The 53,984-nt window shown below is 68.0% G+C and carries 65 protein-coding genes, 4 tRNA genes and 1 pseudogene (1 of these 70 running past the window's edge); 6 read left to right on the top strand and 64 right to left on the bottom strand.

Annotation, left to right across the window (positions count from 1 at the left end; translation table 11 throughout):
• Both AB0B58_RS24945 and AB0B58_RS24940 read right to left on the bottom strand, forming a co-directional pair.
• Positions 1 to 1,284 carry the 5' portion of an ATP-binding cassette domain-containing protein gene (locus AB0B58_RS24945; protein ID WP_360227959.1) on the bottom strand. Its footprint begins 372 nt before the window's first position, so the window shows 1,284 of its 1,656 coding nt (coding positions 1–1,284); the start codon lies at positions 1,282 to 1,284; the stop codon falls past the left edge of the window.
• 31 nt (positions 1,285 to 1,315) lie between these two features.
• Positions 1,316 to 1,933, bottom strand: a complete 618-nt coding sequence (locus AB0B58_RS24940) for a methyltransferase (protein ID WP_360227956.1) — start codon at positions 1,931 to 1,933, stop codon at positions 1,316 to 1,318.
• A 106-nt stretch (positions 1,934 to 2,039) separates the two neighbouring features.
• On the opposite strand from AB0B58_RS24940, the gene AB0B58_RS24935 reads away from it, so the two are divergent.
• On the top strand, positions 2,040 to 2,978 hold the full coding sequence (locus AB0B58_RS24935) for a hypothetical protein (RefSeq protein ID WP_360227953.1): 939 nt from the start codon (positions 2,040 to 2,042) through the stop codon (positions 2,976 to 2,978).
• 25 nt (positions 2,979 to 3,003) lie between these two features.
• Here the strand turns inward: AB0B58_RS24935 and truA are convergent, their stop codons facing one another.
• From truA to AB0B58_RS24890, 9 genes are all read right to left on the bottom strand, one after another.
• Positions 3,004 to 3,816 (bottom strand): tRNA pseudouridine(38-40) synthase TruA, encoded by an 813-nt coding sequence (gene truA / locus AB0B58_RS24930; protein WP_360227950.1) that lies wholly within the window; start codon positions 3,814 to 3,816, stop codon positions 3,004 to 3,006.
• A 99-nt stretch (positions 3,817 to 3,915) separates the two neighbouring features.
• Positions 3,916 to 4,464: a 50S ribosomal protein L17 gene (rplQ, locus tag AB0B58_RS24925; protein WP_360227947.1), complete on the bottom strand. Its 549-nt coding sequence runs from the start codon at positions 4,462 to 4,464 to the stop codon at positions 3,916 to 3,918.
• Positions 4,465 to 4,539: 75 nt separating this feature from the next.
• Entirely contained in the window at positions 4,540 to 5,562 is a 1,023-nt protein-coding gene (locus AB0B58_RS24920) for a DNA-directed RNA polymerase subunit alpha (RefSeq protein WP_130510652.1), read from the bottom strand.
• A gap of 97 nt (positions 5,563 to 5,659) precedes the next feature.
• Complete coding sequence (gene rpsD, locus AB0B58_RS24915; RefSeq protein WP_203776576.1) at positions 5,660 to 6,286, bottom strand: 30S ribosomal protein S4; 627 nt, start codon at positions 6,284 to 6,286, stop codon at positions 5,660 to 5,662.
• Between the two features lie 15 nt (positions 6,287 to 6,301).
• Positions 6,302 to 6,709 (bottom strand): 30S ribosomal protein S11, encoded by a 408-nt coding sequence (gene rpsK / locus AB0B58_RS24910; RefSeq protein ID WP_015619020.1) that lies wholly within the window; start codon positions 6,707 to 6,709, stop codon positions 6,302 to 6,304.
• Positions 6,710 to 6,726: 17 nt separating this feature from the next.
• Positions 6,727 to 7,107 (bottom strand): 30S ribosomal protein S13, encoded by a 381-nt coding sequence (gene rpsM, locus AB0B58_RS24905; protein WP_203776578.1) that lies wholly within the window; start codon positions 7,105 to 7,107, stop codon positions 6,727 to 6,729.
• 172 nt (positions 7,108 to 7,279) lie between these two features.
• Positions 7,280 to 7,393, bottom strand: a complete 114-nt coding sequence (gene rpmJ, locus AB0B58_RS24900) for a 50S ribosomal protein L36 (RefSeq protein WP_023358216.1) — start codon at positions 7,391 to 7,393, stop codon at positions 7,280 to 7,282.
• Between the two features lie 50 nt (positions 7,394 to 7,443).
• Entirely contained in the window at positions 7,444 to 7,665 is a 222-nt protein-coding gene (gene infA, locus AB0B58_RS24895; RefSeq protein ID WP_007073013.1) for a translation initiation factor IF-1, read from the bottom strand.
• Positions 7,666 to 7,905: 240 nt separating this feature from the next.
• A complete protein-coding gene (locus AB0B58_RS24890; protein WP_360227942.1) occupies positions 7,906 to 8,481 on the bottom strand; it encodes a DUF1707 domain-containing protein in 576 nt (191 codons plus the stop codon).
• Between the two features lie 355 nt (positions 8,482 to 8,836).
• On the opposite strand from AB0B58_RS24890, the gene AB0B58_RS24885 reads away from it, so the two are divergent.
• Positions 8,837 to 9,187: a hypothetical protein gene (locus tag AB0B58_RS24885; RefSeq protein WP_360227939.1), complete on the top strand. Its 351-nt coding sequence runs from the start codon at positions 8,837 to 8,839 to the stop codon at positions 9,185 to 9,187.
• A gap of 112 nt (positions 9,188 to 9,299) precedes the next feature.
• Here AB0B58_RS24885 and map read toward each other — a convergent pair whose 3' ends face one another.
• From map to AB0B58_RS24650, 47 genes are all read right to left on the bottom strand, one after another.
• Positions 9,300 to 10,142, bottom strand: a complete 843-nt coding sequence (gene map / locus AB0B58_RS24880) for a type I methionyl aminopeptidase (RefSeq protein WP_360227936.1) — start codon at positions 10,140 to 10,142, stop codon at positions 9,300 to 9,302.
• Position 10,143: 1 nt separating this feature from the next.
• Positions 10,144 to 10,797 carry an adenylate kinase gene (locus AB0B58_RS24875; protein WP_360227933.1) on the bottom strand — a complete coding sequence of 218 codons (654 nt, stop codon included), beginning with the start codon at positions 10,795 to 10,797 and terminating at the stop codon, positions 10,144 to 10,146.
• 74 nt (positions 10,798 to 10,871) lie between these two features.
• Positions 10,872 to 12,218 (bottom strand): preprotein translocase subunit SecY, encoded by a 1,347-nt coding sequence (gene secY, locus AB0B58_RS24870; protein WP_360227930.1) that lies wholly within the window; start codon positions 12,216 to 12,218, stop codon positions 10,872 to 10,874.
• Positions 12,219 to 12,493: 275 nt separating this feature from the next.
• Positions 12,494 to 12,937: a 50S ribosomal protein L15 gene (rplO, locus tag AB0B58_RS24865; RefSeq protein ID WP_360227927.1), complete on the bottom strand. Its 444-nt coding sequence runs from the start codon at positions 12,935 to 12,937 to the stop codon at positions 12,494 to 12,496.
• Positions 12,937 to 13,119, bottom strand: a complete 183-nt coding sequence (rpmD, locus tag AB0B58_RS24860; RefSeq protein ID WP_023358201.1) for a 50S ribosomal protein L30 — start codon at positions 13,117 to 13,119, stop codon at positions 12,937 to 12,939. Before rpmD ends, rplO begins: the two co-directional genes overlap by 1 nt.
• Complete coding sequence (rpsE, locus tag AB0B58_RS24855) at positions 13,119 to 13,739, bottom strand: 30S ribosomal protein S5 (RefSeq protein ID WP_184997648.1); 621 nt, start codon at positions 13,737 to 13,739, stop codon at positions 13,119 to 13,121. The genes rpmD and rpsE overlap by 1 nt, the downstream gene beginning before the upstream one ends.
• A gap of 12 nt (positions 13,740 to 13,751) precedes the next feature.
• Complete coding sequence (gene rplR / locus AB0B58_RS24850; RefSeq protein WP_360228091.1) at positions 13,752 to 14,135, bottom strand: 50S ribosomal protein L18; 384 nt, start codon at positions 14,133 to 14,135, stop codon at positions 13,752 to 13,754.
• 8 nt (positions 14,136 to 14,143) lie between these two features.
• Positions 14,144 to 14,686, bottom strand: a complete 543-nt coding sequence (gene rplF / locus AB0B58_RS24845) for a 50S ribosomal protein L6 (RefSeq protein ID WP_360227922.1) — start codon at positions 14,684 to 14,686, stop codon at positions 14,144 to 14,146.
• Between the two features lie 13 nt (positions 14,687 to 14,699).
• Positions 14,700 to 15,107: a 30S ribosomal protein S8 gene (rpsH, locus tag AB0B58_RS24840; protein ID WP_354724998.1), complete on the bottom strand. Its 408-nt coding sequence runs from the start codon at positions 15,105 to 15,107 to the stop codon at positions 14,700 to 14,702.
• Positions 15,108 to 15,229: 122 nt separating this feature from the next.
• Positions 15,230 to 15,415: a type Z 30S ribosomal protein S14 gene (locus tag AB0B58_RS24835; protein ID WP_014440734.1), complete on the bottom strand. Its 186-nt coding sequence runs from the start codon at positions 15,413 to 15,415 to the stop codon at positions 15,230 to 15,232.
• Between the two features lie 2 nt (positions 15,416 to 15,417).
• On the bottom strand, positions 15,418 to 15,987 hold the full coding sequence (rplE, locus tag AB0B58_RS24830) for a 50S ribosomal protein L5 (RefSeq protein ID WP_360227917.1): 570 nt from the start codon (positions 15,985 to 15,987) through the stop codon (positions 15,418 to 15,420).
• A complete protein-coding gene (gene rplX / locus AB0B58_RS24825; RefSeq protein ID WP_360228088.1) occupies positions 15,987 to 16,307 on the bottom strand; it encodes a 50S ribosomal protein L24 in 321 nt (106 codons plus the stop codon). Before rplX ends, rplE begins: the two co-directional genes overlap by 1 nt.
• Entirely contained in the window at positions 16,304 to 16,672 is a 369-nt protein-coding gene (gene rplN, locus AB0B58_RS24820; protein ID WP_023358185.1) for a 50S ribosomal protein L14, read from the bottom strand. Before rplN ends, rplX begins: the two co-directional genes overlap by 4 nt.
• Positions 16,673 to 16,772: 100 nt before the next feature.
• Positions 16,773 to 17,048: a 30S ribosomal protein S17 gene (rpsQ, locus tag AB0B58_RS24815; RefSeq protein ID WP_360227913.1), complete on the bottom strand. Its 276-nt coding sequence runs from the start codon at positions 17,046 to 17,048 to the stop codon at positions 16,773 to 16,775.
• Positions 17,045 to 17,281, bottom strand: a complete 237-nt coding sequence (rpmC, locus tag AB0B58_RS24810) for a 50S ribosomal protein L29 (RefSeq protein WP_360227910.1) — start codon at positions 17,279 to 17,281, stop codon at positions 17,045 to 17,047. Before rpmC ends, rpsQ begins: the two co-directional genes overlap by 4 nt.
• A complete protein-coding gene (rplP, locus tag AB0B58_RS24805; RefSeq protein ID WP_015618999.1) occupies positions 17,281 to 17,706 on the bottom strand; it encodes a 50S ribosomal protein L16 in 426 nt (141 codons plus the stop codon). Before rplP ends, rpmC begins: the two co-directional genes overlap by 1 nt.
• A 3-nt stretch (positions 17,707 to 17,709) precedes the next feature.
• On the bottom strand, positions 17,710 to 18,564 hold the full coding sequence (gene rpsC / locus AB0B58_RS24800) for a 30S ribosomal protein S3 (RefSeq protein WP_354725004.1): 855 nt from the start codon (positions 18,562 to 18,564) through the stop codon (positions 17,710 to 17,712).
• Positions 18,564 to 19,025, bottom strand: coding sequence for a 50S ribosomal protein L22 (gene rplV, locus AB0B58_RS24795; RefSeq protein WP_360227905.1), 462 nt, complete (start codon positions 19,023 to 19,025; stop codon positions 18,564 to 18,566). The genes rpsC and rplV overlap by 1 nt, the downstream gene beginning before the upstream one ends.
• Positions 19,026 to 19,062: 37 nt before the next feature.
• The gene (gene rpsS / locus AB0B58_RS24790) at positions 19,063 to 19,344 is read right to left on the bottom strand and encodes a 30S ribosomal protein S19 (protein WP_014440726.1); all 282 of its coding nucleotides are present in this window, start codon (positions 19,342 to 19,344) and stop codon (positions 19,063 to 19,065) included.
• Positions 19,345 to 19,357: 13 nt separating this feature from the next.
• Entirely contained in the window at positions 19,358 to 20,197 is an 840-nt protein-coding gene (gene rplB, locus AB0B58_RS24785) for a 50S ribosomal protein L2 (RefSeq protein ID WP_184997662.1), read from the bottom strand.
• A gap of 13 nt (positions 20,198 to 20,210) precedes the next feature.
• A complete protein-coding gene (gene rplW, locus AB0B58_RS24780; protein ID WP_184997663.1) occupies positions 20,211 to 20,513 on the bottom strand; it encodes a 50S ribosomal protein L23 in 303 nt (100 codons plus the stop codon).
• Positions 20,510 to 21,160 (bottom strand): 50S ribosomal protein L4, encoded by a 651-nt coding sequence (gene rplD / locus AB0B58_RS24775; RefSeq protein ID WP_360227900.1) that lies wholly within the window; start codon positions 21,158 to 21,160, stop codon positions 20,510 to 20,512. The genes rplW and rplD overlap by 4 nt, the downstream gene beginning before the upstream one ends.
• Positions 21,157 to 21,810 (bottom strand): 50S ribosomal protein L3, encoded by a 654-nt coding sequence (gene rplC / locus AB0B58_RS24770; protein WP_360227897.1) that lies wholly within the window; start codon positions 21,808 to 21,810, stop codon positions 21,157 to 21,159. Before rplC ends, rplD begins: the two co-directional genes overlap by 4 nt.
• Positions 21,811 to 21,821: 11 nt before the next feature.
• Entirely contained in the window at positions 21,822 to 22,130 is a 309-nt protein-coding gene (gene rpsJ / locus AB0B58_RS24765) for a 30S ribosomal protein S10 (protein ID WP_007073037.1), read from the bottom strand.
• A gap of 355 nt (positions 22,131 to 22,485) precedes the next feature.
• Positions 22,486 to 23,679 (bottom strand): elongation factor Tu, encoded by a 1,194-nt coding sequence (gene tuf / locus AB0B58_RS24760; RefSeq protein WP_360227894.1) that lies wholly within the window; start codon positions 23,677 to 23,679, stop codon positions 22,486 to 22,488.
• A gap of 119 nt (positions 23,680 to 23,798) precedes the next feature.
• On the bottom strand, positions 23,799 to 25,895 hold the full coding sequence (gene fusA, locus AB0B58_RS24755; RefSeq protein WP_360227891.1) for an elongation factor G: 2,097 nt from the start codon (positions 25,893 to 25,895) through the stop codon (positions 23,799 to 23,801).
• A gap of 90 nt (positions 25,896 to 25,985) precedes the next feature.
• Positions 25,986 to 26,456 (bottom strand): 30S ribosomal protein S7, encoded by a 471-nt coding sequence (gene rpsG, locus AB0B58_RS24750; RefSeq protein WP_106130645.1) that lies wholly within the window; start codon positions 26,454 to 26,456, stop codon positions 25,986 to 25,988.
• A gap of 1 nt (position 26,457) precedes the next feature.
• A complete protein-coding gene (rpsL, locus tag AB0B58_RS24745; protein ID WP_014440718.1) occupies positions 26,458 to 26,832 on the bottom strand; it encodes a 30S ribosomal protein S12 in 375 nt (124 codons plus the stop codon).
• 389 nt (positions 26,833 to 27,221) lie between these two features.
• Complete coding sequence (locus AB0B58_RS24740) at positions 27,222 to 27,740, bottom strand: hypothetical protein (RefSeq protein WP_360227887.1); 519 nt, start codon at positions 27,738 to 27,740, stop codon at positions 27,222 to 27,224.
• Between the two features lie 179 nt (positions 27,741 to 27,919).
• Entirely contained in the window at positions 27,920 to 28,234 is a 315-nt protein-coding gene (locus AB0B58_RS24735; protein WP_360228085.1) for a hypothetical protein, read from the bottom strand.
• 113 nt (positions 28,235 to 28,347) lie between these two features.
• A complete protein-coding gene (locus AB0B58_RS24730) occupies positions 28,348 to 32,238 on the bottom strand; it encodes a DNA-directed RNA polymerase subunit beta' (RefSeq protein WP_360227884.1) in 3,891 nt (1,296 codons plus the stop codon).
• An 89-nt stretch (positions 32,239 to 32,327) separates the two neighbouring features.
• Complete coding sequence (locus AB0B58_RS24725; RefSeq protein ID WP_360227881.1) at positions 32,328 to 35,768, bottom strand: DNA-directed RNA polymerase subunit beta; 3,441 nt, start codon at positions 35,766 to 35,768, stop codon at positions 32,328 to 32,330.
• Between the two features lie 601 nt (positions 35,769 to 36,369).
• Complete coding sequence (gene rplL / locus AB0B58_RS24720; RefSeq protein WP_360227878.1) at positions 36,370 to 36,753, bottom strand: 50S ribosomal protein L7/L12; 384 nt, start codon at positions 36,751 to 36,753, stop codon at positions 36,370 to 36,372.
• Positions 36,754 to 36,811: 58 nt separating this feature from the next.
• Positions 36,812 to 37,357: a 50S ribosomal protein L10 gene (gene rplJ, locus AB0B58_RS24715; protein WP_360227875.1), complete on the bottom strand. Its 546-nt coding sequence runs from the start codon at positions 37,355 to 37,357 to the stop codon at positions 36,812 to 36,814.
• Between the two features lie 257 nt (positions 37,358 to 37,614).
• Positions 37,615 to 38,316, bottom strand: coding sequence for a hypothetical protein (locus AB0B58_RS24710; RefSeq protein ID WP_360227872.1), 702 nt, complete (start codon positions 38,314 to 38,316; stop codon positions 37,615 to 37,617).
• Positions 38,313 to 39,050, bottom strand: a complete 738-nt coding sequence (locus AB0B58_RS24705) for an ATP-binding cassette domain-containing protein (RefSeq protein ID WP_360227869.1) — start codon at positions 39,048 to 39,050, stop codon at positions 38,313 to 38,315. Before AB0B58_RS24705 ends, AB0B58_RS24710 begins: the two co-directional genes overlap by 4 nt.
• A 67-nt stretch (positions 39,051 to 39,117) precedes the next feature.
• Entirely contained in the window at positions 39,118 to 39,834 is a 717-nt protein-coding gene (gene rplA, locus AB0B58_RS24700) for a 50S ribosomal protein L1 (protein WP_360227866.1), read from the bottom strand.
• 65 nt (positions 39,835 to 39,899) lie between these two features.
• The gene (gene nusG, locus AB0B58_RS24695; protein ID WP_360227863.1) at positions 39,900 to 40,628 is read right to left on the bottom strand and encodes a transcription termination/antitermination protein NusG; all 729 of its coding nucleotides are present in this window, start codon (positions 40,626 to 40,628) and stop codon (positions 39,900 to 39,902) included.
• Between the two features lie 27 nt (positions 40,629 to 40,655).
• Positions 40,656 to 41,030 (bottom strand): preprotein translocase subunit SecE, encoded by a 375-nt coding sequence (secE, locus tag AB0B58_RS24690; protein WP_360227860.1) that lies wholly within the window; start codon positions 41,028 to 41,030, stop codon positions 40,656 to 40,658.
• 127 nt (positions 41,031 to 41,157) lie between these two features.
• A tRNA-Trp gene (locus AB0B58_RS24685) sits at positions 41,158 to 41,230 on the bottom strand.
• 98 nt (positions 41,231 to 41,328) lie between these two features.
• Positions 41,329 to 41,724 carry a MaoC/PaaZ C-terminal domain-containing protein gene (locus tag AB0B58_RS24680; RefSeq protein ID WP_360227857.1) on the bottom strand — a complete coding sequence of 132 codons (396 nt, stop codon included), beginning with the start codon at positions 41,722 to 41,724 and terminating at the stop codon, positions 41,329 to 41,331.
• Between the two features lie 2 nt (positions 41,725 to 41,726).
• Positions 41,727 to 42,176 (bottom strand): MaoC family dehydratase N-terminal domain-containing protein, encoded by a 450-nt coding sequence (locus tag AB0B58_RS24675; RefSeq protein ID WP_360227854.1) that lies wholly within the window; start codon positions 42,174 to 42,176, stop codon positions 41,727 to 41,729.
• Between the two features lie 68 nt (positions 42,177 to 42,244).
• Positions 42,245 to 42,412: a 50S ribosomal protein L33 gene (rpmG, locus tag AB0B58_RS24670; protein WP_067495822.1), complete on the bottom strand. Its 168-nt coding sequence runs from the start codon at positions 42,410 to 42,412 to the stop codon at positions 42,245 to 42,247.
• A 126-nt stretch (positions 42,413 to 42,538) separates the two neighbouring features.
• Positions 42,539 to 42,611, bottom strand: a tRNA-Met gene (locus tag AB0B58_RS24665).
• Between the two features lie 28 nt (positions 42,612 to 42,639).
• Positions 42,640 to 42,715: transfer RNA gene (locus tag AB0B58_RS24660), tRNA-Thr, on the bottom strand.
• A 104-nt stretch (positions 42,716 to 42,819) separates the two neighbouring features.
• Complete coding sequence (locus AB0B58_RS24655) at positions 42,820 to 45,348, bottom strand: sensor domain-containing phosphodiesterase (protein WP_360227850.1); 2,529 nt, start codon at positions 45,346 to 45,348, stop codon at positions 42,820 to 42,822.
• A 64-nt stretch (positions 45,349 to 45,412) separates the two neighbouring features.
• The gene (locus tag AB0B58_RS24650) at positions 45,413 to 45,568 is read right to left on the bottom strand and encodes a hypothetical protein (protein WP_360227847.1); all 156 of its coding nucleotides are present in this window, start codon (positions 45,566 to 45,568) and stop codon (positions 45,413 to 45,415) included.
• Positions 45,569 to 45,824: 256 nt separating this feature from the next.
• On the opposite strand from AB0B58_RS24650, the gene AB0B58_RS24645 reads away from it, so the two are divergent.
• The gene (locus AB0B58_RS24645) at positions 45,825 to 46,220 is read left to right on the top strand and encodes a hypothetical protein (RefSeq protein WP_360227844.1); all 396 of its coding nucleotides are present in this window, start codon (positions 45,825 to 45,827) and stop codon (positions 46,218 to 46,220) included.
• Here AB0B58_RS24645 and AB0B58_RS24640 read toward each other — a convergent pair.
• The 3 genes from AB0B58_RS24640 to AB0B58_RS24630 are packed head-to-tail and all read right to left on the bottom strand — an operon-like array spanning position 46,217 to position 47,885.
• A complete protein-coding gene (locus AB0B58_RS24640; RefSeq protein WP_360227841.1) occupies positions 46,217 to 47,026 on the bottom strand; it encodes a sulfurtransferase in 810 nt (269 codons plus the stop codon). The genes AB0B58_RS24645 and AB0B58_RS24640 overlap by 4 nt on opposite strands.
• A 31-nt stretch (positions 47,027 to 47,057) precedes the next feature.
• Positions 47,058 to 47,360 carry a hypothetical protein gene (locus AB0B58_RS24635; RefSeq protein ID WP_360227838.1) on the bottom strand — a complete coding sequence of 101 codons (303 nt, stop codon included), beginning with the start codon at positions 47,358 to 47,360 and terminating at the stop codon, positions 47,058 to 47,060.
• Positions 47,361 to 47,390: 30 nt separating this feature from the next.
• Positions 47,391 to 47,885 (bottom strand): YajQ family cyclic di-GMP-binding protein, encoded by a 495-nt coding sequence (locus AB0B58_RS24630; RefSeq protein WP_360227835.1) that lies wholly within the window; start codon positions 47,883 to 47,885, stop codon positions 47,391 to 47,393.
• A 149-nt stretch (positions 47,886 to 48,034) separates the two neighbouring features.
• Here AB0B58_RS24630 and AB0B58_RS24625 point away from each other — a divergent pair.
• A tRNA-Tyr gene (locus AB0B58_RS24625) sits at positions 48,035 to 48,118 on the top strand.
• Between the two features lie 122 nt (positions 48,119 to 48,240).
• Here the strand turns inward: AB0B58_RS24625 and AB0B58_RS24620 are convergent.
• Positions 48,241 to 48,404 (bottom strand): annotated as a pseudogene (locus AB0B58_RS24620) (integrase); the annotation flags it as partial.
• 1,072 nt (positions 48,405 to 49,476) lie between these two features.
• On the opposite strand from AB0B58_RS24620, the gene AB0B58_RS24615 reads away from it, so the two are divergent.
• The gene (locus AB0B58_RS24615) at positions 49,477 to 50,034 is read left to right on the top strand and encodes a Uma2 family endonuclease (RefSeq protein WP_360227833.1); all 558 of its coding nucleotides are present in this window, start codon (positions 49,477 to 49,479) and stop codon (positions 50,032 to 50,034) included.
• Positions 50,035 to 50,777: 743 nt separating this feature from the next.
• Here AB0B58_RS24615 and AB0B58_RS24610 read toward each other — a convergent pair.
• On the bottom strand, positions 50,778 to 52,277 hold the full coding sequence (locus tag AB0B58_RS24610; protein WP_360227830.1) for a hypothetical protein: 1,500 nt from the start codon (positions 52,275 to 52,277) through the stop codon (positions 50,778 to 50,780).
• A 360-nt stretch (positions 52,278 to 52,637) separates the two neighbouring features.
• Here AB0B58_RS24610 and AB0B58_RS24605 point away from each other — a divergent pair, with 360 nt between their 5' ends.
• Positions 52,638 to 52,880: a hypothetical protein gene (locus tag AB0B58_RS24605; protein ID WP_360227827.1), complete on the top strand. Its 243-nt coding sequence runs from the start codon at positions 52,638 to 52,640 to the stop codon at positions 52,878 to 52,880.
• Here the strand turns inward: AB0B58_RS24605 and AB0B58_RS24600 are convergent.
• Positions 52,881 to 53,984: tetratricopeptide repeat protein (locus AB0B58_RS24600; RefSeq protein ID WP_360227824.1), on the bottom strand; the 1,104-nt coding region annotated here is incomplete at its 5' end. It abuts the gene before it with no gap.

The raw sequence follows: 53,984 nt of genomic DNA, 5'->3' as shown, positions 1-53,984 counted from the left end.
GACGAGGGTGCGTTTGAGCAGCTCCGGGCGGTCGTGCGTCTGCGAGAAGTGGCCGGGCCGGACCCGTGCGCCCAGCCGGGCGACGCCGTTGTGCGCCACGTGGGCCAGCGGCGCACCGTCGACCGGCTTGTTGTCGACGTCGGGGGCGGTGCCGCCGGCGGCCAGCAGGCGCAGGAAGTGGCTCTTGCCGGTGCCGTTGGCGCCGAGCACCGCGACCCGGTCGCCGTACCAGATCTCCAGATCGAACGGGAATGTCAGGTTCTCCAGCTCCAGGCCGGTGCACATCACCGCGCGCTTGCCCGTACGCCCGCCGCGCAGGTTCATCCGCAGCGACTGCTCCTTCGGCGGCAACGGCGGCGGACCGGCCTCCTCGAACTTGCGCAGCCGGGTCTGCGCAGCCTGATAGCGCGACGCCAGCCCGTCGTTGAAGGCCGCCTTGTTCTTCAGCGTGAAGACCAGTTCGCGGAGCTTCTCGTGCTCCTCGTCCCAGCGCCGGCGCAGTTCGAGCAGACGCTCGTGCCGACCCGCGCGGGCCTCGTGCCAGGACGCGAAGCCGCCCGGATGCGTCCACGCGCCGCCGCCCTCGACGGCGACGACCCGGTCCGCGGTCTGCGCCAGCAGTTCCCGGTCGTGCGAAACGTAGAGCACCGACTTGGGCGACTCCCGCAGCCGGGCCTCCAGCCAGCGCTTGCCGGGCACGTCGAGGAAGTTGTCCGGCTCGTCGAGCAGCAGCACCTCGTCGCCGCCGCGCAGCAGCAGGTCGAGGGCGAAGCGTTTCTGCTGGCCGCCGGAGAGCGTCCGCACCGGACGGTGCCGGACCTCGTCCCACGGCTTGCCGAGGATGGCGACGGCGACGACATCGAAGAGCACCTCGGCGTCGTACCCGCCGGCCTCGCCCCAGCCGGCGATCGCGTTGGCGTATCCGATCTGCGCCTTCTCCGCGTCGGGACGCGCGTCGAGCGCCGCCTGCGCGGCCGCGAGCACCCCGCCGGCCGCGCGCAGCGGCGGCGCGGCCAGGGACAGGGCCAGGTCCTCGAGGGTACGGTCATCGCCGATCATGCCGATGAACTGCCGCATGACCCCGAGCCCGCCCGTGCGCGCGATGGTGCCGACGGGCGTGGGCGTGTCCCCGGCGACCATCCGCAGCAGCGTGGTCTTGCCGGCGCCGTTCGGCCCGACGAGCGCCACCTTCGCGCCCTCGCCGACCCGGAACGACACGTCGGAGAAGAGCTCGCGGCCGTCCGGCAGCACGAATCCGACGCCTGAGACGTCTACGTAACCCACGCGAGCATCCTCCCCGACAAAGAGCGGCAGGTCAGCCGGTTTTCCGGGTCACGCGCAGCACCCGGAAACCCCGCTGGCTGGCCGTTCGCACCACTTCCCAACCCAGCGACGTGAGCCAGGTGTGCAGCGAATCACCGCCGAGATTCCGGTTGATCACGAGCCAGCCGACGCCGGCGGGCTTCAGCCGGGGCAGCCAGCGCTCCATCAGGGCGTGCAGCTCGGCCTTGCCGACGTGGGTGGGCGGGTTGCTCCAGATCTCGTCGAACGCCGTTTCATCGGGCACGTCGTCAGGTGCCGCCACGTGCACCCGGTCCGCGAGGCCGAGAGCGGCCGCGTTCTCCACCGTCAGGTCGCGGGCCCGGGCGTTGACGTCGATCGCCCACACGGTCGCCGCCGGCGCCTCGGTCGCGAGCACGCACGCGATCGGGCCGTAGCCGCACCCGAGGTCGAGAAAGGTGGCGCCGCCGGCCGCGGCGGTCGGCAGATCGGCCTTGCGCAGCAGCACGGCGGTGCCGGGGTCGAGCCGCCCGGCGGAGAACACACCCGCCGCGACGGCGAGGTCATAGGCCCGCCCGGCGGCGGTGAACTCGATGCGGCTCCGGTTCTCGGGCGCGGCGGGTTCGGCGCTGAAGTAATGATCGGCGGTCACAACACCCATCCTCCCTCAACCGCCGGGCCGCAACGACGGGAGGCCGCCGGGGGTGCCGCACAGTCTGTGCGTCCATCGATCACGGTGCGCTCCTACCGTGGCCTGCATGCCTGGCGAACCGCACCCCCGATCCGCACATCGCGCGAACCCGGAGGGCGGACTCGCATTACTGACGCGACAGGCGCTGGCCGGACCGGCCCTCGCCCGCCAGGCGCTCGCCCGGCAGGGCCTGACCCGACAGGCCCCGCCGCAGCACCGCCAGACCCGCGCCGCGCCGCCCCGGGCCGCGCACGCTCACGCCGCCCGGCCGCAGCGGCCGCGGCGCGGGCCCTGGCGGCGGGCCTCCCGCGAACCGCAGCAGGCGCAACGGGCGTTGCAGACCCTGATGAGCGGGATGGGCGCCGCGATCGTCGTGTCGATCGTGGGGCTGAGCGCGTTCTTCATCATCGCCGACGAGCGGCACGGGTACAGCGACGCCGCGGCCCCACCGGCGGTCTCGTCGCCGGCGATCGGCTCACGCGAGCTGGACGCCGAGCCGCTGAGCCTGCGCGAGGTCTTCCCCCGACCGGAGATCCGCCTGGTCTCGGGTGCGGCGCCCTACCAGGTCACCATGACCCACATCGACACCGACTGCGATGTCGCCACCACCAGGGAGCTGGGCGCCCTGCTCGCCGAGCACGGCTGCAGCCAGGTGGTCCGGGCCGGCCTGACCGCGCCGTTCGGCGGCTATCAGGTCACCACGGGCATCTTCAACCTCGCCGAGGAGGCCGGCGCGACGCAGTCCTCCGAGGAGGCAGGCGCGCTGGTCGAGAGCGGCCGCGGCAGCTTCGCCGCCATGGGCGGGCTCGGCAGCGATCCGCTCGCCGAGCCGATGGCGCAGGTCGGCTGGCACCACCGCGGCCACTTCCTGCTCTACTGCGTGATCGCCCGCCCGGACGGCCGCCTCGTCGCCGACGACGACCCGTACGCGCAACGGATCACCGCCGACCTGATCAAGCACTACCTGGACGAGACGATCATCGGTAACAGGGAGGGACGGCCATAGGGGGTGTCTCCGCGCCAGACATCCCCTAGGCGCGCAGGCGGCGGGTGGCCTCGGCGCGGTCCGCGTAGTCCGACTCCGCCGGATAGCCCACCGCGATCAGGGTCAGCCCGTGCGCGGGCGCGACGGTGACCTCGCTCGACCGCTCCCGCAGCGTCAGCAGCTTCGCCGGCCAGGACGCGTCCCGCCGCCCGTCGCCGACGGTCAGCATGGCGCCGACCAGGCTGCGCACCATGGCCTGGCAGAACGCGTCGGCCTGCACGGTGGCGACGGCGACGCCGTCGTCCTCGCGCCGCCAGTCGAGCCGGGTGATGGCCCGCACGGTGGTGGCGTGCTCCTTGCGCTTGCAGAACGCGGCGAAGTCGTGCAGCCCGACCAGCCCGGCGGCGGCCTCGCGCAGGCGGTCGAGATCCAGCGGCCGCACCCACCAGAGCGTGTCGTAGCGGCGCAGCGGCTCGGGCCCGGAAACGGTGTCGGCGACCCGGTACTCGTAGCGGCGGAAGGTGGCGGAGAACCGGGCGTCGAAAGTGGACGGCACCGGCGTCACGGCCCGGACCCGGGCGTCCGGGGGCATGAGCGCGGCCAGCCGACGCAGCAGCGAGCCCTCCAGGGTCGACCAGGCGGCCGTCGGCAGGTCGATGTGGCAGACCTGGCCGGTCGCGTGCACCCCGGCGTCGGTGCGGCCGGCGACGGTAAGGCCCAGCGGGACGGGGCCGACGAGCCGCTCGAGCGCCTCGACGAGCACCCCGGCGACGGTGCGCCGGGTCGGCTGCGCGGCCCAGCCCGAAAACTCCCGGCCGTCGTAGGAGACGTCCAGGCGCAGTCGCGTTGTTTCGTCCATGTCGACCTGATACCCCGCAAAGTTCGTGGACTGGGTAGCCGTACAAGAGGAAGGCCCGGCACCCACCAGGGGTGCCGGGCCTCACAACCTTGCGAAGGATCAGGCCTTGGCGTCGGTGTCTTCGCCCTCGGCCTTGTCGCCCGTTTCCTCGGTGCCCTGGTCGCCGGCGGCGTCGGACGCGGTCACGTTGGCGGGAGCCTCGTCCTCGCGGGCGAGCGCCTCGACCTTGTCCTGCTGCGCGGCGGCCTTGCGGGCCGCCTTCTTGGCCGGCGCCGTGGTGGCCGCGACCTCGAGCTCCTCGACCAGCTCGATGACGGCCATCGGAGCGGCGTCACCCTTGCGCGGGCCGGTCTTGGTGATCCGGGTGTAGCCACCCGGCCGGTTGCCGTACCGCGGCGCGATCTGCTCGAACAGGGCGTACACGACGTCCTTGTCCTTGACCACGGTCAGCACCCGGCGACGGGAGTGCAGGTCACCGCGCTTGGCCTTGGTGATCAGCTGCTCCGCCAGGGGGCGCAGGCGCTTGGCCTTGGTCTCGGTGGTCTTGATCTTCCCGTGCCGGAAGAGCTCCGTGGCCAGGTTGGCCAGCAGCAGCTTCTCGTGCGCCGGGCTGCCGCCGAGGCGGGGACCCTTGGTGGGCGTGGGCATTTCTTGCTCCTTCGAGGAATAAACCTTGCAGTGCGGCAGAGCCGCCTATTGCCGCAGAGCAGGCGGCAGCCGCGCTTACAGCTGCTCGGTCTCGCGGTAGTCGTCGGTGTCGTAGTCCACGTCGCCGAACGAGTCGACCACGTGCGCCGGGTCGAAGGACGGTGCGCTGTCCTTCAGTCCCAGGCCCATTCCGGCGAGCTTCATCTTGACCTCGTCGATCGACTTCTGACCGAAATTCCTTATATCCAGAAGGTCGGCCTCCGTCCGCCCGATCAGCTCACCGACGGTGTTGATGCCCTCGCGCTTGAGGCAGTTGTACGACCGGACGGTGAGGTCCAGCTCCTCGATCGGCAGGGCCAGGTCGGCGGCCAGCTGAGCGTCCTGCGGGGACGGTCCGATGTCGATGCCCTCGGCGGTCTCGTCCAGCTCGCGGCAGAGACCGAACAGCTCGACGAGGGTCGAGCCGGCCGACGCCAGCGCGGTACGGGGCGAGATCGACGCCTTCGACTCGACGTCGATGATCAGACGGTCGAAGTCGGTGCGCTGCTCGACGCGGGTCGCCTCGACGCGGTAGGTCACCTTCATGACCGGCGAGTAGATCGAGTCGACCGGGATGCGGCCGATCTCGGCACCGGCGTTCTTGTTCTGCGCGGCCGTGACGTAGCCACGACCCCGCTCGACGGTGAGCTCCATGTCGAGCCGGCCCTTGCTGTTGAGCGTGGCCAGCTTCAGGTCGGGGTTGTGCACGGACACGCCGGCCGGGGGCTGGATGTCACCCGCGGTGACATCGCCCGGGCCCTGCTTGCGCAGGTACATGCTGACGGGCTCGTCGTGCTCGGAGCTGACGGTCAGCTCCTTGACGTTCATGACGAGCTCGACCACGTCCTCCTTGACACCGGGGATCGTGGTGAACTCGTGCAACACGCCGTCGATCTTGATGCTGGTGACCGCCGCGCCCGGGATGGACGACAGCAGGGTCCGGCGCAGCGAGTTGCCGAGGGTGTAGCCGAAGCCCGGCTCCAGGGGCTCGATGGTGAACCGGGAGCGGGTCTCGCTGAGCGACTCTTCCGAGAGGCTCGGGCGCTGGCTGATGAGCACGCGAATCTTCTTTCGTTCGGGGCGTCCGCTATATGACGCCCGTCCTGTGGTGGTGCGGCTCCGGCGTCCCCCGATGGAGGACGCCGGAACCTGAGCGCTACTTGGAGTAGAGCTCCACGATCAGCTGCTCCTGGACCTGCGTGTCGATGACCTGCCGGGCCGGAAGCGAGTGGATCAGGATCTTCATCTCGCTCGGGATGGGCTCGAGCCACGCCGGCACCGGGCGGGAACCCGCCTGGGCCTGCGCGACCACGAACGGCGTCATCTCGCGCGACTTCTCGCGAACCTGGACGATGTCGTGGTCCTTCACCCGGTACGACGGGATGTCGACCTTGACGCCGTTGACCAGCAGGTGGCCGTGCTTGACCAGCTGACGGGCCATGTCGCGGGACGCGGCGTAGCCGGCCCGGTAGACCACGTTGTCGAGACGCGACTCGAGGATCTGCAGCAGCACCTCACCGGTCTTGCCGGGCTTGGTGACGGCCTCCTCGTAGTAACCGCGGAACTGCTTCTCGAGCACGCCGTAGGTGCGGCGGGCCTTCTGCTTCTCGCGGTGCTGGAGCAGGTACTCGGTCTCCTTGGTCCGACCGCGGCCGTGCTGGCCGGGCGGGAAGGGACGCGACTCGAACGGGCACTTCGGCCCGTCGCACTTGCTGCCCTTGAGGAACAGCTTCATCTTCTCGCGGCGGCAGCGCTTGCAGTCCGCCCCTGTGTAACGAGCCATGCTTCGATCTCTCCCTTAGACCCGGCGACGCTTCGGCGGACGGCAACCGTTGTGCGGCTGGGGCGTGACGTCGGAGATCTGGCCGACCTCGAGGCCCGCGGCCTGCAGCGAACGGATGGCGGTCTCCCGGCCGGAACCGGGGCCCTTGACGAACACGTCGACCTTGCGCATGCCGTGCTCCATGGCCCGGCGCGCGGCGGCCTCGGCGGCCAGCTGCGCGGCGAACGGAGTCGACTTGCGGGAGCCCTTGAAGCCCACCTGGCCAGAGGAGGCCCAGGAGATGACAGCACCGGTCGGGTCGGTGATCGACACGATGGTGTTGTTGAACGTGCTCTTGATGTGCGCCTGCCCGTGGGCGACGTTCTTGCGTTCCTTGCGCCGGACCTTCTTGACTGGGGCCCCAGCGCGTGCCTTCGGTGGCATAAGTCAGTGCGCTCCTATTACTTCCGACCGGGCTTCTTCTTGCCAGCGACCGTGCGCTTCGGGCCCTTGCGGGTACGAGCGTTGGTCCGCGTCCGCTGTCCGCGGACGGGGAGACCCCGGCGGTGGCGGATGCCGGCGTAGCAGCCGATCTCAACCTTGCGGCGGATGTCGGCGGCGACCTCGCGGCGCAGGTCGCCTTCAACCTTGAAATTGGCCTCGATGTAGTCGCGGAGCTGGACCAGCTCCTCGTCTGTGAGGTCCTTGGCGCGCTTGTTCAGGTCAATGCCGGTCGAGGTGAGCGCCTCAACGGCGCGGGTCCGACCGACCCCGAAGATGTAGGTGAGCGCGATCTCCATCCGCTTCTCGCGGGGAAGATCGACGCCGACGAGTCGAGCCATAAGTGGGCGTACTCCTCAGGTGTCTCACGGAGGTCTGTGCCCGACCCACCCCGCCTGCCCGGGCGGGCCCCGGCCTCCGACCGGGGGTGAAACCGCGACTCATCGACGTGTCGACTCCGCGGCTGGGACGAGCTTGTTCTTGGAACGGATCTGTACAGCGTCGAGCTGGAAATCAGCCCTGGCGCTGCTTGTGGCGCGGGTCGTCACAGATGACCATGACCCGGCCGTGCCGGCGGATAACCCGGCACTTGTTGCAGATCCGCTTGACGCTCGGCTTGACCTTCACGGTTGTGCCTTAACTCTCGTCAGACGGGACTGGATAAGCCCCCGCGACCCTTACTTGTAACGGTAGACAATTCGCCCACGGGTGAGGTCGTACGGCGAAAGCTCGACGACGACTCGGTCCTCGGGGAGGATGCGGATGTAGTGCTGCCGCATCTTGCCGCTGATGTGAGCCAGCACCTTGTGACCATTCGCAAGCTCCACACGGAACATGGCGTTCGGCAGGGGCTCGATCACTCGGCCTTCGATCTCGATGGCTCCGTCTTTCTTTGGCATGTCCTCCGCTACCTGACATCGGGTTCTGGGGCAGGCTCGCAACGCTCATTCCGGGTCGAGGGATCGACCCGGGACCAGCCGCGGCTCTCCCGCCACCGAAGCGCTGGTGGACATGGAAGAGTGGACGCTGCGCGCCAGCTAGCCAGTGTACGCGCGCCTGTGCATCGACACCAAACCGAGGTCCCCGTAACCCGGGGTCGGGTGTGTCGGCGAAGCGAAGAACCGGACGAGACGGCAGATTTACGACGCCTTTTTGTCCTTCTTCGCCGCTGGAAGGGCGATTTCACCCTGCGCCGCCGCCTCGGCCTCGATGGCCTTGCGCTCCCGCTTCAGCTGCTTCGCGTGCTCCTTGCGGGCCTTCTTCTCGGCCTGCTTACGCGGCTCGCCGTTGGCGATGCCCGCCATCGTGACGAAGACCAGGACGACGCCCCACGGCCCGGCGACCCAGACCGGCCAGAAGTAGGCCAACTGGCCCGAGGCGATGCAGGAGATGAGCCAGATCGCCGAGGTGATCCCCACGACCGGCACCCAGCCGCTCCACACCTCGAGCACCCAGCGCCGGGTCAGCTCGGCGTTCGTGCCGGCCACCGCCGGGACACCGGCGGGAACCGCGACGGCCCCGGGCAGCGGCACCGCGGCCGACGGCAGGTCGTCGAGCAGCGGGTGCAGGTCGCCGTAGGTCTTGGCCGCATACGCCTGCTGCAGCCGCTCGTCGTACTCGTGCAGATCCAGCCGGCCCTCGTCGAGCGCGGCCCTCAGCTGGTCGGCGACGGCCTGCCGGTCGGCATCGGCCGCTCGCATCTCGTCCCGCCCCATACCCCCAGCATGCCAGGAGCCGCCCGGTTGCCGCGTGCCTGGTTCCTTGACGGTCGCGACGCCGGTGACCCCGCACAGTCACCGGACTCTAGGTCTGCAGAGTCCGCGCACAGCGGTCCAGAACAAGCTCCAGCAGTTCTTCAAGACCGACATCTAAACAAGAAATATCAAACCATTCGCCGGGCCTGCGCTGACTGCGCGTTACTTGCGAAGTCCAGCAAAACGTTTCAGCCATCCGTGCGAATATCGACATTGGACAAGTGATCCAACTCGCAGACGCGAATGCCGCTTGACTTCCAAAAGTATGCCTTGCTAGCGTGGCGAAACTCGATATATGAGACCTACGGGGGTCAATGTGAAGAGAAACAAGGTATTTCGCGCTGCGGCAATTACGTTCGCGGCGACCGCGGTGATGCTGGGAGCGACCGCGACCGCGGCGCAGGCCCACCAGCTCGACATGAACAACGGATCGGACTTCGCGTGGGTCACTCGTGACCACAGGTCGGTCTACGTCTGCGACAACGAGGCAGACAACCACGGCGTGTGGGTCGACTATGCGACGGCTGCGGGTCACTCGTATGTGGCGCGCGACCCTGACGGCAAGGGCGGCGACTGCGGTCACCAGTTCCCGCCGGACGGCAGCAGAATCGTCCGGGCGCGACTCTGTGAGCAGAACGCAGATTGCACGCCGTTCAGGAATGCCTGATCGGCAAGCGCAATGATTAGCAAGGAAATGTAAGAATGTGGCCGGCAACAGATATCTGTTGCCGGCCACATTCTTACGATCGCACCGATAGCGTGCTCAGGATTTGCGCGTCTTACGGTTGTAGCTCGAATTTCCTCGACACCAGATCGCCGAGACGGCCACGTCCCCCATCGAAGGCCGTGGTCACCACCACGCCGTCGTCGAGCAGGGCCATGGTGTGCTCCACGTGCGCCGCCCTGGAGCCGTCGCGGGTGACGACCGTCCAGCCGTCGTCGAGCTCGACGGTGCGCGGCGATCCCATGGTGATCATCGGCTCGATCGCCAAGCACAGGCCGGGCACCAGGCGCGGCCCCTTGCCGGGCTTGCCGTGGTTGAGCACGTGCGGGTCCTGGTGCATCTCGGTGCCGATGCCGTGGCCGCCGTAGCCGTCGACGATGCCGTAGCGGCCCGCCTTGCGGACTGCCTTCTCGATGTTGAACGAGATGTCGGTGAGCCGGCCGCGGCCGTTGGCCGCACCGCGGGCCGCGGCGGCGATACCGGCCCACATCGCGTCCTCGGCCACCTCCGCCAGCTTCAGCAGCGCGGGGTCGGTCTCGCCGACCCCCACGGTGATCGCCGAGTCGCCGTGCCAGCCGTTCAGGATCGCGCCGCAGTCGAGCGACAGCAGGTCGCCCTCCTCGAGGACCTGCTCGGCCCGCGGGATGCCGTGCACGACCTGCTCGTTGACCGAGGCGCAGATCGAGGCGGGGAAGCCGTGGTAGCCCTTGAAGGACGGGACCGCGCCCGCGTCGCGGATCACCTTCTCCGCGATCGCGTCGAGGTCGGCCGTCGAGACGCCCGGCGCCACCGCGTCCCGCATCGCGTCCAGGGCGGCGGCGACGACCAGGCCGGCGCCGCGCATGAGCTCGATCTGCTCGGGGGTCTTCAGCTGAATGTCCAGCTGCTGACGACGCATCTCAGCCCCCGTACGACCGCAGGGCGTCGATGGCGCGCACCGTGACGTCCTCGACCGGCCCCGTCGCGTCGATGCCCACGAGCTTGCCCTGTGCACCGTAGAAGTCGACAAGCGGCGCGGTCTTGTCCGCGTACTCTACGAGGCGGTTGGCGATGGTCTCCGCCTTGTCGTCGTCGCGCTGGAACAGCTCGGAGCCACACCTGTCGCAGAGGTTCTCCTTGCTGGTCGGGTCGAACTCGACGTGCCAGATCTTCCCGCAGCCGCGACAGGTCCGGCGGCCCGAGAGCCGCCGGATCACTTCGTCGTCGTCGACCACGAGCTCCATCACCAGATCGAGCGCGGTGCCCAGGTCCGCGAGGAGCTTGTCGAGCGCCGACGCCTGCGGGACGGTTCTCGGGAACCCGTCCAGCAGGAAGCCGTCGCCGGCGTCGGGCTCGGCGAGCCGGTCGCGGACCATGTTGATGGTGACCTCGTCCGGGACGAGGTTCCCCGCGTCCATGTATCGCTTCGCCTCGACGCCGAGCGGCGTACCCTGCGACACGTTGGCCCGGAAGATGTCACCGGTCGAGATCTTCGGTACGGCGAGATGGGCAGCGATGAACTCAGCCTGGGTCCCCTTACCGGCCCCCGGAGGGCCCACCAGTACCAGCCGCACCTACATCGCCTCGCTTCGGTGAGAACGAGCCTCGCAAACCACAGACGCAAGAGCCCTCCGGCTCCGCGCCCCCACTACCGGAGGAACCCTTCGTAGTTGCGCTGCATCAGCTGGCTCTCGATCTGCTTGACCGTCTCCAGACCCACACCCACCATGATCAGCACCGCCGTACCACCGAACGGGAAGTTCTGGTACTGGGCATTGTTCAGCCAGATGAAGAAGAAGTTAGGCAGAACCGAGATCAAACCGAGGTAGAGCGCGCCCGGCAGGGTGATCCGGCTGAGGATGAAGTCCAGGTAGTCGGCGGTCGGCTTGCCGGGACGGATCCCCGGGACGAATCCACCGTACTTCTTCATGTTCTCCGCGACCTCGGTCGGGTTGAACGTGATCGAGACGTAGAAGTACGTGAAGAAGATGATCAGCAGGAAGTACGTGGTGATGTAGATCCAGTTGCTCGGATCCGCCAGGTACTTCTGGATCCACTGCTGGTACCCGGTGAGGTTGTTCTGGTCGAAGAACTGCAGGTAGAGCTGCGGCAGGTAGAGCAGCGAGGACGCGAAGATCACCGGAACGACGCCGGCCTGGTTGACCTTGAGCGGGATGTACGTCGAAGTACCGCCGTACATGCGCCGGCCGATCATGCGCTTCGCGTACTGCACCGGGATGCGGCGCTGGGCCTGCTCGATGAAGACCACCGCGCAGATGACGACCAGCACGAGCGCGATGACCAGCAGGAACTTGGGAGTACCGCTGGTCTCCTTGATCGTCCAGCCCTCGCCGGGAAGGCGGGCGGAGATCGAGGTGAAGATGAGAACCGACATGCCGTTGCCGACGCCGCGGTCGGTGATGAGCTCACCGAGCCACATGACCACACCCGTACCGGCCGTCATCGTGACCACCAGCATGACCAGGGTCAGCCACATGGGGATGCCGGTGTTCTCCGGGACGATCTGGAAGTTCGGCTGATCCTGCGGGCAGGCGTTGGCGAAGAGCTGGCCGGAGCGGGCCAGAGCCACGAACGCCGAGGACTGCAGGACCGCGAGGCCCAGGGTCAGGTACCGGGTGTACTGCGTGATCTTCGCCTGGCCGGACTGGCCCTCCTTGCGGAGCTGCTCGAGGCGCGGAATCACCACGGTGAGCAGCTGCAGGATGATCGAGGCCGTGATGTACGGCATGATGCCGAGCGCGAAGACCGACAGCTGCAGCAGCGCGCCGCCGGAGAAGAGGTTCAGGAGGTTCAGCACCCCGCCGCCGGCGTTGGTGCTGTTCACCACGTCAAGACAGTTCTGGACGTTGGTGTAGGACACGCCTGGGCTGGGCAAAGTGGCGCCGAGCCGGTAGACCGCGATGATCGCTACTGTGAACAGCAACTTCTTGCGCAGGTCAGGCGTCCGGAACGCACTGGAAAAGGCGGAGAGCAACTTCTTCCTCCTGCGCGAGGTGACCGCCTGTAAATCGGCGGATGGGGGGAGGCATCGGTCCGGACGACCGATATCCCTAGCTGGGAACGGACTTTAACAGTCTGACGTGCCTAGTGTGAGACACGGTCGCCGCATCAATTCCGCCCGAGGGCGGAGGACGATCTGATGACCGGTGAGACAGCAGCGCCCGAACTGGCAAAACGCCAGTTCAGACGCCACAACGGGGATGCTGCCCGAGCATCTCGCGATGCCCGGGCCAGCATCCCCGGAAAGCCTCACAGCTCGGTGGCGGAACCACCAGCAGCCGCGATCTTCTCCTTGGCCGACTCGCTGAACGCGTGCGCCGAGACCTGCAGCGTCACGCCACCCAGCTCGCCCGAGCCCAGAACCTTGACCGGCTGGCCACGACGGACCGCGCCGGCGTCGGCGAGCTCCAGCGGGCCGATCTCGCCGCCGTTGGGGAACAACTCGGCGAGCCGGTCCAGGTTCACGACCTGGAAGACGACCTTGTTCTTGTTCTTGAAGCCCTTCATCTTGGGCAGGCGCATGTGGATGGGCATCTGCCCACCCTCGAACCGGGCCGGAACCTGGTAGCGCGCCTTGGTGCCCTTGGTGCCGCGACCGGCGGTCTTGCCCTTGGAGCCCTCACCGCGACCCACACGGGTCTTCGGGGTCTTGGCACCGGGCGCCGGGCGCAGGTGGTGAACCTTGATCGCCATTACTCGACCTCCTCGACACTGACGAGGTGGTTCACGGCGAAGATCATGCCCCGAATCTCGGGGCGGTCCTCCTTGACCACCACATCGTTGATCCGCTTCAGCCCGAGCGACCGCAGGGAGTCCCGCTGGTTCTGCTTACGGCCGATGCCGGAACGGAGCTGGGTGACCTTCAGGCGTGCCATCACCGCACCGCCGCTTCCGCACGCGCCGCCAGCATCGCCGCCGGGGCGACGTCCTCGACCGGGAGGCCACGGCGGGCCGCGACGGCCTCCGGGGACTCCAGGCCCTTCAGGGCCGCCACCGTCGCGTGCACGATGTTGATCGGGTTCGACGAGCCGAGGCTCTTGCTGAGCACGTCGTGGATGCCGGCGCACTCCAGCACGGCACGCACCGGGCCACCGGCGATGACGCCGGTACCGGCGGAGGCCGGCTTGAGGAGCACGACGCCGGCGGCGGCCTCACCCGTGATCGGGTGGGGGATCGTCGCGGCGATGCGCGGCACCTTGAAGAAGTGCTTCTTGGCCTCCTCGACGCCCTTGGCGATCGCCGCGGGCACCTCCTTGGCCTTTCCGTAGCCGATGCCGACGGTTCCGTCGCCGTCGCCAACGATCACCAGGGCGGTGAAGCTGAAGCGACGACCACCCTTGACGACCTTGGCGACGCGGTTGATCGCTACGACCCGCTCGAGATGCGGGGTCTTCTCGACGGGCGCGTTACCGCGACCGCCCTCACGGCGGTTGTCGCGGCGGCCACCTTCGTTGTTACCGCCGGACCCGCCGCCTCGGCGCTGCTGACCAGGCATTGGTCTTCCCTCCTAGAACTCGAGTCCGGCTTCGCGGGCAGCATCGGCAAGCGAGGCGATCCGCCCCGCGTACCGGTTGCCACCGCGGTCGAAGACGACCTTGGAAACGCCCGCGGCCTTGGCCCGCTCGGCGAGTAGAGCCCCGACCTTGGCGGCCTGCGAGCTCTTGTCACCCTCGCCGCCCCGCAGGGACGGGTCGAGGGTGGAGGCCGACGCGAGCGTGTGGCCCTTGAGGTCGTCGACGATCTGCGCGGTGATGTTCCGCGTGGACCGGGTGACGACCAGACGGGGACGCTCGGCGGTACCGCGGACGTTCTTGCGGACCCGGAAGTGCCGACGCGCCTTTCCGACTGCGCGCTTGTACGCGGCACCGCCGCCATTGCGGCGCTTGAGCAGCGTGGCGGTCACTTCTTACCTGCCTTTCCAGCCTTGCGGCGGATGACCTCGCCCTGGTACTTGACGCCCTTGCCCTTGTACGGCTCCGGCGGGCGGATCTTCCGGATGTTCGCGGCGACCTCGCCGACGAGCTGCTTGTCGATGCCGGCGACCGTGAACTGCGTGGGCCGCTCCACCGAGAAGGTGATGCCGGCCGGCGCGGGCACGTTGACCGGGTGCGAGAAGCCGAGGGCGAACTCGAGGTCCTTGCCCTTCGCCGTCACGCGGTAACCGGTGCCGTTGATCTCCAGGGTCTTCTTGTAGCCCTCGGTGACGCCGATGATCATGTTGGCGACCAGGGTACGAGAGAGACCGTGCAGCTCCTTGGCGCGGCGCTCGTCGTTGGGGCGGTTCACCGACAGCTCACCGTTCTCGGCCTTCTCGACCTTGATCGGCTCGGCCACGGTGTGCTGGAGCTCGCCCTTGGGGCCCTTGACCTTGATGGTCTGGCCCGTGATGGTGACGTCGACGCCGGCCGGTACCGGGATCGACTTACGTCCGATTCGCGACATGTCAGAGTCTCCGTTACCAAACGAAGGCGAGGATTTCCCCGCCAACGCTCCGCTTGCGGGCCTGCCGGTCGGTCAGCAGCCCCTGGGACGTCGAAACGATCGCGACACCCAGGCCACCGAGCACCCGCGGGAGCTCGTCGGACTTGGCGTACACCCGGAGACCGGGCTTGGACACGCGCTTGATGCCGGCGAGGCTGCGCTCGCGGTTCTGGCCGTACTTGAGCTCTACGACCAGGCGCTTGCCGACTTCGCCTTCAGCCGGGTCCTCGGCCGACCAGGAGGCGATGTAGCCCTCCGCCTTGAGGACCTCGGCGATGTTCGCCTTGATCTTCGAGAAGGGCATGGTCACCTTGTCGTGGTACGCCTGGTTGGCGTTACGCAGACGCGTGAGCATGTCTGCGATCGGGTCCGTCATCGTCATGGGTATTCGTCAACCTTTCTCGCCGGGGTTCCCAGGCTTTCCGGGCCTACGGCGAAGCGGTATTTCAGATATCCGCCTTCAGTCCCGTTATGGGGCCGGAGGGCGGGGGTGGTCGGACGGGGTTACCAGGAAGCCTTCGACACGCCGGGCAGCTCACCGCGGTGGGCCATGTCCCGGACACACACCCGGCACAGACCGAACTTGCGGTAGACCGAGTGCGGACGTCCGCATTTCTGGCAGCGGGTGTACGCACGCACGGCGAACTTCGGCTTCGCGGCCGCCTTAATGATCAGCGCCTTCTTAGCCATGCTCAGTTCTCCTTGAACGGGAAGCCCAGGAGCTTGAGCAGCTGCCGGCCTTCCTCGTCGGTCGTGGCGGTGGTGACCACCGTGATGTCCATGCCCCGGGTCCGATCGATCCGGTCCTGGTCGATCTCGTGGAACACCGACTGCTCGGTCAGACCGAACGTGTAGTTGCCGTGGCCGTCGAGCTTGCGCCCGTCCAGACCGCGGAAGTCACGGATACGCGGCAGCGCGATCGACAGCAGCCGGTCCAGGAACTCCCACATCCGGTCGTTGCGAAGGGTGACCTTCGCGCCGATCGGCATGCCCTCGCGCAGCTTGAACTGCGCGATCGACTTGGTCGCCCGCCGCACCAGCGGCTTCTGACCGGTGATCGTGGTCAGGTCACGCACGGCGCCGTCGATCAGCTTGGCGTCGCGGGCAGCCTCGCCGACACCCATGTTCACGACGACCTTCACCAGGCCCGGGATCTGCATGGGGTTGCCGTACTTGTACTGCTCCTGAAGCGCAGCGATGACCTCACCGCGGTACTTCTGCTTCAGCCGGGGCAGCGTCTTGGGCTCAGTAGCGGCAGTCATCACAGGTCCTTACCGGTGCTACGCGCGATACGGACCTTCTGGCCGTCGTCGTCGATGCGGTACCCGATGCGGGTCGGGTTGCCCTCGGAGTCCACGATCTGCACGTTCGAGATGTGAACCGGAGCTTCCTGCGTGACGATGCCGCCGGTCTTGGAACCACGCTGAGTGGTGCGGATGCGTTCGTGCTTCTTGATGCGGTTGACGCCCTCGACCAGGACCTTGTCCTGCCGCGGGAAGGCCGCGATGACCTTACCCTTGGCGCCCTTGTCCTTGCCGGCGATGACGACGACCGTGTCGCCCTTCTTGATCTTCACGGTCAGAGCACCTCCGGCGCCAGGCTGATGATCTTCATGAACCGCTTGTCGCGCAGCTCGCGGCCGACCGGGCCGAAGATGCGCGTACCGCGGGGGTCGCCACCGTCCTTGATGATGACGGCGGCGTTCTCGTCGAAGCGGATGTACGAGCCGTCGGGACGGCGGCGCTCCTTGGCGGTGCGAACGATGACCGCCTTGACGACGTCACCCTTCTTCACACCGGCACCCGGAATGGCGTCCTTGACCGTGGCCACGATGACGTCACCGATGCTCGCGTAACGGCGACCGGAGCCGCCCAGAACGCGGATGCACAGGATCTCCCGGGCACCCGTGTTGTCGGCGACGCGCAGTCGCGACTCCTGCTGGATCACGTCTGTCTCCTATGTCTGCCAGTTCTCCGGCGAATTGCCGAAGCTTGGCGGAACGATGGTCCGCCGGGCCGGCCGGGGGGACCCGGCCGGCCCAGCAAACTCACTTGGCCTTTTCGAGGATCTCCACTACACGCCACCGCTTGGTGGCGGAGAGCGGGCGGGTCTCCATCAGGGAAACCCGGTCGCCCACCCCGCACGCGTTCTGCTCGTCGTGCACCTGAAGCTTGCGGGTGCGCCGCAGAACCTTGCCGTACAGAGCGTGCTTGACGCGGTCCTCGACCTCGACGATGACGGTCTTGTCCATCTTGTCGCTGACCACGAGGCCCTCGCGCACCTTGCGCTGGCTCCGCGGCGCAGCAGCTGCGTTCTCGCTCATGCTGTAGTCACCTCAGTCGGCGCGGCCGAGAGCCCCAGCTCACGCTCACGCATGATCGTGTAGATCTTCGCGATGTCCTTGCGGACGACCTGCAGACGACGGTGGTTGTCGAGCTGGCCGGTCGCACCCTGAACGCGGAGATTGAACAGCTCCGCCTTGGACTCCTTAAGCCGCGAGACGAGCTCCTCTTCAGGGAGTTCCCGCAGCTCGGAGGCCTTAACGCCCGCTGCCATCAGCTTTCACCCACTTCGCGCGTCACGATGCGGCACTTCATCGGGAGCTTGTGGATCGCGCGACGCATCGCTTCGCGCGCGATCGTCTCGTTCGGGAACGACATCTCGAAGAGAATGCGTCCCGGCTTGACGTTCGCCACCCACCACTCCGGCGAGCCCTTGCCGGAACCCATGCGGGTCTCGGCAGGCTTCTTGGTCAGTGCCTGGTCCGGGAAGATCGAGATCCAGACCTTACCGCCACGCTTGATGTGGCGCGTCATGGCGATACGGGCCGACTCGATCTGCCGGTTGGTCACGTACGCCGGCTCCAGGGCCTGGATACCGAACTCACCGAAGACCACCCGGTTGCCGCCCTTGGACGCGCCGTGGCGGTCCGGGTGGTGCGGCTTGCGGAAGCCCTTCGGGGGCTTACGCGGCATCAGCATGTGTCAGCCCTCCTGCTGCGTTTCGGCCGCGGCCGGAGCAACGGCGGTGTCGGTCGTGGGTGCGGCCTCCGCCGGGGCGGGGGTCACAGCCGCGGCCTGGGCGGCGCGGCCGGCCTCGGTGCCACCCGCGGTCGTGCCGGACGAGCCGGAACGGCCACGGCGCGGACGCTCGGGGCGGTCGGCACGGTCACGGCGCGGACGCGCGGGCGCCTCGGGGGCGACCTCGCGACCCGGCACGGCGTCGCCCTTGTAGATCCAGACCTTCACACCGATGCGGCCGAAGGTCGTACGGGCCTCGAAGAAGCCGTACTCGATGTTGGCGCGCAGCGTGTGCAGCGGAACGCGACCCTCACGGTAGAACTCCGTGCGGCTCATCTCCGCGCCGCCGAGGCGGCCGGAGACCTGCACCCGGATACCCTTGCAGACCGGGTTCTTCATCGCGGACTGCATCGCCTTGCGCATCGCCCGGCGGAAGCTGACCCGGCTGGAGAGCTGCTCGGCGACGCCCTGCGCCACGAGCTGAGCGTCCGACTCCGGGCTCTTCACCTCGAGGATGTTGAGCTGCACCTGCTTGCCGGTGAGCTTCTCGAGCTCGCCGCGGATCCGGTCGGCCTCCGCACCCTTACGGCCGATGACGATGCCCGGCCGGGCGGTGTGGATGTCCACGCGGACCCGGTCACGGGTGCGCTCGATGTCAACCTTGGAGATGCCGGCGCGCTCGAGGCCCTTGGACATCATGCGGCGGATCTTGACGTCCTCGCCGATGTAGTCCTTGTAGAGCTTGTCCGCGAACCAGCGGCTCCGCCAGTCGGTGGAGATGCCGAGACGGAACCCGGTGGGGTGAACTTTCTGACCCATTACTCGGCACCCTCCGTGCTCTGGGATTCGGCGGCGGGCGCCGCCTTCTTCGCAGGCGCGGCCTTCTTCGCGGCGGCCTTGCGGGCCGGAGTGGCCACCTGGACCGCCTCCACTGCCACGGTGATGTGACAGGTGCGCTTGCGGATCCGGTACGCCCGGCCCTGCGCACGCGGCCGGAACCGCTTGAGCGTCGGACCCTCGTCGACGAACGCCTCGCTGACGAGGAGAGCGTCCGGGTCGAGCCGCTCGTTGTTCTCCGCGTTCGCAATCGCGCTCGCGAGCACCTTGTAGACCTGCTCACTCGCGGCCTGCGGTGCGAACTGCAGAACCGTGAGAGCCTCCTTCGCGGGCAGACCGCGGACGAGGTTGATCACACGGCGCGCCTTGTTCGGCGAGATGCGCACGTGGCGCGCAACCGCCCGTGCGCCCGGAAGCGCCGGAGCGTCGCCCTTGACTGGCATCGCTGTAACCCCTCTTGTTCCTTAATCCGTGGACTGCTTAGCGACGACGGCTCTTGCGGTCGTCCTTCTCGTGACCCTTGAACGTGCGGGTCAGAGCGAACTCGCCGAGCTTGTGCCCGACCATGGCCTCGGTGATGAACACCGGGACGTGCTTGCGCCCGTCGTGCACGGCGATCGTGTGCCCGAGCATGTCGGGAATGATCGTCGAGCGCCGCGACCAGGTCTTGATGACGTTCTTCGAGTTCTTCTCGTTCTGGACTTCCACCTTCTTGATCAGGTGGTCGTCGACGAACGGGCCCTTCTTCAGGCTGCGAGGCATCTTTTAACTCCCGTTACCCGCGCTTGCGGGTGGCGTAGCGGCGGCGAACGATCATGCGGTCGCTCTCCTGGCCCTTGCGGCGGGTACGGCCCTCCGGCTTTCCGGCGGGGTTGACCGGGTGGCGACCACCTGAGGTCTTACCCTCGCCACCACCGTGCGGGTGGTCGACCGGGTTCATGGCGACACCACGGACGGTCGGGCGCTTGCCCTTCCATCGCATGCGGCCGGCCTTGCCCCAGTTGATGTTCGACTGCTCGGCGTTACCGATCTCGCCGACGGTCGCGCGACAGCGGATGTCGACGCGCCGGATCTCGCCGGAGGGCATACGCAGCGTGGCGTACACACCCTCACGACCGAGCAGCTGAATGCCAACGCCGGCCGAGCGGGCCAGCTTGGCGCCACCGCCGGGACGAAGCTCCACACCGTGGACCGTCGTACCGACCGGGATGTTGCGCAGGGGCAGGTTGTTGCCCGGCTTGATGTCCGCGCCGACACCCGACTCGACCCGGTCGCCCTGCTTGAGGTCCTTCGGCGCGAGGATGTAGCGCTTCTCGCCGTCGGCGTAGTGCAGCAGTGCGATGCGGGACGTGCGGTTGGGGTCGTACTCGATGTGAGCGACCTTGGCCGGCACACCGTCCTTGTCGTTGCGCTTGAAGTCGATCAGCCGGTACTGCCGCTTGTGACCGCCGCCCTGGTGCCGCGTGGTGATGCGGCCGTGAACGTTGCGGCCACCCTTCTTGGGCAGCGGGGCCAGCAGAGACTTCTCCGGCGTCGACCGGGTGATCTCGGCGAAGTCGGCGACGCTGGAGCCGCGACGGCCCGGCGTGGTCGGCTTGTACTTACGGATAGCCATGATTTACAACCCCTTAGCTGACCGGGCCGCCGAAGGCCTCGATACGGTCACCGTCAGCCAGCTTCACCATCGCGCGCTTGGTCGCCTTGCGCTGACCGAACCCGGTCTTGGTGCGCTTGCGCTTGCCCTCGCGGTTCGCGGTGTTCACCGTCAGCACGCGGACGTCGAAGATCTGCTGGATCGCGATCTTGATCTGGGTCTTGTTCGCGTCCGGGTGGACCAGGAACGTGTACCAGTTCTGGTCGAGAACGCTGTAGCTCTTCTCGGAGACCACGGGCGCGACGATGATGTCGCGCGGGTCGGCGATCGTGCTCACTTGTCCCCCTCCTCGGCGGCTTCGGCCGGAACGCCCAGGAACTCGTCGAGGGCCTCCTTGGTGAAGACGACCTCGTCGGCGACCAGGACGTCGTACGTGTTGAGCTGGCCGGCCTCGATGAGGTGGACGGTCGGCTCGTTCCGCAGCGAGATCCAGTTCAGCTCGTCGTGGCTGCTCAGGACGACCAGAACCTTCTTCGACTCGGTCGCCTTGCGCAGCGTGGCGATCGCGGCCTTCGTCGACGGCTTGTCGCCGGCGATGAAGCCCTCGACCACGTGCACCCGGCCGTCGCGTGCCCGGTCGGAGAGGGCGCCACGCAGGGCGGCGGCCTTCATCTTCTTCGGGGTCCGCTGGCTGTAGTCGCGCGGCACGGGGCCGTGCACGACGCCACCGCCGGTGAACTGCGGTGCACGGATCGAGCCCTGACGGGCGCGGCCGGTGCCCTTCTGCTTGTAAGGCTTCTTGCCGCCACCGGCGACCTCGCCGCGGGACTTCGCCTTGTGCGTGCCCTGACGGGCCGCGGCGAGCTGGGCCACGACGACCTGGTGCATCAGCGGGATGTTCGCCTGCACGTCGAAGATGTCGTCGGGCAGCTCGACCGAGCCGGCCTTCGTGCCCTCGGTGTTGATCACGTCAACCGAGCTCACTTGGCACCACCCTTCTTCTTCGCCGCCGTACGGACGAGGATCAGCGCGCCCTTGGGGCCGGGAACGGCGCCCTTGACGAGCAGCAGGTTGTTCTCCACGTCGACCGCCTGCACCGTCAGGTTCTGCACGGTGAAGCGCTTGTTGCCCATGCGACCGGCCATCCGGGTACCCCGGAAGACGCGGCCGGGCGTCGCGCAGGCGCCGATGGAGCCGGGCGAACGGTGCTTGCGCTCAACACCGTGGCTCGACTTGAGGCCGTGGAAACCGTGCCGCTTCATGACACCGGCGTAGCCCTTGCCCTTGGTCTTACCGGTGACGTCGATCGGCGTACCGACCGCGAACGCCTCTACGGTGACCTCTTGGCCGAGCTCGTACTCGGTGGCGTCGCTGGTGCGCAGCTCCACGATGTGGCGCCGCGGCGACACACCCGCCTTCGCGTAGTGGCCGCCCTCCGGCTTGTTGACCTTCCGCGGGTCGATGGCGCCGTACGCCAGCTGAACCGCGGTGTAGCCGTCAGTCTCGGAGGTGCGGACCTGGGTCACGACGCACGGGCCGGCCTGCACCACGGTTACCGGGACGACCTTGTTGTTGTCCCAGACCTGGGTCATGCCGAGCTTGGCGCCCAGGATGCCCTTCACTTGCCTGTCCATTGTCCGGATCCCTACAGCTTGATCTCGATGTCGACGCCAGCCGGGAGGTCGAGGCGCATCAGCGAGTCGACCGTCTTCGGAGTCGGGTCGATGATGTCGATCAGACGCTTGTGCGTGCGCATCTCGAAGTGCTCGCGCGAGTCCTTGTACTTGTGCGGCGAACGGATCACGCAGAAACGGTTGATCTCCGTGGGCAGCGGCACCGGGCCAGCAACCTGCGCACCGGTACGCGTAACCGTCTCGACGATCTTGCGCGCCGAGGAGTCGACGACCTCGTGGTCATAGGCCTTGAGCCGGATGCGGATCTTCTGTCCCGCCATGGTGGCTTCTGTTTCCTTCTCTCGATGCCGCTACGTGCGAAAGCTGTGGCCTTCGCATGCCCGCAGGACCGTTGGTCCTGCGATGTCCGACCCCCGCGGTCGGGCGTGTCGCGCTGGTGAACCAGGCTCCGCCCCAAGACTCTGGAGCGATCATGCCCGCAAGAAATCCTCCGGAGAGTTTTCCTTGATCCGTCGGGATCGGGGATGCCGGCGGCTACGAAGAACCACGCCGGACACCCGGCGAGGGTGGCTGACCGCCCTCTCTCGAAAGCGAGAGCAGCCAACCACCCTGCGCGGACGCAACCTGACTAGTATGCCGCATCGATCGCGGCATTGCTAATCGGGGTCACCAAACTCAAACGTTGATCTTCGTGACCGTTCCGGCGCCGACGGTGCGGCCACCCTCACGGATCGCGAACTTCAGGCCCTGCTCCATGGCGATCGGCTGGATCAGCTTGACCGACATGCTGGTGGAGTCGCCCGGCATGACCATCTCGGTGCCCTCGGGCAGCGTGACGACGCCGGTGACGTCCGTGGTGCGGAAGTAGAACTGCGGGCGGTAGTTCTGGAAGAACGGCGTGTGCCGGCCGCCCTCCTCCTTCGAGAGGATGTAGACCTGGCCCTCGAACTCCGTGTGCGGAGTGCTCGAGCCGGGCTTGACGACGACCATGCCGCGCTCGACGTCCTCGCGCTTGATACCGCGCAGCAGGAGGCCGACGTTCTCGCCCGCGCGGGCCTCGTCGAGCAGCTTGCGGAACATCTCGATGCCGGTGCAAACGGTCTTGGTCGACTTCTCGCGGATACCCACGATCTCGACCTCCTCGTTCGGCTTGAGGATGCCGCGCTCGGCCCGGCCGGTGACGACCGTGCCACGACCGGTGATCGTGAACACGTCCTCGATCGGCATGAGGAACGGCTTCTCGACGTCACGCTCGGGCTGCGGGATCGCGGTGTCGACCGCGTTCATCAGCTCCATGAGCTTGCCGCTCCACTCCGCGTCGCCCTCGAGCGCCTTGAGCGCCGAGACGCGCACGACCGGCAGGTCGTCGCCCGGGAACTCGTAGGTGCTGAGCAGCTCGCGAACCTCGAGCTCGACGAGCTCCAGGAGCTCCTCGTCCTCGACCATGTCGCTCTTGTTCAGGGCGACAACGATGTACGGAACGCCGACCTGGCGGGCCAGGAGCACGTGCTCCTTGGTCTGCGGCATCGGGCCGTCGGTCGCGGCGACCACCAGGATCGCGCCGTCCATCTGGGCGGCACCGGTGATCATGTTCTTGATGTAGTCGGCGTGGCCGGGGCAGTCCACGTGCGCGTAGTGCCGCGTCGCGGTCTGGTACTCGACGTGCGCGATCGAGATCGTGATGCCGCGGGCCTTCTCCTCCGGCGCCTTGTCGATCTCGTCGAACGGCGTGTAGGGGTTCAGGTCCGGGTACTCGTCGTGCAGGACCTTCGTGATGGCCGCAGTCAGCGTCGTCTTACCGTGGTCGATGTGACCAATGGTGCCGATGTTGACGTGCGGCTTAGTCCGCTCGAACTTCGCCTTCGCCACTGGTGTCCTCCTGTGGACTGTGTCTTTTCTTCTCGCCCGGCACGCCGATAAGGCGCTCAGGACTCTGTCGACTGCTCGTGCACGTGCGGTTCTCGACGAACCGCACGTGCCTCAACGCGTCAGGCGCCAGTGGCCTTAGCGATGATCTCCTTCGCCACACTCTGCGGAACCTCGGCGTAGGAGTCGAACTGCATGCTGTAGCTCGCCCGGCCCTGAGTCTTCGACCGCAGGTCGCCGACGTAGCCGAACATCTCCGAGAGCGGCACCAGAGCCTTGATGACGCGAGCGCCGGAGCGCTCCTCCATCGACTGGATGATGCCGCGGCGGGAGTTGAGGTCACCGATGACGTCACCCATGTTGTCCTCAGGGGTGGTGACCTCAACGGACATCATCGGCTCGAGGAGTGCGGGGTCGGCCTTGCGGGCCGCCTCCTTCATCACGATCGAGCCGGCGATCTTGAACGCCATTTCCGACGAGTCGACCTCGTGGAACTGGCCGTCCACCAGCGTCAGCTTCACGCCGACCAGCGGGTAGCCGGCGAGGACGCCGTACTGCAGCGAGTCCTGCGCGCCCGCGTCCACCGAGGGGATGTACTCCTTGGGGATACGACCGCCGGACACCGCGTTGACGAACTCGTACGTCGGGCCGTCCGCCGCGAGCGGCAGGGGCTCGACGGTGACGACGACCTTCGCGTACTGGCCCGAGCCACCGGTCTGCTTCTTGTGCACGTAGGTGAGCTTCTCCACCGTGCCGCGGATCGTCTCACGGTACGCCACCTGCGGCTTACCGATGTTCGCCTCGACGTTGAACTCGCGGCGCATGCGGTCCACGAGGATGTCGAGGTGCAGCTCGCCCATGCCGGCGATGACCGTCTGACCGGTCTCCTCGTCGTTGAAGACGCGGAAGGTCGGGTCCTCCTCGGCCAGGCGCTGGATCGCGACGCCCAGCTTCTCCTGGTCGGACTTGGTCTTCGGCTCGATGGCGACCTGGATGACCGGCTCCGGGAAGGTCATCGACTCCAGGATGACCGGGTTCGCCGGGTCGCTGAGCGTGTCGCCGGTGGTGGTCTGCTTGAGACCCTGGACGGCGATGATGTCGCCGGCCTGCGCCGACGGGCGCTCCTCACGCTTGTTCGCGTGCATCTGGTAGATCTTGCCGATCCGCTCCTTGCGGTCCTTGGTGGAGTTGACCACCTGGGAACCGGAGTCGAGCGTTCCGGAGTAGACCCGGACGTAGGTGAGCTTGCCGAGGTGCTTGTCCGTCTGGATCTTGAACGCCAGGCCCGAGAAGGGCTCGTCGTTCGACGGCTTGCGCACGATCGGGGTCTCACCGTCGACGGCCGTACCGTCGATGGCGGGGACGTCCAGCGGCGACGGCAGGAAGTCGACCACGGCGTCGAGCATGGGCTGAACGCCCTTGTTCTTGAACGCCGAGCCGCACAGCACCGGGTTGGCCTTGCTGGCGATCGTGGCGCGCCGGATGGCGGCCTTGATCTCGTCCTGGGAGACCTCTTCGCCTTCGAGGTACTTCTCCATGACGGCGTCGTCGACGTCGGCGAGCGTCTCGATGAGCTTCTCGCGCCACTCGTTCGCGGAGTCGACCAGGTCGGCCGGGATCTCCTCGATCGCGTAGTCCTCACCCTTGGTGGTCTCGCCGCGCCAGGTGAGCGCCCGCATGCCGATCAGGTCGACGACGCCGATGTGGTCGCCCTCGAGCCCGATCGGGATCTGCAGGACGAGCGGCGTGGCGTTGAGCCGGTCGATCATCATCTGCACACAGCGGAAGAAGTCCGCACCGGTCCGGTCGAGCTTGTTGACGAAGCACATCCGGGGAACGCGGTACTTGTCCGCCTGCCGCCAGACGTTCTCCGTCTGGGGCTCCACGCCGGCGACACCGTCGTAGACCGCGACGGCACCGTCGAGCACACGCAGCGACCGCTCGACCTCGACCGTGAAGTCGACGTGGCCGGGCGTGTCGATGATCTGGATCGTGTACCCGTTCCACTCGCACTTCGTGGCGGCGGAGGTGATGGTGATGCCGCGTTCCTGTTCCTGCTCCATCCAGTCCATGACGGCCGCGCCCTCGTGGACTTCACCGATCTTGTACGTGATACCGGTGTAGAACAGGATCCGCTCGGTCGTCGTGGTCTTACCAGCGTCGATGTGCGCCATGATGCCGATGTTGCGTACCTTGGCGAGCGCGTCTGCGGCGGCCACTTCAATCCCTACTTTTCTTCGTCGTCGTCTCTGCAGGACCGGTACGACTGACTGCGGTGGCCCGGCGGGAACCGGGCCGGCAGCGGGGTCTTACCAGCGGTAGTGCGCGAAGGCCTTGTTGGACTCCGCCATCTTGTGGGTGTCCTCGCGTCGCTTGACGGCAGCACCGAGACCGTTGCTGGCGTCGAGCAGCTCGTTCTGCAGGCGCTCGATCATGGTCTTCTCGCGGCGGGCCTTGGAGTACTGGACCAGCCAGCGCAGACCGAGGGTGGTCTGCCGCGGAGTGCGGACCTCGACCGGCACCTGGTAGGTCGCGCCACCGACACGGCGGCTGCGGACCTCGAGGGTCGGCTTGACGTTGTCCATGGCGCGCTTGAGCGTCACCACGGGATCGGTGCCGCTCTTCTCACGGCAGCCCTCGAGGGCGCCGTAGACGATGCGCTCGGCGAGCTGACGCTTGCCCCCGACCAGGATCTTGTTCACCAGCTGGGTGACCAGAGGTGAGTTGTAAACCGGGTCCGGAACCACCGGGTGGCGCGGAGCGGGGCCCTTACGCGGCATGTCAGCTCTTCTCCTTCTTCGCGCCGTAACGGCTGCGGGCCTGCTTGCGGTTGCGGACACCCTGGGTGTCCAGCGAACCGCGGACGATCTTGTAGCGGACGCCCGGGAGGTCCTTAACGCGACCGCCGCGCACGAGCACGATCGAGTGCTCCTGCAGGTTGTGGCCGACGCCCGGGATGTACGCCGTCACCTCGATCTGGCTGCTGAGCTTCACACGAGCGACCTTGCGCAGCGCAGAGTTCGGCTTCTTGGGGGTGGTGGTGTACACGCGCGTGCACACGCCGCGCCGCTGGGGGCTTCCCTTCAGCGCCGGCGTCTTGGTCTTACTCGTCTTCGCCTGGCGGCCCTTTCGGACCAGCTGCTGGATCGTGGGCACCGGGTTTCTCCGCTCCCTTCGGCCGCCCTTATAGCGGCCGCAATGTCTTCGTTTGCGTTGTGCGTCGTGAGACCCCGGTTTGGGTCTCCGACACCCGCGGTCGGGCGTGTCGTCCGGCTCACGGTCCCGCCGCGCGCTTGACACACGCAACGAGTGTTCTGTCTTTGTCAGGGCTGCAACCCTGTCGTGCCACTGCCCCGTCGATTACCACAGACTCGGGCGCACGCACGAGTTGCCCGGGCGAGCCCGGGCACGAGGGGAAAGAGTACCCACCTCAGGGACACAGGTCAAAACGAGCCTGCTTCCCCTGATGGACATCTCCAACTAACAAGTGTACCGGGTGCCTCGGCACGACAGAGCCGCGGTGTCGGATCCGGCACCACGAGGTCTCACGAGGACTGCAACACCACTACCAACAACAGCGTCAGCACCGCGATTCCCAGCCCGGCTCCCCCGCACCAGACCCCCGCCACGGCGATGCCGTTGCCGGTGAAGCGGACCCGGCCCGAGCGCCCGGAGCGGCTGATCAGCCGCCGGGCGACCAGGCCGACACCAACGGCGCCGCCGCCGAGCAGCACGCTCAGCAGGGCGAACGCGCCCGCCACCCAGCCACCCCAGCCGTCCGACGAGCCGGCGATGCCGAAGCAGAGCACCAAGGTGGATACGAGGATCGAGGCGATGCCGGCGATCATCGCGCCCACCGCCAGCCCGGACGTGATCGGCGTGACTCTGAGCTGGACCAGACCGAACCCGGTGCCGGGAACGGGCTCCACCCGCGCCGGCGTCCACAACTCGTTCGACTTCGGCGGCATGACGCCGGGCGCCTGCCCCGGCGGCCCCTGCCCGGACGGTGGCTGTCCGTACGGCGCCGCCGGCGGTGCCGACCACGAACCTGGCTGTTGCGTCACGGACCGTCCCTCTCACCGCTTACCGCTGGATCATCGAGCCTTTCAACCTGGCCTCGGGCCGGCGGCATCCGGGCCGTTGGCGGCCGCCGGGATCTGCCGCCCGGGCCACGTTGAAAAGGCTCATCGAGCATGTCACCCGAACGTGGTCCGGCACAGCCCCGGGGCCCGCTGACGGGCTCTCAGTCGGTGTTCGCGTCGAAGTCCTGCCCACCCGGTGCGCCGGCGAGGTGCAACAGCCCGGCGATCGTCGCCACCACAAGCGCGGTGAGCGCCAGCACGATCCCCACCCAGGCCAGCAGCCGGCCGCGGCGCACCCAGATCATGCCGGTCAGGTAGCCGCCGGCCGAGTAGGCCTGGCGCTCGGCCTGGCGGGCCAGCAGCAACGCGACGGTGGCGGGAATCACGCCGCCGACGAACGCCCCGGTCAGGAACGCCACCAGGCCGAGCGCGAAGACGGCACGCGCCTTGGTCGACGGAGCCGGATCCGGATCCATCGGGTGGCGGGTGGGCACGGCGGTGGCGGGGAGTGTCACCCATCCATCTTAGGAACACCGAAGGGCGGCCGCGCGTGGATGCGCGGCCGCCCTTGCGGTGATACGTGAAACCCTTAGCGGTACGACCCGAAGTCGAAGTCGTCCAGCGGCACAGCCTGCCCGCTGGCCGGCCCGAAGCCGTAGTCGGTCTCGGGGTACCCGGTCATCGAGTACACCTTGGCCTTCGCCTCCTCGGTCGGCTCGACCCGGATGTTGCGGTACTTGCTGATGCCGGTACCGGCCGGGATGAGCTTGCCGATGATGACGTTCTCCTTGAGGCCCACCAGCGAGTCGCTGCGCGAGTTGATCGCAGCGTCGGTGAGCACCCGGGTGGTCTCCTGGAAGGAGGCCGCCGAGAGCCAGGAGTCGGTCGCCAGCGAGGCCTTGGTGATACCCATCAGCACCGGACGACCGGCGGCGGGCTCGCCACCCTCGCCGACGAGCCGGCGGTTCTCCGACTCGAAGAGCGCCCGGTCGACCAGCACGCCCGGCAGGAACTCGGTCGCGCCGGAGTCGATGACCGTCACCCGCTTGAGCATCTGGCGGATGATGATCTCGATGTGCTTGTCGTGGATGAGCACACCCTGCGAGCGGTAGACCTCCTGGACCTCACTGGTCAGGTGGACCTGGACCGCCCGCGGACCCATGATCCGCAGAAGCTCGTGCGGGTCGATGGTGCCCTCGGTGAGCTTCTCGCCGACCGCTACGTGATCGCCGTCGAGCGCCCGGAGCTTGACCCGCTTCGAGATCTTGTCGTAGACGATCTCTTCGCTGCCGTCGTCCGGGATCACGATGATCTTCCGCGACCGCTCGCCGTCCTCGATGCGGATGCGACCCGGGGTGTCGGCGATGGGCGCCTTGCCCTTGGGCACGCGGGCCTCGAAGATCTCCTGCACACGCGGCAGACCCTGGGTGATGTCCTCACCCGCGACACCACCGGTGTGGAAGGTACGCATCGTCAGCTGCGTGCCGGGCTCACCGATGGACTGGGCCGCGATGATGCCGACGGCCTCGCCGATGTCGACCGACTTGCCGGTCGGCAGCGAACGGCCGTAGCAGGCCGCACACACGCCGAGCTTCGACTCGCAGGTCAGGACGCTGCGCACCCGGACCGTCTCCACCCCGGCGGCGACAAGCTTGTCGACCAGGATCGAGTTGAGGTCCTCACCACGCGCAACCGCGATGCTTCCGTCGGGGCCGACGATGTCGTCCGCGATGGTGCGGGCGTGCACGCCGGTCTCGGCGTGCGTGTGCACGACGAGGGTGCCGTCGGGCTCGCGGTCGCTCACCGTCATCGGGATCGCGCGATCGGTGCCGCAGTCCTCTTCACGGATGATGACGTCCTGCGAGACGTCCACCAGACGCCGGGTCAGGTAACCCGAGTCGGCGGTACGCAGCGCGGTGTCGGCCAGACCCTTACGGGCACCGTGCGTGGAGATGAAGTACTCCAGCACGGTCAGACCCTCGCGGTACGACGAGGTGATCGGGCGCGGGATGATCTCGCCCTTGGGGTTGGCCACCAGACCACGGATCGCGGCGATCTGCCGGAGCTGGAGCAGGTTGCCGCGAGCGCCGGAGTTGATCATGACCCAGAGCGGGTTCTCCTGCGGCAGCGCCGTCTCCATCTCCTTCGAGATGTCCTTGGTCGCGTTGGTCCAGATGTCGATGAGCTCGCCGCGACGTTCCTCGGCGGTCATCAGGCCCCGCTGGTACTGCTTGTCGATGCGGTCCGCCTCGCCCTGGTAGCGAGCGATGATCTCCGGCTTGCGCGGAGGACCGATGACGTCGCCCATACCGATCGTCACACCGGACCAGGTGGCCCAGTGGAAGCCGGCCTCCTTGAGCGCGTCCAGGGTCGCCGCCAGGGCGACCTTGGGGAAGCGCTCGGCGAGGTCGTTGACGATCGCGGAGAGCTGACCCTTGCGGATCTCGTAGTTGACGTAGCGGTAGCCCGACGGCAGCGTCTCGTTGAAGAGCACCCGTCCCAGGGTGGTCTCGACGAGCAGCTTGTCGCCCGACTCCCAGCCCTCGGGCTTCGCCCAGGCCGGCTGGTCGCCGCCGTTGTCGACCTCGAGCACCTCCGGCAGGCGGATCTTCACGAGCGCCTGCAGGTGCAGCTCGCCGTTGTCGAACGCCATCCGTGCCTCGGCGTCCGAGCTGAAGACCCGGCCCTCACCCTTCGCACCCTTGGTGAGGTGCGTCAGGTAGTAGAGGCCGATGACCATGTCCTGGGTGGGCATGGTGACCGGCTTGCCGTCGGCCGGCTTGAGGATGTTGTTCGACGAAAGCATCAGGATCCGGGCCTCGGCCTGCGCCTCGGCCGACAGCGGCACGTGCACCGCCATCTGGTCACCGTCGAAGTCGGCGTTGAACGCCGTACAGACGAGCGGGTGGATCTGGATCGCCTTGCCCTCGACCAGCTGCGGCTCGAAGGCCTGGATGCCCAGGCGGTGCAGGGTCGGCGCGCGGTTCAGCAGCACCGGGTGCTCGCTGATGACCTCTTCGAGGACGTCCCACACGACGGCGCGCTGACGCTCGACCATCCGCTTGGCCGACTTGATGTTCTGCGCGTGGTTCAGGTCGACCAGGCGCTTCATCACGAACGGCTTGAACAGCTCCAACGCCATCTGCTTCGGCAGGCCGCACTGGTGCAGCTTGAGCCGGGGGCCGACGACGATGACGGAACGGCCGGAGTAGTCGACACGCTTGCCGAGCAGGTTCTGCCGGAAGCGGCCCTGCTTGCCCTTGAGCATGTCGGACAGCGACTTCAGCGGACGGTTACCCGGGCCGGTGACCGGCCGGCCGCGGCGGCCGTTGTCGAACAGCGCGTCGACGGCCTCCTGCAGCATCCGCTTCTCGTTGTTGACGATGATCTCGGGGGCACCGAGGTCGATCAGTCGCTTGAGCCGGTTGTTGCGGTTGATGACCCGGCGGTACAGGTCGTTCAGGTCGCTGGTCGCGAAGCGGCCACCGTCGAGCTGCACCATCGGGCGCAGGTCCGGCGGGATGACCGGGACGCAGTCCAGCACCATGCCGAGCGGCGAGTTGCGGGTGTTCAGGAACGCGGCGACGACCTTGAGCCGCTTGAGCGCACGGATCTTACGCTGGCCCTTGCCGCTGCGGATGGTCTCGCGCAGCGACTCGGCCTCGGCGTCGAGGTCCATGTTCTCCAGCAGCGCCTTGATCGCCTCGGCGCCCATGCCACCGGTGAAGTACTCCCCGAAACGGTCGCGCAGCTCGCGGTAGAGCAGTTCGTCGGTGACGAGCTGCTTGCTGTCGAGCTTGCGGAAGGTGTCGAGCACCTCGTCGAGCCGGTCGATCTCGCGCTGCGCCTTGTCACGGATCTGGCGCATCTCGCGTTCGCCGGCCTCCTTGACCTTGCGGCGCACGTCGGCCTTGGCACCCTCGGCCTCGAGCTCGGCGAGATCCTGCTCGAGCTTGGCGGCCCGCTTCTCGATCTCGGAGTCGCGGCTGTTCTCGGACTGCCGCTTCTCGGCGAAGATCTCGTTCTCGATGGTGGACATGTCGCGGTGACGCGCCTCGGCGTCAACGCTCGTGATCACGTACGAGGCGAAGTAGATGATCTTCTCGAGATCCTTGGGCGCCAGGTCGAGCAGGTAGCCCAGCCGGCTCGGCACACCCTTGAAGTACCAGATGTGCGTGACCGACGCGGCCAGCTCGATGTGGCCCATGCGCTCACGGCGCACCTTGGACCGGGTCACCTCGACGCCGCAGCGCTCACAGATGATGCCCTTGAACCGAACCCGCTTGTACTTTCCGCAGTAGCACTCCCAGTCCCGCTGAGGACCGAAGATCTTCTCGCAGAAGAGTCCGTCCTTCTCGGGCTTGAGCGTGCGGTAGTTGATCGTCTCGGGCTTCTTGACCTCACCGTGCGACCACTGGCGGATGTCGTCAGCAGTAGCAAGGCCGATGCGCAACTCGTCGAAGAAGTTGACGTCGAGCACTTGGTCTATCCCTCGTGTTTCGTTGCTCGGATATTTTCCAGGCCGGCGGGGGCGTCCCCGGCGATCTCAGATCACCGGGGACGCTTCCGTCAGATCTCTTCGACGCTGCTGACGCCCTCGTTGGGACGCCGCGACAGGTCGATGCCGAGTTCTTCCGCGGCCCGGAAGACCTCGTCGTCGGTCTCACGCATTTCCAGGGCCACGCCGTCGCTGGAGAGCACCTCGACATTCAGGCACAGCGACTGCAGCTCCTTGAGCAGCACCTTGAACGACTCGGGGATTCCCGGCTCCGGGATGTTCTCGCCCTTGACGATGGCCTCGTAGACCTTCACGCGGCCCAGGACGTCGTCGGACTTGATGGTGAGCAGTTCCTGCAGTGCGTAAGCCGCACCGTAGGCCTGCATCGCCCAACACTCCATCTCGCCGAACCGCTGGCCACCGAACTGCGCCTTACCACCCAGCGGCTGCTGCGTGATCATCGAGTACGGGCCGGTCGAGCGAGCGTGGATCTTGTCGTCGACCAGGTGGTTCAGCTTCAGGATGTAGACGTAGCCGACCGAGATCGGGTCCGGCAGCGGTTCACCGGAGCGACCGTCGAAGAGCTGCGCCTTGCCGTCGCCGTTGACCAACCGCTTACCGTCACGGTTGACCACCGTCGACTCGAGGAGGCCCTTGATCTCCTCCTCGCGGGCGCCGTCGAAGACTGGCGTCGCGACGTTGCTGTCCTTCGGAGACTCGTGCGCCTCGATGGCCCGCAGCTGCCGCTTCCAGTCGGCGTCGTCGCCCTCGACCTCCCAGCCCGTCTTGGCGATCCACCCGAGGTGGGTCTCCAGGACCTGGCCGATGTTCATACGCGAGGGCACACCGAGCGGGTTGAGCACGATGTCGACCGGCGTCCCGTCCTCGAGGAACGGCATGTCCTCGATGGGCAGGATCTTCGAGATGACGCCCTTGTTGCCGTGCCGGCCGGCGAGCTTGTCGCCGTCCTGGATCTTGCGCTTCTGCGCGACGTAGACCCGTACCAGCTCGTTCACGCCCGGGGGCAGCTCGTCGCCGTCCTCGCGCGAGAAGGTGCGTACGCCGATGACCGTGCCGGTCTCGCCGTGCGGCACCTTCAGCGAGGTGTCCCGGACCTCCCGGGCCTTCTCGCCGAAGATCGCGCGCAGCAGCCGCTCCTCGGGGGTCAGCTCGGTCTCGCCCTTGGGCGTCACCTTGCCGACCAGGATGTCGCCGGGCACGACCTCGGCACCGATCCGGATGATGCCGCGCTCGTCCAGGTCGGCGAGCATTTCCTCGCTGACGTTGGGGATGTCGCGGGTGATCTCTTCCGGGCCGAGCTTGGTGTCGCGGGCGTCGACCTCGTGCTCCTCGATGTGGATCGAGGTGAGGACGTCCTGCTGCACGAGGCGCTGCGACAGGATGATCGCGTCCTCGTAGTTGTGGCCTTCCCAGCACATGAACGCGACGAGCAGGTTCCGGCCGAGGGCCATCTCCCCCTCGTCGGTGCACGGACCGTCGGCGATGACCTGGCCTGCCTCGACCCGGTCGCCCTCGAAGACGACGGGCTTCTGGTTGACGCAGGAGCCGGCGTTGCTGCGACGGAACTTGTGCAGCAGGTAGGTCCGGCGGTGGCCGTCGTCCTGGTGCACCGTCACGTAGTCGGCGCACAGGTCCTCGACCAGGCCGCCGACCTCGGCCACGACCACGTCGCCGGCGTCGACCGCGGCACGGTATTCCATGCCCGTACCGACCAGCGGGGCCTCGGCCTTGACCAGCGGAACCGCCTGACGCTGCATGTTGGCGCCCATGAGGGCGCGGTTCGCGTCGTCGTGCTCGAGGAACGGGATCATCGCCGTCGCGACCGAGGTCATCTGCCGCGGCGAGACGTCCATGTAGTCGACCTGCTCGCCGGGGACGTAGTCGATCTCGCCGCCCTTACGGCGGACGAGAACGCGGTCCTCGGCGTACGTGCCGTCGCTCTTGAGCGGCGCGTTGGCCTGTGCCTTGACGAACCGGTCCTCTTCGTCGGCCGTCAGGTAGTCGACCTGGTCGGTGACCCGGCCGTTCTCCACCCGCCGGTACGGCGTCTCGATGAACCCGAACGGGTTGACCCGGGCGAACGTCGAAAGGGCACCGATCAGGCCGATGTTCGGGCCTTCCGGCGTCTCGATCGGGCACATCCGGCCATAGTGGGACGTGTGCACGTCACGGACCTCGAAGCCGGCCCGCTCACGGGACAGGCCGCCGGGGCCGAGCGCGCTCAGCCGCCGCCGGTGGGTCAGGCCCGCCAGCGGGTTGGTCTGGTCCATGAACTGCGACAGCTGCGACGTACCGAAGAACTCCTTGATCGCGGCCACCACGGGGCGGATGTTGATCAGGGTCTGCGGCGTGATCGCCTCGACGTCCTGGGTCGTCATGCGCTCACGGACGACGCGCTCCATCCGGGACAGGCCGACGCGCACCTGGTTCTGGATGAGCTCGCCGACAGTGCGCAGGCGACGGTTGCCGAAGTGGTCGATGTCGTCGGCCTCGTAGCCCTCCTCACCGGCGTGCAGCCGGCAGAGGTAGTCCACGGTCTTGACGATGTCTTCCTCGGTCAACGTGCCCCGGACGATCGGGACGTCGATGTCGAGCTTCTTGTTGAACTTGTAACGGCCGACCTTGGCGACGTCGTACCTCTTCGGGTTGAAGAAGAGGTTGTCGAGCAGGGTCTGCGCGTTCTCCCGCGTCGGCGGCTCGCCAGGGCGGAGCTTGCGGTAGATGTCGAGCAGGGCCTCGTCCTGCCCGGCGATGTGGTCCTTCTCGAGCGTCGTCATGAGCAGCTCGGACCAGCCGAACCGCTCCCGGATCTGATCCGCCGACCAACCGATCGCCTTGAGCAGGACGGTGACGGCCTGCCGGCGCTTGCGGTCGATGCGGACACCGACGGTGTCACGCTTGTCGATATCGAACTCGAGCCAGGCACCCCGGCTCGGGATGACCTTGACGCTGGAAAGGTCGCGGTCGGAGGTCTTGTCCGGCTCCTTCGTGAAGTACACGCCCGGCGAACGGACGAGCTGACTCACCACGACGCGCTCAGTGCCGTTGATGACGAACGTCCCCTTGGGGGTCATCATCGGGAAGTCACCCATGAACACCGTCTGGCTCTTGATCTCGCCAGTGGTGTTGTTGGTGAACTCCGCGGTCACGAACAGCGGTGCGCAGTAGGTCAGGTCCTTCTCCTTGCACTCCTCGATCGAGGCCTTGACCTCGTCGAAGCGCGGCGCTGAGAAGGACAGCGACATGGTGCCGGAAAAGTCCTCAATGGGACTGATCTCTTCGAGGATCTCTGCGAGGCCCGAGTGGGCGTGCGGATCGTCCGTCGAGCGCGCTTGCCAAGCCTCGTTCCCGACCAACCAGTCGAAGGACTCCGTCTGGAGGGCGAGGAGGTTTGGGACCTCAAGTTGCTCGGTGATCCTGCCGAACGAGATACGGCGGGGAGCGTAAGCGCTCGACGTACGACTGGTCTTCGCAGGGCGGGAAGCTGCCAAGATGCGTCCTTCCGAGGACCGGTGCTGCTGATGCGGCTGAGCTGCTGATGCAACTGTCTGCGTCACTTGTCTGCGTGCACTCCAATGAACCCCCAGGAAATCATCCGAATGGATATTCCTGCAGGGCTCAAGACAGAAGGCAGCGCAAACTAGCAGTGTAGCCGCTCGGCTAACCGCTGTCCAGCCCACACCAGAGGGTGCCTGCGGAACGCATCCCCGCGGCCTCTGACCTGCGCCTCCACGGTCAGTGCCTCGTGCGGGGCCGCTCGGAACGCGGCTACTCTCCCTCGGGTGCCGATCTGCGAGGACCCGAAGAATCGGGTGTACCCGCAGGGCGGCTGTCGCAAGCGCGGAAACTTGCTGATGTCAGCGTGCCTGTCACGGGACACACAGTCAAGGGCTGCGCCGCGGGTCGGTCCTGCGCCGTCGCCCGGCGGGCGCGCCAAAGCGACTTTAGCGGACGAAAAGCGGGCGATGGCGGCTTTTGTCCGTCGACCTTCAGACGGCCGGTGAAACCGCCCCTGACCTGCTGATTCCATCGAAACGGAAACGGGGGCGACGGTCCACACGGACCGTCACCCCCGACACACGAAGCCTTAGATCACTTAAGCGTGACTTTCGCGCCTTCGCCCTCGAGCTTGGCCTTGGCGGCCTCGGCCTTCTCCTTGTTGACACCCTCGAGGATCGCCTTGGGGGCGGCCTCGACGGCGTCCTTGGCCTCCTTGAGGCCCAGGCCGGTCAGCTCACGCACGACCTTGATGACCTGGATCTTCTTGCCACCGTCACCCTCGAGGACGACGTCGAACGAGTCCTTCTCGGCCTCGGCCTCGGCGGGGGCCGCAGCGCCACCGGCGGCCGCGACGGCCACCGGCGCGGCGGCCGTGACCTCGAAGACCTCCTCGAACTGCTTCACGAACTCGGAGAGCTCGATGAGGGTCATTTCCTTGAACGCGCCGAGCAGCTCGTCGGTGCTGAGCTTCGCCATGTCTGGCAACCTTTCGTTGTTCCTGTGGATTGAAAGTCAAACTCCGCTCGTGGCCCGATCAGGCCTCGGCGGAACCGTCCTGTGCGCGCTTGTCCTGCAGAGCCGCGGCCAGGCGAGCAACCTTGGCGAGCGGGGCCTGGAACGTCGCCGCCGCCTTGGTCAGGTTGCCCTTCATGGCGCCGGCGAGCTTCGCCAGCAGCACCTCGCGGGACTCGAGGTCGGCGATCTTGCTGACCTCTTCGGCCGAGACGGCCTTGCCCTCGAAGACGCCGCCCTTGATGACCAGGACAGGGTGGGCCTTGGCGAAGGCACGAAGGCCCTTGGCCGCCTCGACCGGGTCCCCGCCCACGAAGGCGAGCGCGGTAGGACCGGTGAACAGCGCGTCGAGGCCCTCGATGCCCGCGTCGGTCGCAGCCCGCTTGGCGAGCGTGTTCTTCGACACGGAGTACTTGGTCTCGTTGCCGAGCGAGCGCCGCAGCTCGGTGATCTCCGAGACCGTGAGGCCGCGATACTCGGTCAACAGGGTGGCCGTCGAGTTACGGAAGTTGTCCGTGAGCTCGGCGACGGCAGAGGCCTTGTCGGCCCGGACCGGCTTGTCCGCCATGTCCCTCCTCTCTCAGTGCTGGGCCGCCGGTCGTCTGACAGGCCCGAACATGAGAAACGCCCCGGCGCAGGACGCACGGGGCGGGACACGGACACCTTGCGGCGTCGGCGTGATCACGAACCGTTCTCCCCTGCGCGGGCCGCCCGCAAGTTGCGAGGCCTTCGTCCGCGACCCGTGAGGGTGCGGCGACCAGCGGTCTATGGGTGGAACTTCAAAGAGGAAGAATACGCGGCCGAACACCCGAAGCCAAATCGGCGTCAGGAGCGGCTCTTGCGCAGCCGGGCGTACCCGGCGAGCGCCACCGCGCACCACGCCAGCGCCCAGCCGCTGAGCAGCCACAACGCGAAGGCGGACGGCGAGGAGTCGGCCGCCAGCGCCCGGGCGGTGGCCATCACCGGGGGAACCAGCCACGGCGCGAACGAGCCGCCGAGGCCGAGGACGATCACCAGGACCGCGCCGACGACCAGCACCGTGATCCCGTTACGGACGGTACGCGTCACCGCGCGGCTGGCCAGCGCGCCCAGCGCCACCGCGGCGGGCAGCGCCAGCAGATGCGCCAGCACCCCGAGCGCGATGCCGGCCGCCGTCGACGGCTCGGCGGAGCCCGGGAGCGGACCGCGGACCGCGTGGAACGGCCACCAGGGCACCAGCATGGCGACGGCGCAGAAGACCGCTCCGAGTACCGCGGCGGCCAGCAGCCCGGCGCACGCCTCCCGGCGGGGCCCGACCGTCAGCCGGGCCAGCCGGCGCTGCACGTCCGGCTCCGCGTCCAGCACCAGCTTGGCCTGCCAGGCGAGCACCGGGAAGAGCATCACGGCGGAGTAGCCGTACGCCGGGGCGGCCGCGGACTGCCCACCGCCGTGCACGACCGCGAGGACCACCAGGGCGGCGATCACCGGCGCCAGGGCACGCCCGCTGCGTACGAACCCCGCGAGGCGCATCAGGACGAGCGCGTTCACCGTGCCCGCTCCGCGCGTACGCCGAGGACGCGGTGACCGTCGGCACGCAGCCGGGCCATCGTGTGGTCGGCGTCCGTCCGGCGGACGGCGACCTCGACGACCACCTCGTCGGGTTCCTCCCGCGGCTCGTCCCCCGCCGGCGTCACCGTGCCGTCGGCGACCGTCCAGCGGATCGCGTGCGGCAGGCCGGCGATCTCGCCGCGGTGGTCGCTGACCAGCACCGCGCCGCCGGCGGCGGTGACCTCGCCGACGACCTGCGGTATCAGCGTGCGGGCCGCCGAGTCGAGGCCCTCCCACGGCTCGTCGAGCACCAGCAGGCCCGGGGTGACGAGCAGCGCCTGTGCGAGGCCGACCTTCTGTGCGGTGCCCTTGGAGAGGTCGGCCAGGCGGGTGTAACGGTGCTCGCCGAGGCCGAGGCGCTCGATCCAGCGGTCGGTTGCGGCGCCGCCGCGCAGGCCGCGCAGGGCGGCCATGCGGGTCAGATACTGCTCCGTCGTGAACGGCTGATCGGCCGGGAAACGCTCCGGGACCCAGCCGACGACCGGCGGGCGCCCCCGGACCGCCCCGTGCACCGGGCGCAGCACGCCGGCGGCCAGCTGCAACAGGGTGGACTTGCCGGCGCTGTTGCGGCCCAGCACGACCACCGTGGCGCCGGGCTCGACGGTGGCGTCCACCGTCCGCAGCGTCCAGCCCGCGCGGCGCGCGTACCGGAACCAGACGTCGTCGAATCGCACGGCGGAAGCCTCGCACAGAAGAAGCCCCCGGGGTGTACCCCGGGGGCTTCCTACGTGTGGCTGACGATCAGTTGTCGGACTTCTCGCCGCGCAGGTTCTTCACCATGTTCGGGTCGATCTGCACGCCGGGGCCCATCGTGGTGCTGACGGTGACCTTCTTCAGGTACTTGCCCTTGGCGGCCGACGGCTTGGCCCGCAGGACCTCGTCGAGCACGGCGGCGTAGTTCTCCACCAGCTGGTCCTCGCTGAACGAGGCCTTGCCGATGATCAGGTGCAGGTTGGAGTGCTTGTCCACCCGGAAGGTGATCTTGCCGCCCTTGATGTCCGAGACGGCCTTGGTCACGTCCATGGTGACGGTGCCCGTCTTCGGGTTCGGCATGAGGCCGCGGGGGCCGAGGATCCGGGCGATCCGGCCGATCTTGGCCATCTGGTCCGGGGTGGCGATCGCGGCGTCGAAGTCGAGCCAGCCACCCTGGATGCGGGCGACGAGCTCGTCCGTGCCGACCTCGTCGGCGCCGGCCGCGGCGGCCTCCTCGGCCTTGGCGCCCTGCGCGAAGACGATCACGCGGGCCGTCTTGCCGGTGCCGTGCGGCAGGTTGACCACGCCGCGGACCATCTGGTCGGCCTTGCGGGGGTCGACGCCGAGCCGCATCGCGACCTCGACGGTGGCGTCGAACTTGGTGGGGCTGGTGTCCTTGGCCAGCTTCACGGCCTCGGCGGGCTCGTAGAGCTTCGCGACGTCGATCTGCTCGGCGGCCTTGCGGTAAGCCTTGCTGCGCTGCATTTCTCTCTTACTCCTGTGGTAGATGGCGGGGCGCGCCGTTCGCGCCCCTCCCACGACGTACGTCTTTAGATCTTGGCGACCTGGTTGAAGTTGAGCTCAACCGGAGTCTCGCGGCCGAAGATGGAGACCAGCACCTTGAGCTTCTGCTGGTCGGCGTTGATCTCACTGATCGACGCCGGCAGCGACGCGAAGGCACCGTCGGTGACGGTGACGGAGTCGCCGACCTCGAAGTCCAGCACGCGAATCTCGGGCTTCGCCTTCTTCTCCTCGGCCTCGACGGCCGGGGCCAGCCACTTCAGCACCTCGTCGAGCGACAGCGGCGCCGGGCGGTCGACCCGGTCCGTGGCGCCCACGAAGCCCGTGACACCCGGCGTGTTGCGCACGCACGAGTACGACTCGGGGCTGAGGTCCATCCGGACCAGGATGTAGCCGGGGAAGACCTTGTTCTGCACCTGGAGGCGCTTGCCGTTCTTGACCTCGACCTCTTCGCGGGTCGGCACCTCGACCTGGAAGATGAAGTCCTCCATGTCGAGGCTGGTGATCCGGGTCTCGAGGTTGGTCTTGACCTTGTTCTCGTAGCCGGCGTACGAGTGCACCACGTACCAGTCGCCCGGTGCGTAGCGCAGCTTCTGCCGCAGCTCGGCGACCGGGTCGTAGTTGTCGTCAGCCTCGGGGGCCTCCGCCTCGGCGACGGGCTCTGCGCTGGCGGCCTCTACCGACTCGGCGTCATCCGCCGTCGCGACCGTGGACTGCTCGTCGGCGGTCGGGGCGGTCTCGTCGTCGTACTCAGGCACGCTTGCTCACTTCCGTAGCTATCAGCTTCAGTTGCCGAACGTCGCCAGAACGGCCTTGCCGAACGCGAAGTCGAGCGTCACCACGATCGTCGTCACCACGGTGACGAACACGACCACCACGCTCGTGTAGGTCAGCAGTTCCTTGCGGGTCGGCCAGATGACCTTACGCAGCTCGCTGACGACCTCGCGGAAGAAACCGCCGATGCGGTTGCCACCGCGGCGGGTCGTCTTCGTCGTCTTCGAACCGCCCGAGTCGGCTTCGCGGTCGGCCTTGTCGCCGCCGCTGGTCACCGGCTCGTCGGCTGCATCGACGTCGTCGTCCTGGACGTCACCGTCGGTGAACGCCTCGTCCTCGGGGCGGTCGCCTGCAGCGTCGTCACCGGGTCGCTTCCTCTCGGCCACTTCCGCCCTCTTCCGTCGTCGATAGGGGTGTCGCATCGGCGCTGTATGCGGCGCTCGGTCAAGCCGGCCGCCCGCCGCCGGGCGGACCGGCCGTTTGGCCGGTCCGGATACTGGGCCGATCGGTGCGCAGGGGTGACAGGACTTGAACCTGCAGCCTGCGGTTTTGGAGACCGCTGCTCTGCCAATTGAGCTACACCCCTTTGTGGGGCGCTCCTGCCCGTCGCAGCGCGAAAGGCAGGGTTCACTACCCCACGGCGGACCAGTGTACGGGTAGGTCCGCCGCTTTCCCAACCCGGGCCTACCTCTTACGGATGGTCGCCCTCGCGAGTGACAGGACCTTCTCGCCGTTGCAGGTCGCGGTCAGTTCGAGCTTGGTGAGGCCGTCGTCGGTGACCTCCTTGACCACACCGGTCACCACGACCTCAGTGCCCTCGTCGGTGTCCGGCACCGGGACCGGGCGGGAGAACCGCACGCCGAACTCGACCACGGCGTCCGGCGCACCGGCCCAGGCGGAGACCGCGCGGCCGGCCAGGGCCATCGTGTACATCCCGTGTGCGATCACGCCGGGCAGGCCGACGCTGTTCGCGATCCGCTCGCTCCAGTGGATCGTGTTGAAGTCGCCGGAGGCGCCGCAGTAGCGGATCAGGTCGGCCCGGGTGACGGTGAACGTCTGGGTGGGCAGTGTCTCGGCCATGATCATTCCTCCCCGCGCTGTACAAGCTTGGACCAGACCGTGACGACGGCCTCGCCGGCCTCGGTGGTGACGTCGGTGCGGGTCGTCAGGAAGTCGTGCCCGCCCCGCGAGGTGATCTCCTCGACCGTGTTCACGCAGACCAGCGAGTCGCCGGCGACCACCGGTCGGGTGTAGGCGAACCGCTGGTCGCCGTGCACCACCCGGCTGTAGTCCAGCCCGAGCTCGGGGTCGGCGACGATCTGACTGCTGCTGGCGGTCATGGTGATCACGACCGGGAACGTGGGAGGCGCCACGACGTCGGCGTATCCGATGGCGCGGGCGGCCTCCGGGTCGTGGTACTCGGCATCCGTGGCGCCGATCGCGGTGGCGAACTCACGGATCTTCTCGCGGCCCACGAGATAGGGCGCGGTGGGCGGCCAGCTGCGGCCGGCGAACGACTGGTCCAGAGGCATTGCTTGAAAATACTCTGCGGCGACCGGAAACCGGTCGCCGCAGCGGGCCTTGCTTTTTCGGTATGTCGTCAGCGGGTCTCGCGGTGCAGCGTGTGCTTGCCGTCCCGGGGGCAGAACTTCTTGAGCTCGATGCGGTCCGGGTCGTTACGGCGGTTCTTGCGGGTGATGTAGTTCCGCTCCTTGCACTCCGTACACGCCAAGGTGATCTTGGGACGGACGTCGGTCGCCTTGGCCACGGCGGGGTGCCTTCCTGCTAACGGGATTCACATACGACATACCAGCGTAGACGCTAGCCGCGCTGACATGCAAAAACCTGGACAGATGCCCGGGTCGTACGGCATCCGGGACGGGTCCCGGATGAGTAGCGGTGGCCGGACTTGAACCGGCGACACAGCGATTATGAGCCGCTTGCTCTGCCATCTGAGCTACACCGCCGCGCCAGGCTCTCGGTCACGAACCCGGGTGGAGCCCCCTTACGGAATCGAACCGTAGACCTTCTCCTTACCATGGAGACGCTCTGCCGACTGAGCTAAGGGGGCGCGCGCGATCTCTCGCGTGATGCGCAGACAGAAGCTTACACGGCCGGGCACCCGAGGTGAAATCGCCTCCCTGGCCCGGCGAAAGGGCAGGTCAGCGCGTTGTGTCAGCCGACCGCGCGCAGCCGGCGCACCTCGCCCGTCGGGGTCTCCTCGGGCTCCGTCTGCGCGCTGAGCCAGGTGTTCAGCCGCTCGACCGGCAGCGGCCGGCTGAAGAAGTAGCCCTGGCCGATCTCGCAGCCGAGCTCGGCCAGCAGGTCGAAGGTCAGCTCGCTCTCGACGCCCTCGGCGACCACGGTGAGGCCGAACTCACGGGACAGCCCGATCACCGCGCGCACGATGGCGAGGTCACCCGAATCGGTCGCCATCCCCTGCACGAAACTGTCGTCGATCTTCACCTCGTGCACCGGGAGCTGCCGCAGGTACGACAGCGAGGACGCGCCGGTGCCGAAGTCGTCGACCGACAGCCGCACGCCGAGGTCGCGCAGCCGGTAGAGGGTCGGCAGGGCGCGTTCGATCTCGCCGAGCATGCTCGGCTCCGAGATCTCGAAGGTGACCTGGCCCGCCGCCACCCGGTACTGCTTGAGGAGCCCGTGCACCTGGTCGGGGAAGCGCGGGTCCAGCAGCGTCCGCGCGGACAGGTTCACGGCGATGGAGAGCGGCCGTCCGGCGTCCGCCCACTCCCGGCAGTGCCGCAGGCCCGCGGTCAGCACCACCTCGGTGAGGCGGTGCAGCTGACCGGTGTGCTCGGCGACGGCGACGAAGTCCTCCGGGGACACCTCGCCGTGCGCGGGGTGCTGCCAGCGCGCCAGGCACTCGACGCCGACCAGGTGCCGGTCCTGGATGGTCACCTTCGGCTGGAAGTGGACCTCGAGCTCGCCCGAGTCCAGGGCGCGGCGCAGGTCGGCGGCGAGGCCGAGGCGGCGCACGGCCCGCGACTCCAGCGCCGGGTGGAAGAGCTGCACGCCGTACGGCAGCGCCTTGGCCGCGTTGGCGGCGAGCTCGGCCCGGCGCAGCAGGGCGTCCGGGTCGTCGCCGTGGTCGGGCTGCACGGCCACCCCGGCGGCGGTGTCCACATCCAGGGTGAGCGTGCCGACGGCCATCGGACCGCGCAGCTGCTCGCGCATCTCGGTGGCGAGCCGGACGGTCTCCTCGGTGCTCTCCGCACGCAGCGTCACGACGAACTCGTCGCCGCCGATCCGGCCGACCAGCGCGCCAGGCCCGGCGATCTTGCGCAGCCGGCCGGCGACCTCGCTGAGGAGCTTGTCGCCCGCGTCGTGGCCCATGGACTCGTTGACGTCCCGCAGCCCGTCGACGTCGAAGAGGATCACCGCGACCACCTCCCCGGGGGTACGGATCTTGACGGACTCGGTGAGCGCGTCGGTGATCCGCCGCCGGTTCGGCAGCGAGGTGAGCCGGTCGTGGTAGGCGTCGTAGCGCAGCCGCTCGACCAGGCGGGAATTCTCCACCGCCGCGGCCGCGTGCGCGGCGATCGTCTCGACCACCTGCACGTCGGTCGTGGTGAAGTGCTTGAAGTCGCCGAGCCGGTTGATCACCTCGAGCGTGCCGATCACGGCCTGCCCGGAGCGCAGCGGCACGACGATGCAGTCCTTGGCCCCGGCGGCTTTGAGACCCGGCAGCAGGTCCCGGTCGGTCGCCAGCTTGGATCCGACCGCGACGCTGCGCCGCTCGGCGGTCGCCCGCTGGGTGATCTCCGCCGGTGTCCGGCTGATGTCGAGCAGGCCGCCCGCCTCGACCTTGGAGGTGAGCAGCACCTCCGGATGGCGTCCGGTGGGCGGCATCCGGAACGTCGCGTACTCGGCCTGCATCAACGACCGCGCGCGCACCAGCAGCGAGTCGATCAGCGTCACGTCCTGGCTGGACTCGACGACCGCGTTGGCCAGCTCGTAGAGCTCGGCCAGGGTGTGGTGCTGTCGCAGGAAGTCCGAGTAGGAGCGGTACGCCAGCGTGAGCACGCCGGCCAGCACGAACAGCAGGAAGGCGGACCACCAGGTCGCCTCGAGCGCGACGATGAAGACGAGGCCGATGACGATGCAGAGCTCGGCGGCGATCAGGCCCGGCCAGGCCACCCGGAGCATCTCCAGCCCGGCCGGCACGCCCTGCACGGTTGCCATCACGGCCGCCACCGCGAAGAGGGTCACCACGGTGGTGAGGGTGACGGCGACGCAGAGGACCGCCCAGGTCGCCGGCCCGCTGCCCTCGATGGGCGGCAGCATCTCCAGGACGATGCCGGCGATGGCCGTGGCGGCGCCCGCCTTGGCGACGTTGAACGCGAACCTGTCGGGCGCGGAGCGACGGCGGAGCTCGCGGATCGCGACCGCCAAGGCGCTGACCGCGACGACAAGGACCGAGGGCATGAAATAGAAGCCGAGGACCAAGGCGATCTCGATCAGGCCGAGCGAAGTGCCGTGCCGCCCGATCTGTATGTATCTCGAACCCGTTCCGAGCAGAACGAAGAACGGCAATGCGAGCACGCCGGCAAGCAGATGGTGGGACCAGGTCGGATCGCGAAGCGCGAGAACCACACCGAAGACGATCGTGATGATCGTCAGAGTCCCGGTGATGAGCCAAACGTATTCAGGCGATCGTCGCGGTGGGGACTGACGCCCTGCCATCCAACGCCCCTACCGCTCGGTGTGCTCCAAACGAGGTGCTGTGGGGCCGCGCCGCGGCCCGCCCTCAGCTCCAGTCGTACTCGTACTGGGCCGCGATCGCGCTGACGGACGTTGCGGGGGTCGCGGCGGCCGCACTGCTCCCACCGACGAGGCCACTGAGGGCCAGTCCGAGCGCCACGCACAAGCCGGCAGTGAAGCGGCCGAGCCTCTTTGCGGACATCTATGACTCCTGTACTCAAGGTGTCAGTCGGGTGGGTTCCATGATGGTGCCACACGCTGAGTACGTCAGACAGCGTCGAATGGCCGGTGGAACCCGCACATCCCGAAATCTTGACTGAACGGCTGAGGTGTTCATGCAATTGCGGGCAGCAAAATTGACGGCTTTGAGGGCGATTTAGCGGGAGAAGTGAACCCAATTCGCATGACCTAGTCAGGGCAGCTTGACGTCAAGGCAACCTGACGAAAGACTGCGAGACATGACGACTCCCGACGAACTGGAGCAACAGCACACGCTCTCTACCGCCACAACGCGTTACGACGAGCTGAGGATGCGGGAGGCCCTCGCCGCGATGACCGAGGACGGCGGCGAGGAGCCCCTCACCCGTGCGGAGACCCTCGAACTGCTGGCGCTCAGCGAGGTCGTCATCCGCAAGGCGGGCTACGGAAGGCAGCCCATGGTCCGCGCGGCCCGCGCCGCCGGCGCCTCCTGGAACCAGATCGGCGCGGCGCTGGGCACCAGCAAGCAGGCCGCCTGGGAGGCGCACAACCGCTGGATCGAGGAGCAGGCCCGGCAGCACGATCTCACCGGGTACGAGGGCCTCGACCCCGACGAGGCGTCCGCCGCCCACGGCCTCGCGGGCACCCCCGACTAGTCGCCGGTCGCCGCCGGGCGGTCCGTTGCGCTGTACTGCGACCACGAACCGGGGTAGAGACGGCCGACGCCGAGGCCCGCATGCTCGAGGGCCAGCAGGTTATGGCAGGCCGTGACGCCCGAGCCGCAGTAGGAGACGACATCCGCGCCGGCGGTCACGCCCGCGGACGCGAAGCGCTCCCGCAGCGCCGGCACCGCCAGGAAACGCCCGTCGTCGGCGAGATTCTCCCGGCACGGCAGGCTCCGCGCACCCGGGATGTGACCCGCCCGCGGATCGACCGGCTCGGTGTCACCCCGGAACCGGGCCCGGTCACGGGCGTCGAGCACCACGGACGAGCCATCGACCGCATCGTCGATGCCGGCCAGCCGGTCGGCCGGCCAAGGCCGCGCGGTGAAGACCGCCGGAGGCCGCTCCGGCCCACCACGGACCAGCTCACCCTCGTACGCGGTGAGCCCGCCGTCGAGGAGTGCAGCCTCGTGACCGGTGGCGCGCAGCATCCAGACGAGTCGTGCCGCCATCACACCGCCGGCATCGTCGTACCCGATCACGATGTCATCGTCGCCGATGCCGACCGCGGCCATGCCCTGCGCGAAGACCTCGGGATCCGGCAGCGGATGCCGGCCGTCGGCCGGCGAGCCGTGCCGGGCCAACCAGCGGTCCAGATCGACGAACACCGCACCCGGCAGATGCCCCGACTCGTACGCGGCGCGCCCGGACCGCCCGTCCAGATACCAGCGGACGTCCGCGATAACGACCCGATCGCCCTGCTCCCTCACCCACGCCGGGCCGACCACCGGATCGATCACGTGCCGCTCCTCCGCCTACTCGTCCACAGACCTACTTGTCGTCCTCCGGGCTTCCACGCCGCGGCCGGTAACGCACGATCGCGACGCAGACCAGCGCCACGGCCAGCACGCTGGTCACCAGCGACGCCGTACCGGTCAGCAGGGCCTGGCCCAGCACCATCAGGAGCATCGCCAGCCCGAAGAGCAGGTGGTACAGGGCGGCGGAACGCACCCCCGGGAAGTTGCGCAACGTGCTGGCCGGCGCCTTGCCCGTCGCCAGCATCGCCGCCCCGAAGCCCGCCAGGAGCAGACCGATCGCGCCGCCGATCAGCAGCGTGGAGGTACCAAGGGTCATGGCCCTCAGTCTGCGCCGCCGGCCGCCGCCTTACCGGTAGTTCGTGAACTGCAGGGCGACGCCGAAATCCTCGGCCTTGAGCAGGGCGATGACGGCCTGCAGGTCGTCACGCTTCTTGCCGGTGACCCGCAGCTGGTCCCCCTGGATCTGCGCCTGCACGCCCTTCGGACCCTCGTCGCGGATCTTCTTGCTGATCGCCTTGGCCTTGTCGGCCTCGATGCCCTCGAGCACCTTGCAGTCAATCTTGTAGGTCTTGCCGGACTGCCGGGGATCCCCAGCCTCGAGCGACTTCAACGAGATGTTCCGCTTGACCAACTTCTCCTTGTAGACGTCGAGCGCGGCGACGGCCCTCTCCTCGGTCTCGGAGGTGATGGTGACGCCGTTCTCCCCCGACTTCGCGATGGTCGTCCCGGTCCCCCGGAAGTCGAACCGGGTGCCGAGCTCCTTTTCCGCCTGGTGGAAGGCGTTGTCCACCTCCTGGCCGTCGACCTTGCTGACGATGTCGAACGACGGACTGGCTGCCATGATCAGACTCCTGCTGGTGGGCCACGTATCGATGTCCACGGAAGGCCGCGACAGCCCCCCGACATGCCGACCGTACCCGGTTGTGAATCCGGTCGGCGGTATGGCTATCCTGTTGTTCGCTGCTGCGGGCGACTGCGGCGGCATGCCCAGGCGGGTTGCCCGAGCGGCCAATGGGAGCGGACTGTAAATCCGTCGCGAAAGCTACAGAGGTTCGAATCCTCTACCCGCCACCAACAGGCAGAAAGGCCCCTCACCAGCGCGAACGCCGGTAAGGGGCCTTCTTCGTCGGTCCCACTGGATCTCACCCAGGACGACGTGATCTCACTCGTCACGGCAAATGCGCGGCAAAGTCTGGTCAAGATCCTTCCGTGGGGTCGGGCGCCTCATCCTCGACCTTCAGCGCATCCTCGATCCGCCTCTTAGCAGCTCCTGCCGGCCGTCGACGCACTTCGCGTAGACCTTCATCAGAACGTGCACGCTGTGCCCGGCCCACTCGGCGACCTGCGGGGCAGGAACCCCCCGCGCCAGCCCACCGTCGTCGGACCGCCCAGCCGACGGCGACGCCACAACCTCTTGAAGAAGCCAGGATGAGCGCCACCGAGCCGTTCATTGAGTAGGCCGTGACACCGCGGAAAGTGTCCAGGCCCGTTAGCTAAACCCGCTCGCGTCGATCTCGATGGGAAAGCGTCGAGCACCAAGATGAGTTGGAAGACCGACATGAGCCTGAAAACGGGGTCGGGAGCGCGGCGATGAGGGCACCAACGCCTGGCTGCACAGCGTGCGATCACTGACGCGCATGGCAGGCAAGCCCATCGTGTGCGCCCCTGCATCAATCCGCCGCCGCTGCCGCCGCCGGATCACCCTGTATGGGCCAGCCGTGCTGGGCGCCTCACCGGCGCCCAACCGCCGCCGCAGCGGCTGCCGACGGTGGAACACCCGGCACGGGACGGCCGCGCCAGCGCCCCTCCGCCGCCGCAGCAGCACTTGGCGATCCGTGTCATCAAGTTCGTGGTCCTCGTCATCAAGTTCGTCTTGTGGGTGGTGTTCGCGACAAGGACGACGAGCTTGGGAACTTCGTCTTCGACGCCCTCGCTGCCACTGGGCTCACCATTGTCGTCGCGTTCGAAATGCCGTGGCACGACTGGTGGATTCTGCCGTTCTGTTGGTGCTTCGTGTCCTTCCTCGCCAACGCGGCCACCGTCTCGGTGCGAGACGGCCGAGGCGCGTTCAGCGGCAGTGGCCGCCGCTGGTGCACATCTCGTGCTAGGTCGGCACCCGGCCGAGACAGGGGTGACGGCAGCTGCTGCTCCCGCTGGCTCCCCCATGCGTCCCCCAGGGTTGCCTGGCTATAGCGTTTTGGCAGCTCGGGCGGCTTGCACGACGTGGACTGTAATCCGTCGCGAAAGCTGCAGAGGTTCGAATCCTCTACCCGCCTCGCTCAGTACAGACGGCCCCTCCAGCGCTCAGCCGGCGGGGGTCGATCTCCTCCTGCCCCGCCGGGGTACCGCTTCCAGGGACGCCCTGCCGCCTACGGTGCCGTACCGTGGGGTGGTGGGCAGATTCTCGTGAGCCGTTGGGGGTGACGTCGTCGATGAGCGTGGGAGTGGTTGACCACGTCGGTCCATGGACTGAAGACGAGTACTTTGCTCTCGGCGAGACGACGAACCGGATCGAGCTGATCGATGGGAGCCTGGTGGTGAGCCCCGCGCCCAACATGAGCCATCAGCGCCTTTCCCGCCGCCTGGCGAACGCGCTGGAGGAAGGCGCCTCCCCGGCCGGGCTCTTCGTGTACGAGGCGATCAACGTCCGGCTGCACACCGGCCGCATCGTCATTCCCGACCTGGCCGTGGTGGACCTGGACGAGGAGGCCGTCACGGCAGACGCTTCCGGGGTCCTTCTGATCGGTGAGATCGTTTCGCCGAGCAACGCCGCCATGGACCGTGTGCTCAAGATGCAGCTCTACGCTGCCGCTGGCATCGGGTGGTATCTCCTAGTCGAGCATGAGGCGCCGGATTCGCTGACGCTGCGGCTCAACCGCCTCGATGGCCAGCACTACGTCGAGGAAACCGTCGTGAAGGCCGGCGCGAGCCTGACCTCCCAGCGTCCGTTCCGGTTCGAGCTTGACACCCGGTCTCTCGTACGTCGCTGATCGGCTTCCCCAAGCGACGGCAACCCAGCGGCAACAGCAACGCCGACGGTGACGTTTACCCAGCCCAGTCGCCATCTGCTCAGCGGACTGCAAGTCCGTCGCGAAGCTACAGAGGTTCGAATCCTCTACCCGCCACAAGCGCCCAGAACGGCCCCGTGAGCTGCGGAAACGCGCTCCGGGGCCGTTCTCATTGAGTCCAGCTGAATCCGGCTCATCGCGAGCAGTCGTGGGCGGATCGTGGGCGGGTCGATCATGCGTGTCCCTCTCCCGATACCCCCTTGCCCCCGTGCCATCCCAGAAGCCCGAGCGCTCCCGCCGGAGGCCGGACCGAAGGCGCCGGGCGCGCACACAGAAGACGGGGCCCGCAAGGAACGGACCCCGTCTCAAGCTGGTACGGGCGCAAGCGGCGGAAACTCCCGGTGTCCGCCACCCGGTCGCCCGTCTGTGCAGCACCGGGATTGCAGCTATCAGCAAGGATACGCACGCCTGCCGCGGCGCGACGCGGCACGCGATGCCGGCCTGCGGGCCGCGAGCGCGCACGGTGCACGACTCAAGATGAGACGGATTCAGCAGGACCACTGGACCGAGCATTCGAATCCCACGCCTCCGTATTGATGAACAGCAAACCGCCGCTGACCTCAGCAAACGAAGGTCAGCGGCGGTCGTCGTTCACTGCCTGGTCTCACTCGGGGTCCGCCGCGTCGGGGCGGACCTGCCGTGCAGGTAGTGCGAGGACAGCCGTGCTATCCGGCGGCCAGGGTGTGTCCGAAGGAGTCGTTCGGTTCCCCCGCGCCGGTCAGTGCGTTCTGGTCCCACACCTGGTTGCCGTCACGGGCGAGCCCGAATCCGTTGCCGTACACCGCGTTGACCACGCCCACATCTTCGTTGTCGTCGACATCTTCCCTGTCCACCCCGACGGCCAGGTCGGCGCGACCATCGCCGTTGAAGTCGCCGGTTGCGACCGCGGCGCCGAACTGGTCGAAGTCTTCCGGGTTGCCGGACAGGGACCCCTGATGCCAGACCTGGTCGCCGCCCGCCAGGAGCCCGGCGCTGCTGCCGTGGATCACGTTGACCGCGCCGGCGGCGTTGAATCCGTAGACGGACTCGTTCGGCACCCCGACGGCCAGGTCGGCGCGGCCGTCGGCGTTGAAGTCGCCGGTGGCGACCGCGGCGCCGAACTGGTTAGCGGCGAACGCGGCGCCGTGGAGTGAGTCCTGGTCCCAGAGCTGGTTGCCCGCCGCGCGTAGCCCGGCGCTGCTGCCGTAGATCACGTTGACCGCGCCGGCGTCGCTCGTGCTGCCGACATCCTCGTACTGCACGCCGGCGACGAGGTCGGCGGAGCCGTCGCCGTTGAAGTCGCCGGCGGTGACCGCGGCGCCGAACCGGTCTCCGGCCTCGGCCGTGCCGGCCAGTTCCCGCTGGGTCCACAGCTGGTTGCCGGCGGTGGCGAGCCCGGTGGGGCTTCCGTAGATCACGTTGACCGCGCCTGCCTCGTTGATGCCGTCGACGTCTTCCTGGGGCACTCCGACGATAAGGTCGGCGCGGCGGTCACCGTTGAGGTCTCCGGCGGCCAGCGCGTCGCCGAACCCGTCGGCTGCTTCCACCGCACCGGCCAGCCTGCCCTGGTGCCAGAGCTGGTTGCCGGCGGCGCTCAGCCCGGTCGCGCTGCCGTAGATCACGTTGATCGCGCCCGCCGCCTCTGCCGTCGTGCCCGCGGTTTCGAGGTCCTCCTGTACGCCTACGGCCAGGTCGGTGCGGCCGTCGCCGTTGAGGTCCGCGGCGGCCAGGGTGCTGCCGAACCGGTCTCCGGCCTCCAGCGCGCCGGACAGCTGGCTCTGGTCCCAGAGTTGATCACCGGTGGTCTTCAAGCCGGCCGCGCTGCCGTAGACGATGCTGACCGCGCCGGCCTCGGTGTGGCCGCTGACGTTCTCGCCGGCCACGCCGATGGCGAGGTCGGTGCGGCCGTCGCCGTTGAAGTCGCCCGCGGCCAGCGCGCTGCCGAAGCGGTCGTTGGCCTCCGCCGCGCCGGCCAGCAGCCCCTCGTGCAGGAGCTGGTTTCCGTTCCGCTTCAAGCCCAGCGCACTGCCGTAGATCACGTTGACCGCGCCGGCGCTGCCGGCGCTGCCGACATCCTCGTACGGCACTCCGACGGCCAGGTCGGCCCATCCGTCGCCGTTGAAGTCCGCGCGGACGCCGGCCGCCGCCGGCGCGGGGCTCGGTGCCGCGGTCGCGGCTGCCGGCACAGTCGCCAACGCCGCCGTCACGGCCACGGCGGCGGCAGCCGCACGGGCCAGCCGCCCCCGTGTGGCCCTCGGCAGTCGAGACGCGCGTCCCGCAGCAGGAAGAAGCTGCTTCCCCGTCATCGATGTCCTCCCCGTCTGAGGGCTGCGCCCGCGCGGCACAGCACCTTTCGCCAACGGAGGCTATCGATGCACAGACCCGCTCGACATCTGGTGAATGCCCTACCCGTCCCCCGACTGGGCCGGTCCCGGATCCGGTGTGTCGTTCGTGGAGCGTAGGGTGTCTCGTTTCCCCAGGTGAGGACAGCCGTCGCCCTCCGGAGGGATGGCTGGGATCCGTGCCGAGGCCCTACCCTTGCCGTCATGTCTGACCTTGATGAGACGTCTTCGGCACCGGAACCGCTGGTCACGCACTACCTGTCCACGCTTGACGAGGCAATCGAGCACATTCGGGCTGCGGACCTGTTGGGCTTCGGCGTTCAGCTCCGCTCCTGCCTGGAGCCCACCGGCGACGAGTCCTTCAGGGAGCAGTGGAAGCTGGAGATCCTTGCAGAGTCCCCGGTCGAGCACGACGAGGAGGATGCGACTGCGTCCGAGCTCGGATGATCAGACCTTCGAGCAGATCTCGGTCACTTGCGCCGCCGCCGCTTTCGCCTCGTGGTGGCGGCCGAGCGCGCGCAGGCGGTTCGACAGGTTGTTCAGGGACATGGCGAGGTCGGGCAGGTAGGCGGCGGGGTTGGCCTCGGCCAGGGCGCGGCGGATCGTGAGGGCCTCCTCGATGGCGGCCAGCCCCTCCTCGCGCCGGCCCAGCTCACCCATCCACACCGAGAGGTTGTTCAGGGACGTGGCGAGGCCGGGCAGGTAGGCGACGGGGTTTGCCCTGACCAGGGCGCGGCGGATGGTGACGGCCTCCTCGATGGCGGCCAGGCCCTCCTCGCGCCGGCCCAGTTCACCCAGCCGGTTCGACAGGTTGTTCAGGGACGCGGCCAGGTTGGGCAGGTAGGCGTCGGGGTTGGCTCTCGCGAGGGTGCGGTACACGGCGGCGGCCTCCTCGATCGCCGCAAGCCCCTCCTTGCGCCGGCCCAGCGCGCCCAGCCGGTTCGACAGGTTGTTCAGGGACATGGCCAGGTCGGGCAGGTAGGCGTCCGGGTTGACCTCGGCGAGCGTGCGGCAGACGGCGGCGGCCTCCTCGATCGCCGCAAGGCCCTCCTCGCGCCGGCCGAGGGCGCCCAGCCGGCCCGAGAGGTTGTTCAGCGACGTGGCGAGGTCGGGGAGGTAGGCGTCGGGGTTGGCTCTCGCGAGGGTGCGGTACACGGCGGCGGCCTCCTCGATCGCGGCTAGCCCCTCCTCGCGCCGACCTGACTCTCCCAGCCGGTTCGACAGGTTGTTCAGGGACATGGCCAGGTCGGGCAGGTAGGCGTCCGGGTTGACCTCGGCGAGGGTGCGGCAGGCAGCGGTGGCCTCCTCGATCGCCGCAAGCCCCTCCTCGCGCCGACCCAGCTCACCCAACCGGACCGACAGATTGTTCAGCGAACCCGCCAGGTTGGGCAGATAGGCATCCGGGTCAGCCCTCGCCAGGGTGCGACGGATCGCGACAGCCTCCTCGATCGCCGCCAGCCCCTCCTCGCGCCGACCCAGCTCACCCAACCGGACCGACAGATTGTTCAGCGAACCCGCCAGGTTGGGCAGATAGGCATCCGGGTCAGCCCT

It is taken from the genome of Actinoplanes sp. NPDC049118, from assembly GCF_040648555.1.
GTDB lineage: Bacteria > Actinomycetota > Actinomycetes > Mycobacteriales > Micromonosporaceae > Actinoplanes.
The sequence above is the reverse complement of the archived record's forward strand: the minus strand, read 5'-3'. Positions and strand labels throughout refer to the sequence as shown.

Excerpts from the sequence above, each read along its gene's own strand:
- AB0B58_RS24935 (WP_360227953.1), top strand. The coding sequence starts at position 2,040 with ATGCCTGGCGAACCGCACCCCCGATCCGCACATCGCGCGAACCCGGAG.
- truA (WP_360227950.1), bottom strand. The coding sequence starts at position 3,816 with ATGGACGAAACAACGCGACTGCGCCTGGACGTCTCCTACGACGGCCGG.
- rplQ (WP_360227947.1), bottom strand. The coding sequence starts at position 4,464 with ATGCCCACGCCCACCAAGGGTCCCCGCCTCGGCGGCAGCCCGGCGCAC.
- rpsD (WP_203776576.1), bottom strand. The coding sequence starts at position 6,286 with ATGGCTCGTTACACAGGGGCGGACTGCAAGCGCTGCCGCCGCGAGAAG.
- rpsK (WP_015619020.1), bottom strand. The coding sequence starts at position 6,709 with ATGCCACCGAAGGCACGCGCTGGGGCCCCAGTCAAGAAGGTCCGGCGC.
- rpsM (WP_203776578.1), bottom strand. The coding sequence starts at position 7,107 with ATGGCTCGACTCGTCGGCGTCGATCTTCCCCGCGAGAAGCGGATGGAG.
- infA (WP_007073013.1), bottom strand. The coding sequence starts at position 7,665 with ATGCCAAAGAAAGACGGAGCCATCGAGATCGAAGGCCGAGTGATCGAG.
- AB0B58_RS24890 (WP_360227942.1), bottom strand. The coding sequence starts at position 8,481 with ATGGGGCGGGACGAGATGCGAGCGGCCGATGCCGACCGGCAGGCCGTC.
- map (WP_360227936.1), bottom strand. The coding sequence starts at position 10,142 with ATGCGTCGTCAGCAGCTGGACATTCAGCTGAAGACCCCCGAGCAGATC.
- rplO (WP_360227927.1), bottom strand. The coding sequence starts at position 12,937 with ATGGCGATCAAGGTTCACCACCTGCGCCCGGCGCCCGGTGCCAAGACC.
- rpmD (WP_023358201.1), bottom strand. The coding sequence starts at position 13,119 with ATGGCACGCCTGAAGGTCACCCAGCTCCGTTCCGGCATCGGCCGTAAG.
- rpsE (WP_184997648.1), bottom strand. The coding sequence starts at position 13,739 with ATGCCTGGTCAGCAGCGCCGAGGCGGCGGGTCCGGCGGTAACAACGAA.
- rplF (WP_360227922.1), bottom strand. The coding sequence starts at position 14,686 with ATGTCGCGAATCGGACGTAAGTCGATCCCGGTACCGGCCGGCGTCGAC.
- rpsH (WP_354724998.1), bottom strand. The coding sequence starts at position 15,107 with ATGACGATGACGGACCCGATCGCAGACATGCTCACGCGTCTGCGTAAC.
- AB0B58_RS24835 (WP_014440734.1), bottom strand. The coding sequence starts at position 15,415 with ATGGCTAAGAAGGCGCTGATCATTAAGGCGGCCGCGAAGCCGAAGTTC.
- rplE (WP_360227917.1), bottom strand. The coding sequence starts at position 15,987 with ATGACTGCCGCTACTGAGCCCAAGACGCTGCCCCGGCTGAAGCAGAAG.
- rpsQ (WP_360227913.1), bottom strand. The coding sequence starts at position 17,048 with ATGAGCGAGAACGCAGCTGCTGCGCCGCGGAGCCAGCGCAAGGTGCGC.
- rpmC (WP_360227910.1), bottom strand. The coding sequence starts at position 17,281 with ATGGCAGCGGGCGTTAAGGCCTCCGAGCTGCGGGAACTCCCTGAAGAG.
- rplP (WP_015618999.1), bottom strand. The coding sequence starts at position 17,706 with ATGCTGATGCCGCGTAAGCCCCCGAAGGGCTTCCGCAAGCCGCACCAC.
- rpsC (WP_354725004.1), bottom strand. The coding sequence starts at position 18,564 with ATGGGTCAGAAAGTTCACCCCACCGGGTTCCGTCTCGGCATCTCCACC.
- rplV (WP_360227905.1), bottom strand. The coding sequence starts at position 19,025 with ATGCCAGTCAAGGGCGACGCTCCGGCGCTTCCGGGCGCACGGGCGGTT.
- rpsS (WP_014440726.1), bottom strand. The coding sequence starts at position 19,344 with ATGCCTCGCAGCCTGAAGAAGGGCCCGTTCGTCGACGACCACCTGATC.
- rplB (WP_184997662.1), bottom strand. The coding sequence starts at position 20,197 with ATGGCTATCCGTAAGTACAAGCCGACCACGCCGGGCCGTCGCGGCTCC.
- rplC (WP_360227897.1), bottom strand. The coding sequence starts at position 21,810 with ATGGACAGGCAAGTGAAGGGCATCCTGGGCGCCAAGCTCGGCATGACC.
- rpsJ (WP_007073037.1), bottom strand. The coding sequence starts at position 22,130 with ATGGCGGGACAGAAGATCCGCATCCGGCTCAAGGCCTATGACCACGAG.
- rpsG (WP_106130645.1), bottom strand. The coding sequence starts at position 26,456 with ATGCCGCGTAAGGGCCCCGCTCCGCGCCACCCGGTGGTTCCGGACCCG.
- AB0B58_RS24735 (WP_360228085.1), bottom strand. The coding sequence starts at position 28,234 with ATGGATCCGGATCCGGCTCCGTCGACCAAGGCGCGTGCCGTCTTCGCG.
- rplL (WP_360227878.1), bottom strand. The coding sequence starts at position 36,753 with ATGGCGAAGCTCAGCACCGACGAGCTGCTCGGCGCGTTCAAGGAAATG.
- rplJ (WP_360227875.1), bottom strand. The coding sequence starts at position 37,357 with ATGGCGGACAAGCCGGTCCGGGCCGACAAGGCCTCTGCCGTCGCCGAG.
- rplA (WP_360227866.1), bottom strand. The coding sequence starts at position 39,834 with ATGCAGCGCAGCAAGGCTTACCGCAAGGCCGCCGAGCAGATCGACGTC.
- AB0B58_RS24680 (WP_360227857.1), bottom strand. The coding sequence starts at position 41,724 with ATGGCCGAGACACTGCCCACCCAGACGTTCACCGTCACCCGGGCCGAC.
- AB0B58_RS24675 (WP_360227854.1), bottom strand. The coding sequence starts at position 42,176 with ATGCCTCTGGACCAGTCGTTCGCCGGCCGCAGCTGGCCGCCCACCGCG.
- AB0B58_RS24655 (WP_360227850.1), bottom strand. The coding sequence starts at position 45,348 with ATGGCAGGGCGTCAGTCCCCACCGCGACGATCGCCTGAATACGTTTGG.
- AB0B58_RS24650 (WP_360227847.1), bottom strand. The coding sequence starts at position 45,568 with ATGTCCGCAAAGAGGCTCGGCCGCTTCACTGCCGGCTTGTGCGTGGCG.
- AB0B58_RS24645 (WP_360227844.1), top strand. The coding sequence starts at position 45,825 with ATGACGACTCCCGACGAACTGGAGCAACAGCACACGCTCTCTACCGCC.
- AB0B58_RS24635 (WP_360227838.1), bottom strand. The coding sequence starts at position 47,360 with ATGACCCTTGGTACCTCCACGCTGCTGATCGGCGGCGCGATCGGTCTG.
- AB0B58_RS24630 (WP_360227835.1), bottom strand. The coding sequence starts at position 47,885 with ATGGCAGCCAGTCCGTCGTTCGACATCGTCAGCAAGGTCGACGGCCAG.
- AB0B58_RS24615 (WP_360227833.1), top strand. The coding sequence starts at position 49,477 with ATGAGCGTGGGAGTGGTTGACCACGTCGGTCCATGGACTGAAGACGAG.
- AB0B58_RS24605 (WP_360227827.1), top strand. The coding sequence starts at position 52,638 with ATGTCTGACCTTGATGAGACGTCTTCGGCACCGGAACCGCTGGTCACG.